Raw genomic sequence first — 57671 nt, forward strand, 5'->3', positions numbered from 1 at the left:
CCCCTGGGCCTGCACATGGATGGAGAGGCCCGCAGCAACACAGGGCAGGACAAAGTGACCACTCTCGTCCGCCGTTGCACGCACTCCGTCGCTCGCACGAATTTCTGCACCCGCGATGGTCGCCCCGGACGGATCCATCACGGTTCCCTCGACACGAATACCATCCACACATGCCTGCTGGCCGGATGCGAGTGGCGAAATAAGGAATGGAATGGCCACCCAAAATCTGCGCATGGATTCGCTCTCCACGGTCAGCATTCATGAGCAACCCGGCCAAATCAAAGCCTTTGCAAGGAACAACCCGCTATCGGCGGTGAACGAACGAATTCCCTGGTCGAATTCGGCGAGACAAATCAATATCCAACGTCAGCAGATAGCGACGACGATCTGTCGTGATCGAGTAGCCAAACCAGGGGTGGTGCGCCGAACCGGCATAAACCCGGACCACTCTCGTGTAACACACCACGCCTTCCCTGCACGTTCAGGCTTGGCTCATCATGAGGGCACGTTCCACGCGGACAGCAGAGGAGTCTATGGAGATCCTTCCGAACTACACCGTAACCTGCTGTAGGCAGGAATCAGTTGCTATTCCTGCTCAATCAGATCTCGTTTGCGTCGCTGCTTTGCAATGTACATGGCCTTGTCAGCAGAACTGAGCAGGGTCTCCAACGATTCCTGTCCGTCAGTCCGTGAAGTAATCCGGCCTAAGCTAAAGCTCAAGGGATATTCGCGATGCTCATCGGCGCTGATCCTTGCAGCTTCGTCCTCAAGCCGTTGCGCGGCAGCCTCGTCAGCCTCACAAGCAATCACGAATTCGTCCCCGCCTACGGGAATGCCGACTTCCGGATCGGATCCGTCCACGCAAACCAGAGCCAGCAGCTTCTTTGCGGTTCGGTAAATTCCCGCACCTTGACGACATGAAGGCATCCGCGCGGCTGGCGTCTGCCCGGAGAACTCCCTATGATCCTGATGGTCCTTCAGGTCTCATCCGGAGCTTCGCGTGATCGTTCGCCGTACCGCTTCCCTGGCCTTGCTTTGCGCCGGCCTCATCTGTAGCTCGAGCTTCGCCGCAACACCCCAGCCCGTGCCCTCTGGCCATGCGAAGGACGTCTATCCCTTCCTCGGCGTCGACTGGGGCGGCAACACCTTCGTCGGCGCCGCGCTTCCCTTTGGCATGGTCAAGGCCGGGCCGGACATGCAGACCTTCGATGGCCACCCGTCAGGCTTCGGCTATGTCAGCGGAGGCGCGATCGTCGGCTTCTCCCACCTGCACCTCTCCGGCGCGTCAGGCAAGTACGGCAACATCCTCGTGATGCCAGCAACCGGCGATCTCACGCTCGAGAGGATGGCAAGTCCGAGAGTGGCTGAGGTCGATCATCCCGGCTACTACGCCGCTACTCTCACGCGCTACAACGTCCGCGCCGAGATCACCACCACCCGCCGGGTCGCCATGCACCGCTATACATTCGGCTCCGACGCCCCAGCCCACCTCACCGTCGACCTCGCCCACTGCCTCAGCAAGGGCACGGGCTGGGAGTCGCAGCGCTTCCTTGGCGGCGAAGTCCACGTGGTCTCGCCACGCGAGATCACCGGCTTCGGCCGCTACACCGGCGGGTGGAATCGCGGTGGAGAGTATCGCGTCTACTTCGACATCGTCCTCGACATCGCAGCCAGCTCCGTACGCACCTGGACCGGCAACAATAAAACCGACGCCGCACTCAGTGACGCAGCCTCTGCGCAGGCGGGCGACGATGGCAAGCTCGGTGCAAGCTTCGAATTCTCCGCACACGCCAGGCAAATCGTCCGCGCCAAGGTGGGCATCTCCTTCATCAGCACGGATCAAGCCAAGGCCAACATCGCCGTCGAAGCCCCAGCGTGGGACTTCGACGCTACCCGCGCCAAGGCCACCGCGGCATGGGATAACGCGCTCTCCGTCATCCAGCTTCGCGGAGAAACAACCGAACAGCGGACCAAGGTCTACACCGCGCTCTATCACACCATGCTCATGCCGGCCGACCGTACCGGCGAGAACCCCTATTGGGACACCTCCTACGCCGAGCATCCCTACTACGACGACTACTACGCCATCTGGGACACCTATCGTAGCTCTGCGCCGCTGCTGACGCTCATCGCCCCCGACCGCGAGCGCGACCTCATCCGCTCGCTCATCGACATCTACAAGCACACCGGCTACATGCCCGACGCGCGCAGCGGCAACGACAACGGCCGCACCCAGGGTGGTTCGAACGCCAACGTCATGGTCGCCGACGCCTACGTCAAGGGCCTCACCGGCATCGACTACGAGACTGCCTTCCAGGCCATGCTGAAAGACGCCTCCGTGCCACCGAAGGATCAGCAGAAGGAAGGCCGCGGCGGCATCCTTGACTACAACAGCAAAGGCTTCGTCACGCTCGCCGACGAGCGCAGCGGCTCCCGCACCGTGGAGTACGCGTACGACGACTTCGCCATCGCTGAGTTGGCCTGCGGCCTGCATCATGACGCCGAAGCGAAGCTCTTCGCTACCCGCTCGCACAACTGGCAGAACCTCTGGGACAAGGATCTCGAGCGCGAAGGCTTCAAAGGCTTCCTTCGTCCCCGCAATCCCGATGGCTCCTGGGCCGCACCATACTTCGTCGTGCGCGGCACCTGGCCCGACTTCTTTTACGAAGGCGACCTCTGGACCTATTCCTTCTACGCGCCACAGGATCAGCGCAAGGTCGTCGAGCTCGCCGGTGGCGACAAGACCTTCAACCAGCGTCTCGACACCATCTTCCTCAGGCAGCACTTCGATGTCAGCAACGAGCCCGGCTTCCTCATGCCCGTGCTCTATAACTGGTCGAACCGCCCGGACAAGACAGCCGATGTAATCACGCAGCTGCTCGAGAAGTGGTTCACCGCAGGCCGCGCCGGCATCCCCGGCAACGACGATTCTGGCGCGATGTCCAGCTGGTTCCTCTTCAACTCCATCGGCTTCTACCCCAACTCCGGCCAGCCCGTATATCTCATCGGTACGCCGAGTTACCCCGACGTTACTCTCGCGGTCGGTAAGAGCAAGACGCTGCACATCGTCGCACGCAACCTCGACCCCGAGCACATCAATCGTTACGTGCAGTCCGTGACGCTGAACAACAAGCCCATCGTCAACAACTGGCTCCGCCATGAAGAGATCGCCGACGGCGGAACATTGATCTTCACCATGGGCCCCGCACCCAGCGAGTGGGGCCGCGCCACCCCACCGCCAAGCCTCTCAGATGCGCAACCACCTCTATGTCCCGCAGCATTGGGCCGATAGAAGACTCTGAAAGGTGAACCCTGAAAGCCCGGGATACAACTTCCGTGTGATGCAATAACGCCGATTTGGGAAATCGCCCTCTAATGCGACACAACTGAACCGCCGATAGATCGCCGCATGGACGCGCGCTCCCACACTCTCATTGGAAGCCTCTATCGTTGCGGCACGCTCATGCTGGTTTCGATCCTGATCCTGACGGGTCTGTTCCTGGCGAGCACCGCTTCCTCGCATTCACTCATCGCCGTGCACGCCGAAAAACGCTATCTCGCCGCACGCATGGTCGGCGAAGTATTGGGCATGCGCGCTGACCAGCGCGGCCTCGAACTCAACAGCCGCAATCATCTTCCCGCCAAAGTCCTCCAGGTACGTGACAGCTTCCGCGAGCACTACCAGAACGCAGTCGCCGCGCAGGCCTCGTACGAAGCTTTAGGGGGCGCCGAGGATGAGCTAGGCGTCCTCGCTGAAGCCAAAACCTCCCTCGCCGCCGCCGACGCCTACGTCGAGCGGCTCATCCCGCTCTGCGAGGCCGGCGACGCCGAGGGTGCCTCTGCCATCTCCGCCGCGAATAAGGTCTCTCCCTTCGATCAGGCCATCGCTCCTGCCAACCGGCTCGCAGCCATGGCGAATGCCAATCTGGAGACCGCCGCCGCCACCTCCGACCGCAACGCGCACTGGATGATGGCCGCGGCAAGCGTCACCATCCTCGTCGGCTTCGTGGCCATGATCTGGGTCTGGCTTACACTTCGCCGCGGTACCCGCCGCTTGCTCAACATCTCCTCCAACATGGAAAGCGGGGCGTCCCAGGTCGCAAGCGCTTCCATGCAGATTGCGCAAACCTCGCAGACGCTCTCCGGCGAGGCCATACAACAGGCTGAGCGCGTGCAGACTACCTCCGGCAGTTCCTCGCAGGCAGACTCGGTCGCACGCAGCACTTCCGAGGACACCTCCACGGCCATGCGTCTGCTCGACGAGACCTTGAACGAAGTCACCCGCAGCGTCGACCGCGTCCAGGACCTCACTACCTCGATGGCGCGCATCGAAAGCTCCACCGGCACCATCACCTCCATCCTCGCCGCCATCGAGACCATCGCCTTCCAGACCAACCTCCTCGCCCTCAATGCGGCCGTGGAAGCCTCGCGCGCGGGATCTGCAGGAGCTGGCTTCGCCGTCGTCGCCGACGAGGTCGGTCGGCTCGCTCAGCTCTGCACCAGGGCGTCGTCGGACATGGCCATCCAGATCGAAGGCGCAGCCAAGACCACCGTCGAGGGCCGTGAGCGTGTCAATGCAGTATCGAAGTCCATCACAGCCGTGCAGCACTGCTCCGAACAGCTTCGCGCGCTGATGGCACGCGTCAGCTCCGGAGCCACTGTGCAGACCTCCAACCTGCATTCCATCCATAAGGAGCTCTCGGAGATGGAACAGATCACGCTCCGCACCGCTGCCGCCGCCGAACAGGGCGCTGCCGCCAGCCAGCAGCTCAGCAGCCAGGCCACCGAGATGTACGACCTCGCCCGCACCCTGCGTGGTTTCGTCGGAGCCCGGTAGTCCGTTAGGACAACAACAAAGGGGCCGTCGCTAACTACGCCGGCCTCTTTGTTCTTACCGCCCCATGCGGAAGAGAAGCTTGAACTCACAAGGATGAGCGCAACACGCCGCACAAAATCCGAGGAGTTACGAGTTACCGGAGAGAGAGTTGTTGCAGGGCCGGTGCCGCGAAGCTTCCGGCTCGTAGGGATGGTACATACGACACCGGCCCAGCTGATTGGACAGAGAACTCCACGATGCCCGCACAACTCGGAAGGCCCTTACCAGGACCCGCGGAAGAAGTGCCACAAGACTCGCAGTGAATGTCTCAATTGCCGACGCTTCTATCGGCGCTGCATCAAAGGATTTCAATCACACGCAAGTGTTTGTGGCAGGACACTTCATGTGCCTCGACGCGCTGCCTACGCGGGCTCACGCTCATGCCGCGAGACCTTCACCAGCGTCTCCGCATGCGATCGGCTGTAGCCCGTCAGGTGCACGAACCCTGCCATCCCGATGAGTCCCAGCGCCAGCACACACACGCCATCCCATCCCCAGCGCGACCAGGCCTGCGCAGCCAGCGCCGAGCCCAGCGCTCCGCCCGCGAAGTACATCGTCATGTAGATCGTGTTCAACCGGCTGCGATACTCCGAACCCAACCCGAAGATCCGTGTCTGGTTCGCGATCTGCATCATCTGCGCACCCGTATCCAGCGTGATGACGCCGATGAACAGCGCGACCATGTGCACCGTCAGCGACACGTTCGGCTTCTCCACCAGCCACAGCCACAGATAACTCGCCGTCAGCACAATGCCCGCGACCGTCACCACTACCCGCGTGCCTCGTTTATCCGCCAGCTTGCCCGCAATCGGAGCCACCAGCGCGCCCGCTGCACCTACCAGTCCAAATGTTCCCGCAACCGCCGGCCCAAGGTGATGATGCGTCTCCAACATGAAGGCCAGCGTCGTCCAGAAGCAGCTGAAGGAGCCAAACGTGAACGCGCCAAGCAGACTCGCCTCGCGCAGCAGGGGCTTTTCGCGCACCAGCGTCCACAGCGAGCGCATCGCCTGCCCATACGTGAGCGGCTCACGCGGAGAGACCCGCGGCATCGCCTTCAACACGATCGGCACGAACGCCATGTTGAGCACTGCGGCTACCAGGAAGACGACTCGCCAGTTCGACAGCCTCGCCAGCCAGCCCGCAAACGTCCGGGCCAGCAGAACACCCAGCAGCAGGCCGGTCATCACCGAACCGATCGCATGGCCACGCCGCTCCGGCGGCACCAGATCCGGAGCCATCGGCAGCGCCACATGCGTAACGGAAGCAAGGACGCCAATCAGCGCACTCGCTGCGATCATCCACACCAGGTTCTGCGCAAACGCCGCCAGCACCAGCGCCAGCGAAACACCGGCATACATCCGAGCCATCAGGGCGCGGCGCTCGGCCACGTCTCCCAGCGGAACGAAAAATAGTAGCCCGGCGGCGTAACCCACCTGCGTGGCAACCGCAACAAAGCCCATCTCCCGCGGAGCGGAATGGAAGCTAGCCCCCATCACCAGCAGCAGAGGCTGGTTGTAGTAGATGGACGCCACGCCCACAGCACATGCAACCCCTAGAAACACAAGGGCCCAGCGTTCGGTCATCTTATGAGGAGAGGTGTTGACCATGGTGCAAGAAGGCGGCGAGAGACCGCTCTTGAGTGTACACACCCCTGCGTTTTCCTGTCAGACCGATCGGGCTCCATCTCGCATCGCGGACTATCATAAAGAGAGGAAGTATGCCGCTCGACTGCACCATCCCGACCTCTTCGACACCGCAGAGCTGCGTGCCTGGCCCTGCGTCCGATCACCTGCTCGCCCCGGACGCCGCACTCGACGCTCCCGTCGCCGTCGCCATGTCCGGCGGTGTCGACTCCTCCACCGTCGCCGCCATGATGCAGGCCGCCGGCAGCCAGATCATTGGCCTCACCCTCCAGCTCTGGAACCAGCGCCGCCTCGCCGGCCGCCACGGCCTGCCTGAGACCTCGCAGGGCCGCTGCTGCTCCATCGACGACGTCTACGATGCCCGCCACGTCGCCGAGCAGCTCGGCATCCCCTACTACCTCGTCAACGCTCAGCAGCGCTTCGAGGACGAAGTCGTCCGCCCCTTCGTCGACGAGTACCTCGCCGGGCGCACGCCCATTCCCTGCACGCTCTGCAACAACCATCTCAAGTTCGATCAGCTGCTGCTCACCGCCCGCCAGATCGGCGCCGAGCGGATCGCCACCGGCCACTACGCCCGCAACCGCTTCGACGCCGAGCGTGGCCGCTGGATCCTCTCGCGCCCCGCCGACAAGTCCAAGGACCAGACCTACTTCCTCTTCGGCCTCACCCAAGCGCAACTCTCCCGCACGCTCTTCCCGCTCGGCGAGATGCAGAAGCCGGCCGTCCGCGCCCTCGCCGCCGGCCACGGCCTCGAACTCGCCCAGAAGCCCGACTCCCAGGAGATCTGCTTCATCCCCGGCGGCAGCTATTCCCAGTTCCTTGAGGCCTACCTCGAGGAGCAGGGCCGCACCATGCCCGACAGCTCCGGCGACCTCGTCAGCGAGACCGGCGACGTCATGGGCGCCCACGCAGGCATCCACAGCTTCACCGTCGGCCAGCGCAAGGGCATCGGCATCGCCAGCGCCGACCCGCTCTATGTCCTGAAGATCCACCCCGACTCGCACCAGGTCGAGATCGGCGCGGGCGACGCGCTCATGTCATGCACCCTGCGCGCCAACCGCCTCAACTGGATCGCCATCGCCGAGCCCGCGCAGCCCATCCGCGTAACCATCAAGATCCGCCATCGCCACGAGCCCGCCTGGGCCACACTGCACGTCGTTGGCGACGACCTCATCGAAGCCACCTTCGATGAGCCCCAGCGAGCCATCACGCCCGGCCAGTCAGCCGTCTTCTACGACGGCGACGACGTGGTAGGCGGCGGCTGGATCGTCTAAGGTTGCATCGACAGATTCCCCACCGCTGGAGATTGTCATTTCGACCGGAGCGGGACAGGTTCATCGTCCCGCGTAGTGGAGAAACCTGCTTCTTTGCCAGGGATCGGCAGGAAATCTGGGATTGGGTATCGCCGCCCCAAAACGAAATCGGGCTTTGAGCTCCGGCCGCGATGACAACTCGCGACTCCAAGCTCAAAGCCCGATACTCGATCATGTTTCTTTACGAGACCTTAGCTAATCCCGCGATCCAAACGGAAACCGCGACACCAGCGTCTCGATCCCCGCCTTCACGCCCGCCACAATCCCCATCACCTGCCGTAGCGGCACGCGAATGCCCTCCTGCACCGTCTGCGAGATCTCATTCGTCGCTTCCATCGCATCCGTCACGAGCGCATCGGCGCGAGCCACCTGCACACGCGTCCGCAGGTTGATCTCCTCGACGGTGCGGTTCACCTGCGTCATCGTCGCGCCAATCTCGTCGACCTTCTCGCGCACCGTGTAGCTCAGCTGCTCCACGTTCTCGCTGATCACCCGCACCTTCGGCGTCAGGTCCTCCAGCAACAGGTTGGTCTTCTCCAGAATCGGCGTCGTCTTCTGCTCGAATGAGTTCCCCAGCTTGTCGATCTTCTGCAGGAACCGGTATGCATAGAAACCCACCGCGGCAACTCCCAGCGCCTGCACCCACAACGCGAGCGCGATGAGCCCTACAAAGATGCTGGCCCAGTGCACGTCACGGTGAGACTCCGCCTGCAGCAACACCATCGCTACACTGTTCGCAACTGACATCTGGACTCGCTCCTTCTACGCTGATCGTTCTCTTCCTCCAGGCGCGCACGCGCACTCCGGAGGGGGACGTCCTATTGTCTCGCATCTCTTTCGCGAGGAAATGGTTGCGAGGCAAGACGAAGGGCCGGACGTACCGCCCGGCCCTCCACGGAATGCCCTGCAGGTGCCGAGCGAACTCTAAGCAACCTCGCTGGTCTTCGCGACGTAGGCTTCCTTGCCGGCCTCGACCGCTTCCTTCACCGCATCGGCCTGGTTCTGGGCGACCGCCTTGCCCTTCTCCACATACTCGCTGAGCTGCGAGCGGCCCTTGTCGTAGTACTCCAGGCCCTTGTCCGCGTACTCGCTGGCCTTCTGCTTGCCCGTGGCGATGTACTCGTCAGCCTTCTGCTTGCCGGTCGCGACGTACTGCGTCACCTGCTCGCGGCCCTGGGCGTATGCCTGGTTGGCACGATCCTTTGCCTCAAGAGCGCTGGCGACCAGGTCGTCCCGCGTCTCCTTGCCGGACTTCGGCGCATACAGCACGCCCACCAGGGCTCCAATGCCCAGACCCGCCAGGAACCAGCCAAAGCTGCCCACACCGTTCTCGTTGTCTGCCATTCGCATCCTCCACTTCTTTCAAAACCTGTTTGTCCGCGTCGACCCATTGCTGCCGACGCCCTGTATTGCCTATGGGATGCACATCCCGCCGGCCCGGTCTCGCCCGAAGGCAGGAAACCAGCATACGTCACGGCGGAGAGTCTGCGCGGTGATCTCTAACCCGCTCCGCGCTCCTGCCGCTCCCACCCGCAACTCTCTGGATGCCCAAAGACCTCCCATAGGTTGTCGCGCAGTGTCAGACACTTCGTCTTCTCCGAAATCCAACTCAAACTCGGAGCGGCTTTCAGCCCGTTCCAGCATCCTATGGCTCATAGGAGCATGGGATGTTTCGACTTCGGGCCCCGCGAACCCCCAAAGCCTCCCACGGAGAACGATGACCATGACGACTCGCACGACTCTCACTCACTCGCCCCTGCTGCCCCTTTGCCTGCCATCCGCCCGCGCCCTGCGCACCGCTCTGCTCCCTGCCACGCTCGCCCTGCTGCTGTCCGGCTGCACCAAGAAGACCGTCGATGACGCCACGCTGACCACACAGGTCCAGGCCGCTCTCAGCGGAGACGCCGTCATCGGCAAGCAGCCTGTCCAGGTCGCCGTGCAGGGCGGAATCGTAACCCTCAGCGGCAACGTCTCCGACGACACCGCCCGCTCCGTCGCCGAACAGGACGCCGCCAAAATCCCCGGAGTCAAGGAAGTCGTCGACAGCCTCACCGTCGCCGGCGTCGCCGTCGCGCCTACCGTCACCGAACCGGCTCCCATCAACACTGGCGCGGCCGCAGTCCCGGCGCAGTCCCGCCCGACGACCCCGCAGGAGCGCGCCGCCATCGCGCAGAATGCTCCGTTGCCTCCGCCGCCTGCCGCCGCGCCCCCTCAGCCGGTAATCAGGACCGTGCACATCGCCGCTGGACGCGTGATCCCCGTCCGCATCACCGAAACCCTCAGCAGCGCCTCCACTCCCACCGGAGCCACCTTCCACGGCGTGGTCACGCATGAGGTCGACGCCGACGGCCTGCTCGCCATCCCCGCCGGCTCGACCGTCATCGGCACCGTAACTGACTCCAAAGACGCCACGCACTACAAAGGGAGCTCGCGCCTCGCCATCACCCTCGACTCCGTTCGCATTCGCGGCCAGCGCATCGCCCTCGCCACCGACGCCTACGCCCTCGAAGGCAAGGGCCGCGGCAAGAATACCGCCGAGAAGATCGGCGGAGGCGCTGCCATCGGAGCCGTGCTCGGAGGCATCTTCGGCGGAGGCAAGGGAGCCGCCATCGGAGCTGCAGCCGGAGGCGGCGGCGGGGCCGTCGTCCAGGGCGTCACCCGCGGCCAGCAGGTCAGCATCCCGTCTGAGACCGTGGTGCACTTCCATACCTCCGCGCCGATCGCCGTCCAGACCTCGGAGATGCCTTATCCCGACCAGAATCGCGATGCAGCTCCACACGAACCAACCCTCCAGCCTCGCTAAAACTTTGTAAGAGCTTCAGGCCAGCAGACGCCGCACCCCGGGCCGCGAGGTCCAGCGTGCGGCGTCTTTCCCTTTATGGCGAAAGCACGATAGCTGCGCGATCTTCGCCCGCTTCGCGCGGCGCCAGTCGTTCTGCCGCGTCTGTACTCTGTAGAGTGTCCGTCTCCGGTCCCGGGAGTTTCCCGGGGTGCCATTCTCGCTCCCCTTACCATCGTCCGACCGCGCGCGACGCATTCGCCCCAGGACGCATCCAAGCGACAGGAAACCTGCACGACAGGAACCCTGACAGCATCCGGCGGGCGTCACCGAGAGTTCGGAAAGCTCGGTCCTACCGCATCGGATACCGCGCCCACGTTTAGTCCCAATTGATGAATGGAAGTTCTGATTAGGAAGGAACCTGCGGCCTTGCACGTGCACGCCCCCCAGTTCGACTCGGAAGCCGCCACCAAAGGCTTCCTCAGCTTCACGCTGCACGCCCACTTACCCTGGGTGGTGAATCATGGCACCTGGCCCCATGGCATGGAATGGCTGCACGAAGCCGCGGCTGAGACCTACCTCCCGCTGCTGCGCATGCTGGAGAACCTCGATCGCGACGGCATCGCGCTCAAGTGCAATCTCAACCTCTCGCCTATCCTGCTCGAACAGCTCGCGCATCCCGCCTTCCAGGCCGAGTTCCCGCACTACCTCGAGCGCAAGATCAGCGCCGCCCGCGAGGACGAAGCATTCTTCCTCTCCAACCGCGAAGACGCCTACGCCGCCACCGCCCGCTACTGGCAGCGCTTCTTCACCTCCGCGCTGGAGCAGTTCCGCGCCCTCGATGGCCGCATCCATGACGGCTTCCGCCACTTCCATCAGAAGGGCTCGCTCGAGATCCTCACCTGCGCGGCCACCCACGGCTACCTTCCCCTGCTTGGCACCGAGGAGAGCCTCCGCGCGCAAGTCCGCCTCGCCGTGGAGACCCATCAGCGTCACCTGGGCCTCACGCCGCGCGGCATGTGGATCCCCGAGTGTGGCTACCGTCCCGCCGGCGAGTGGGCCTTCCCCGTGCAGCGCTCCGACGGCTCGTCCTTCGCCGCGCCCTTCGAACGCATAGGCATCGAGCAGGCACTCAGCGAAAGTGGTCTCGAGTACTTCCTCGTCGATTCGCACCTCGTCGACCAGGCAGGCGACCGCATCGCGGCCTATCTTTCTCCCCAACCGTCGAACGCAGGAGCCTCCAACGGTCGGATAGGTGCCGCGAGCTCGCTGCAGCGCTTCATCGGAGCCCCGCAGCGCCGCCTCTATCAGCCTTACTTCGTTGAACCCGGAACCGGCCAGGGCGCATCCACCACGGTCTTCCCACGCGATCCCCGCACCGGGTTCCAGGTCTGGTCCAGCGACAACGGCTACCCCGCCGAGGCGCTCTACCTCGACTTCCACAAAAAGCGCTGGCCCGGCGGCCATCGCTACTGGCGCGTCACCGGACCCGGAGTCGACATCGTCGACAAGCAGCCCTACGATCCCGAGGCCACGAAGGAGCGCATTCACAGCCACGCCTCCCACTTCGTCGACCTCGTGTGGAAGACGCTCGAGCCCAGCTTCAACGACCGCGTTCCGCCCGTCCTCTCCGCACCCTTCGACGCCGAGCTCTTCGGTCACTGGTGGTTCGAGGGGCCGCAGTGGCTCGAAGAGGTCGCACGCATCCTGCACACCCAGCCCACCGGCCTCAAGCCCATCACCGGCTCTGAGTACCTCGATCGCCACAAACCCATGGCCTCCATCAGCATGGGCGAAGGCAGCTGGGGTGCCGGCGGCGACCACCAGGTCTGGCTCAACAACGAAACCGAGTGGACCTATCGCGAGCTCTACGCCGCCGAGCTGACCGTCCGTGAACTTTGCGCGCGCAGCCAAGACTTCGACACCGCCCCGCAGCAGGCGCTGCACGATCGCGTGCTGCAGCAGCTCTGCCGCGAACTCTTGCTCCTCGAGTCCTCCGACTGGCAGTTCCTCATCACCACCGGAGCCGCCCGCGACTACGCCGAGCATCGCTTCCGCACGCACCTCGGCCAGTTCGAGGATCTGCGCACCATGCTCCTCACCCTGAGCCAGGACGACAGCCTCAACGAGGATCAGTTTGCGCGCCTCGTAGCCATCGAAGAGCGCGATAGCATCTTCCCCGGCCTTGATCCCGCCCTGTGGCGCCAGGGCTCGAAATCCAGCCTCGGCTCCGCCCTGACTTCCATCAACCCCAACGACGGCCCCAAGCTCCTCGATCCGCAGCCATCGCCGCACCCCACCCCTGTCCTCGATGGCGCCGCCACCGAGCTTCCCAAGTTCCTTCCCGAAGAGGCTTAAGAAACCTCAGCGAGCCAGCACCGCCCGCCACATGACAACCGGTGCAAGACAGGTCGAAATCAAAGCAGCCCTGTGACGATCCGAGTCCTCGAGAAGACCGCTACCGCACCATCCACGACCACGCGACCACCCTATGATCGTGTGTTCGGCCGAGACCGCCCACAGCTCGCCCTGCGCCTCCCGCTCCTCGAGCATTGGCACCTGCTCTCGCTCGACGCCCCCACCCTCGCCACACTCTGGACCTGGTTCCTCGCGCGCTGCGCAGGCCCGCACGCCACTCCGTCCACGCTTGCCGCCATGTTCCTCGCCGTCTGGATCCTCTATGCAGGAGACCGCCTGCTGGACGCGCGCGCCCTCCTCACAGGCCCGGACACTGCCCTCGAAGCAAGACACTACTTCCATGCACGGCATCGGCGCAGCTTCCTCACCGCCATCGCCATCGCCCTGCCGGCGCTCGTCTTCGCTCTGGCTGCGATGCCCCGCCCCCTCCTGCTCGCATACATCGCGCTAGCTGCACTGCTCGCACTCTGGCTCGGCATCGTCCACACCAGCCCCAACCCCGCGCGCCTTCCCAAAGAAATCGCCGTCGGCCTCTTCTTCGCCATCGCTGTCGCGCTCCCCGCAACATTCGCCTCCAACATCCAGTGGTTCACTGCAATGCTCCCCTGCGACGCAATGGCCAGCCTTAACTGCCTCTTCTTGCTCGCCTGGGAAACCCGTCCTCACCCGCATCGCGCCACGCATCCGAGCTCAGCCTTCGCCGTCCGGCATCTCCGCCCGCTCACCCTCGCCGCAATGCTCGCATGCCTCGCTCTAGCCGCAGTCAATGTATCCCCTCATCAAGCTCCAGCGAACGTTCTGCCCCCGCTCGCCTGCGCCCTGAGCCTCACACTCCTGTTGCTCCTGCATCGCACTCGCGACCGCTTCACTCCCACAACCCTGCGCGCCCTCGCCGACGCTGCCCTGCTCACGCCCATCGCCGCTGCCCCGCTGCTGCGCATCCTGTCGAGATAGCCAGCGCGACAACCCAGCGCGATACCCTTGCACCAACGCATGCCTCCGCCACCCAGCTTCGATCGCGTCGCCCGCATCTATCGCTGGTCCGAGTACCTCACCCTCGGCACACTGCTCGAGCACATCCGCTTCCACTTCCTCCCCAGACTCCATGACCGCCGCCAGGCCCTCGTGCTCGGCGATGGCGACGGCCGCTTTCTGGCTCGCCTGCTACAGCAAAACACCACGCTGCACGCAACCGCCGTCGACACCAGCGCGACGATGCTCCGCCTCTTGCGCTCCCGCTGCGAGCGTTCGGCTCCAGACGCCGCCGTGCGCCTGAACACCATCCACGCCTCGGCCCTCCACATCGCAGCTTCGCCGCAAACCGATCTCATCGTCACCCACTTCTTCCTCGATTGCCTCACGCAGCACGAGACCGACGTTCTGGCGCAGCAACTCGCCGCACAAGTCGCTCCCAACTGCCTCTGGCTCGTCTCCGACTTCGAAGTCCCGCGCCACCCGCTGCTGCGGACTCTCGGAGCCGCCTACATCCGCACGCTCTACTTCGTCTTCCGCGTGCTCACCGGCCTGCGCGTGACTCGCCTGCCCGATCCACAGAGATCACTATCCGCCGCCGGCTTCTCCCGCATCGAACGCCATGAGCGCTGCGGTGGCCTGCTCTATACCGAACTCTGGATACTGGAGACATCACGCAGAACTACGACTCAGCGGTAAAATCAAACATCAGGAGCCGCACGGAATCGGCCTCGAGCCTGCTCATCGCGGCATTAGGAGAGCATGAGCGACGACTTCGAGACCGCACGTCCCGCGCCGCATCTGCCCACGGATGCCCTGCCCGATCCTGAGCCCGCAGCACCCTCGCTGCCCGCCCCCGATCCCGGCATCTTCCATCCGGACCAACCCGCCGCCGCTGAGCACACCAGCTCCGCTGCCGCAGAGAACAAGACACGATGAATCTGTACATGCTTCGCCACGCGAGCGCCGGGGTGCGCCGCCTGAATCCATTGCTCGACACCAGCCGCCCACTCGACAAGGACGGCAAGCGCCACTCCCTGCAGCTCGCCTACGTGCTCAACTCACTCAAGGTCAGCTTCGATATGGTCGTATCCAGCCCGCTCAAGCGCAGCCTGCAGACCGCACAACTCGTCGCCACCGAGACCGGCTACGAGGCCAAGGTGCTCAAGTCCACAGCGCTCGCGCCCACCGCCACCTTCGACCAGTTCCAGCGCCTGCTGCGCGAGTGCGCTGTCTACGAGAACATCCTCGTCGTCGGCCACAATCCCAACATCACGTCGTTCCTTGGCCAGCTCCTCGTGGGGCCCATGAGCGACCGCACCACCGCCCCTGTACGGTTGCGCAAGGGCACCATCGGTCGCCTGTCACTGCAGCGCGGCCAGGCCACGCTGCAGTGGCTCTTAGATCCACGCATCGTCGCCGGACTCTATGCAACTTCGACGAAGAGCGCGCGGCGGAAGACCTCCAGGAAGTAATCCGCTTCCTTGCGCAGCGACCACTGCTCCAGTTCCGCTCCACCGCGCGCTCCATGGATCTCCAGGATCACGCGCTTCGGAAACACCCGCGCCGTCATCCGCAGCGCTGCCGTAGCCTGATCCTGGTTCAACGCCTGGATCAGCCGCAGCAGCATCACCGCGCGCACCACATGCACGTGCTCTTCCAGAGGAATCGCGCGCATCGGCCGGTCCATCGAGTCCGGCCGGCTCTTGCCCATGTAGCGCGCAATCGCCGCCACAATCGAACGCTGCTCCGGCGAGAACCCAAAGATATCCGAGTTCGCGATGATGTACTGCGTGTGCCGATGATGCCCCTGGTGGTTCATGTACTTGCCCACGTTCTGCATCAGCGCCGCCGCTTCCAGCCACGTCTTGTAGTCGTTCGGCAGCTCATGCACCCGCAGCAGCTGATCGAACAGCTGCGACACCTGCAGCCGCACCGTCTCCAGCTTGCGCGCATCCACGCCATAGCGCTTGCACACCTGCAGCACACCTTCGCGGCGCTCGTTCTCGATCGTCCTGTGCACACTCGCGCGCGTGTCGACATCCGCCAGCATCTGCGCCAGCACGCCATCGCGCAGGCTTCGCGCCGAGTACCGAAATCCCTTCAGCCCCAGCCGCTCCAGCAGCATCGCATACACCTGCGCGCCGCCGACGATGATCTCCGAGCGCTTCGGCCCGATGCCCGGAAAGTTCGCGCGCTGCTCGTTCGTCATCTTCATCAGCCGGTCGGCGATCAGCCGCACCGTCGCCGTCGGAACAACCTCGTTCTTGCTGACGCTCTTCACGCGCGAGGCTACTCCGGCCCGCTTCTTTCCCTTGGCCGCAGCCGCGGCCGCAATCGACTGACTCGCCTCCGCCAGCGCTGCCGCCGTGCCTGAGGTCGCAATCACCAGCGCCACCCGCGGCTGCCCCAGCCTGCGCTCGCCTCGCTCCAGCTCCCGCCCAATGTACTTCCGCAGGCCCGCAATCTCCTCCTTGCTCGGAGGGTCGGTGTGCACAAACTCCTGCTGCAATCGCACCGCGCCCAGCGGCATACTCACCATCGAGCGTATGCGGCCCGCCTCCGACAGCGTCACCTCGCAGCTGCCGCCGCCCAGGTCGATCATCAGGCAGCGTCCCTTCGCCCCCGGCTCATGCGTCACCACACCAAGATGAATCAGGCGGCCCTCTTCAAGGCCGGAGATCACCTCGACATTCCAGCCCGTCGTGCTCTTCACCCACGCCCGAAACGCCTCCGAGTTGCGAGCATCGCGCATCGCGCTCGTCGCCACCACGCGCACCCGGTCCACCACATGCGTCTGTGTCGCCTTCTGAAAACGCTTCAGCGCCTTGATCGTGAGATCCATCGCCTCCGGCGAGATCATCCCGGTCTCGAAGACGCTCGCCCCCAACCGCACCACCTCGCGGTCCTCATAAAGCATCCTCAACCGGTGTTGCTGTACCGCGGCAATCGCAAGCCTGCAGGAGTTCGAGCCGATATCGATGGCCGCAAAGGTGGGCATAGCGAGGGCAGTCCTCCAACCGGCAACGCATCTCCGGCTCATAAGCAAGATACATGGAAGCAGTCGCGATCCTTGTGGACTGATCGCTACCGGCTTTGATGTGTCCGATATCCAACTCAGACATCGAACTCCGATATCCTAGGGAAGGCCGCAGATCTCCCGCCGCGAGGGCCCGCGAATCACCTTAACCCGAGCCATGGCTCGCTCGCGACACACACGATGGAGCATGGCAACAAACGGCCTCCAAGGCATCCCGATCCCGAACCCGCAGCTCCCTGAGCAAACGGGCCGCGCATCCCTGCGCAGCCTCGCGTTCCTGCTCCTGCTCTGGGCCGCCATCTACGCCGCGGCCGTGCGCACCCCGCCCCTGCTCGACGACGCCGACGCCACCCACAGCGAGGCGGCGCAAGCCATGCTCCGCACCCACGACTTCGTCATCCTGCACGTCGACGGCGTGCCCTACCTCGAGAAGGCCCCGCTGCCCTACTGGATCACCGCGCTCAGCCTCCACACCTTCGGCGACAGCGCGCTGGCCGTGCATCTCCCGCTCGCCCTCACCGTCCTCGGGCTCGCCCTGCTCGGCTGGCAGTGGGCCCGCCGTGCGTGGATCGAGCAGGCCGAACGCGCCAGCCTCCTCGCTGGACTGGCCGTCCTCACCAGCTTCGGCGTCTTCCTCTTCACCCGCGTCTTCATCCCCGACGCCCTGCTCGCTCTGCTGCTCGCCCTCACCCTCTATCTCTTGCTCCGTGCGATGGAATCCAGCTGCCGCACCCCGCGCCTGCACGCCTACGCCGCCTGGGCCGCCCTGGCCGCCGCCGTGCTCACCAAGGGCCTCGTCGCCCTGGTCTTCGTCGGCGGAGCCGCCATCCTCTACCTTCTGCTCACGCGCGACTTCACCCGCCTCTATCGCCTGCGCCTCGGCTCCGGCCTGCTGCTCTTCCTCGCTCTCGCAGCGCCCTGGCATGTACTCGCAGCCATGCGCTATCCCGAGCGCCCCGCCCACCACGGCTTCCTCTGGTTCTACTTCGTCAACGAGCACTTCCTGCGCTTCCTCGGCCGCCGCGAGCCCCGCGACTACAACAAGCTTCCCGCCCTCGCCTACTGGCTGCTGCACCTCGTCTGGCTCTTCCCCTGGAGCCTCTTCGCTCCCGCCTCACTGCTCCTCTGGTGGCGCGAGCGCACCACCGCAACCGACGCGCGCGAGCACCAGCTCTCCCGCATCGAATTGGCCCGCTCGACCCGGCAATCTAACAGGCCCGAACCCACCTTCACCCAGCGGACGGAAACGCTACTCACGATCTTCGCGGCCCTGATCCTCGTCTTCTTCGCCTTCTCGACCAATCAGGAGTACTACACGCTCCCCGCGTATCTCCCGCTCCTCATGCTGCTCACCGCCCCGCTCGCGCGCCTGAGCCCACAGCGCATCCGCGGCTTCGCAGGGTACGCACTCATGGCGGCCTATGCCGTCTTCGCATTCCTCGGTATCGCCGCCGCCATCGTCCTCGGCTGTGCCCTCTGGACCTCCCGACACGCGGCAGCCACCAGCGACATCGGAGCCCTCATGGCCCGTCGCGATGTCGGCGGTTACACCCTCTCCATGTCGCACTTCTTCGACCTCACCGCCGGAGCCTTCGCTGCGCTTCGCTTACCAGCTCTGCTCGCCGCGCTCGCCTTCGCCATCGGCCCCGCGATCGCCCTCTTCCTCCACACCCGCGCTAAGCGTTACGCCTCGCTCATCGCCGTAGCCCTCACCAGCACAGCCATCCTCATCGCAGCACACATCGCCTTCGTCCGCTTCTCACCGCTGCTCTCCTCCTACAACACCGCGCAGCGCATCCTCGAGCTCGAACGCTCCCATCAGCTCGAGCCCAACACGCCAATCCTCCTCTTCGGCGACCAAGCGCAGGGCTCTTCCATCCCCTTCTATCTCGCCCGCCCGGTGCAGCTCGTAGACGGCCGTTCCACCTCCATGCTCTTCGGCAGCACTCTGCCCGACGCCGCGCCCGTCTTCCTCACCCACGACCAGCTGCGATCCACCTGGGGCAAGGGCGAGCGGAAGATCCTCTTCGTACCCGACGCCGAGCGCGGCCACGTCGACGCTCTGCACCTCAGCCCACGCTTCCTCCTCATGACCGAGTCCAACAAGGCTCTCTACACGGACCGTCCGCTCCTCTCTTCCGCCGCATTGACAACCCAAGGCAAGCAAGCCGATCCTCAGACGTTCTCCCAGCACGTCAACCGGAGCATTCCATGATCCCGCCCGAAGCACGGGCTCACATAAGCTTCCCGTCTGCTCCCTTCACTTTCGTTTCCCAGCGCCGCTGGCGCTGGTCCTCGCTCGCTCTGCTCTCCGCCGTCTGGGCCGTGCTCCAGCTCGGCGGCCTCTTCACGCCCGGCCTGCTCGACGACGTCGATTCCGTCTACACCCAGATCGCGCGAGAGATGCTCGGCCGCCACGACTTCGTCACCCCCTACATCGACGGCATCCGTTTCTTCGACAAGCCGCCGCTCATGTACTGGATGGCCGCCGGCTCCATGCGCCTCTTCGGCCAGCATGACTGGGCCGCCCGCCTTCCGCTGGCCCTTGGCGTGCTCGTACTGCTCCTCGCGGTCTACACCCTGGGCATTCGCTTCTTCGCCGGCCTCTCGCCGCAGCACGCTCCCGACCGCGGCGGTCTCTACGCCGCCCTCGCCCTCGTAACCTCCATCGGCCCGTATCTCTACACGCGCTTCTACATCCCCGACATCCTGCTCGCGCTGTGGATGACGCTCGCCATCCACCTCTTCCTCATCGCGCTCGATCGCCTTCGCGAAGGCCGCTCCGCCATTCTCCCCATGCTCGGCTTCGGCGCGGTCATGGGCATCGACGTCCTCACCAAGGGCTTCATCGGCATCGTCTTCCCCGTCGGCTTTGTGCTGCTGTACCTCGCGATCACGCGCCGCCTCAAGCTGCTCACGCGCCTCAGCGTGGTCCCCGCAACACTCGCGTTCCTCGTCGTCGCAGCCCCTTGGCATGTACTCGCCGCGCTGCGCAACCCGCCCGTGCCCATGCCCCCAGGCGTTGGCCTGCCCGCACGCGCCGGCTGGGCCTGGTTCTATCTCTACAACGAGCACATCGCGCGCTTCCTCGGCAAGCGCATCCCCCACGACTACGGCCAGGTACCCATCCCGCTCTTCTGGCTCCTGCTCTTCCTCTGGCTCATCCCCTGGGCCGCGTTCCTTCCCGCAGCCCTGCGCAACGCCTGGCACACGCTCCGCGTCTCCCGCGACCTCAACAGCCGCTTCGACTCCGACCTCCACGCCGGCCACGAGAGCGCCCTGCAGGAAAGCCTCACCGCAGTCCGCCACGAAGCCGCCCTCACCTGCATGCTCTGGGCCGGCATTGTCCTCGGCTTCTTCACCGTCTCCTCGCGGCAGGAGTACTACCACCTTCCCGCCCTCCCCGCGCTTGCGCTCCTCGCCGGAGGCCTGCTCGCCGCAGCGGATCGCAAGCTCACCCACACATCGGGTGCCCCACGTCTCGACTCTGAGACGTGGGATCGTAGCGCCCCATACGCCCAGGCCCTCCGTGGCTCCCTCTACATGCTGGTACCACTCGGTACCATCCTCTTCCTCATCTGCGGAGCGCTTGCGATCACCTCGCCCGCGCCCAGGCCCGGACTCACGCTCAACGAAGCCCTCAGCTCCAACCCCGCCCTCTACAACCTCTCCCTCGGCCACGTCTTCGACCTCACGCAAGGAGCCATGGGCTTCTTCCGCGGCCCACTCCTTGCGGTCTCACTGGCAATGCTCGCGCTAGGCCCCATCGCCTACCTCATCCGCCGCAAAGGCTTCTCCTTCGCCGCAAATCTCGTCGTCGCCGGAGCCATGACCATCGTCCTGATGGCCGCACACGAAGGCCTCGCGCGCTTCTACCCCATCCTCGGCTCCAAGGACCTCGCGCAAGCCATCGCGCACGACGATCCCACCCAGAAGAGTCCCGTCCTCATCGACGGCGAACTCACCTCAGGCTCCTCGCTGCTCTTCTACCTCAACAATCCCGTGTTGCTGGTCAACGGCCGCATCAACGGCCCCTGGTTCGGCAGCTTCTGGCCCGACGCCCGCCCCATCTTCCTCACCGACGCCGACCTCACCCAGTGGTGGCGGAACCGAACCAGCCTCTACCTGCTGACCTATCATCCGGATCAGCGCATCCCCCAGCTATGCCAGGCCGGCCCGGTCTACAAAGTCGCCGACAGCGGAGGCAAAACCATCCTCCGCAACAGCGCACCCGCCACCTCAACACGCCAACGACCGCAGAACCTCTGCAATTCCTAACGATGCACTCTAGCCGAAAACCTCGTGAGTCGCCGAGAATCTCAGCGCCCGTCAGTGCTCCTTTGATGACGCAGCACGAACGGCAGGTCACGGCTTCAGCCGTGACAAAAACCCGCAAGAATCATCTGGCTTTAGATGGGATGAGACGGCTGGCCGCTGAGGGAGCGGATGCTGAGGACAGGAGCGAGCCTCCCTTGCACCACGCCCACTCCCTAACGTAATGAAATGCACTTCACTACCCCGAAGGTTTAGCGCGAAGCACCAACTCGCTAACCTGCTGACCCGCTAACGCGAAGCGCTAACCCGCAGGGCTACCTCGAAGAGCTAACGCGCAACGCTAAGAAGGCTCTTCCACCCGCCCGCCATCCTTCAGCTTGTACACCTTGCCGCGATAGTAAAAGTTCTCCCCACCATAGCTGCCCGCCCACAGGATGCCGCCCAGCAGGTCACGCAGCGGGTAGATCAACGTGTTCTTCAGCCACTGATCGTCGCCCAGCACGCCGAGCACAGCACCCGCCTGCAACCACCGGTTCGCGACCATCGCCAGCAGCCACAGCCCACCCAGCGCCGCATGTCCCGAGAGCACACCCCACGCCAGCCCAATCAGCCCATAGGGCATCGCAAACGTCAGCCCCGTGCCCAGGTGTCCCCACGGCCTCGACCGCCGCGTGCTCTGCATCCAGCGCAGTTGGTTCCGGAAGCTCAGCCAGAACGGCGAGTCCTGCACCATCAGCCGGATCGTGTGCGACGCCATGCGCACGCCGTATCCCTTCGTCGCCAGCCGGTTGCCCAGCACAAAATCGTCCGCATAGAACTGCCCCAGCTCATCGAAGCCGCCCACAATCTGGAAGCCTTCCTTGCGCAGCACCTGCGTCGCGCCCAGCGCAAACTTCGTTCCCTCCAGCATCGTCGCCACCAACACGCCCGAGGTCATCTCGACGCTCTTGCCCACCGCATCCAGCTGTGAAGCAAACCCTGCGCCCTCATGTGCCGTCCCCAGGTACAGGCACGAAGCCAGCATCATCTTCGGGTCCTTGAGCATGTTCACCACGCGCACCAGGTAGTTCGGATCCACCCGCACGTCGGCATCGCTGGTCACATAGGTCGCATACTTCGCCTCGGAGTCCAGCTTCGCCAGCGAGTACACCTTCGCGTTATGGAACTTCGGCATCGGCTCGCCGCACGTGACGTACCGCGCGTTCACCTGCGGGTAGCGTGTCCCCACCCGCTGCGCCAGTTGCAGCCCCTCGTCGCTCGCCTGCCGCGCGCAGAACAGCAGCTCGAACTCCGGGTACTGCTGCTCGAAGAACGTCTCGAGGTTCCGCTCCAGGCCCTCCTCCGTGCCATGCAGCGGCTTCAGCACGCTGATCGGAGGAAGGTACGTCGCAGGCTCATGCTCCTCGCGCTGCTTCCTGATCCCGAAGCGGATCGCCGCCACCAGCACCATGCCGCAGTAAATGGTCGAGGTCACGCTGCCAACCAGCGCCACCCAATACAAAATGTGAAGAAAAATATGCATCCGAAGGGAGACGCTCCCATCGCCAAGTCACAGCGCAGCGTCCTACCCAGTGTAAAGTAGCCCTGCCGCAACCGCTGCACCCCGGAGAAGCACCCCACATGCGCCGCTTCGTCGTCCTCGCATTTCTGTTTGCCGCCCTGGCATCAGCTCGCGCCGCCAGCTTCAACTGTGCCCTCGCAAAATCGCCGCGAGAGCAAGCGGTCTGTGCCGACAAAAGCCTCTCCGCGCTCGATTCCAAGACCGGCGAGTCCTATTCGACGCTTCTCCACCAGCTCTCTCCAGCAGCGGCGGAGCAGGTCCGCCAGGACCAGCGTTCCTGGCTCCACTGGCTCGACCGCGCTTGTCCGGCGCACACGCCACAGGAAGGCTGGAAGATCAGTGATTGCCTGGCACAGCAGTACACCCGTCGCCTCGCGGACCTCTCCGCAACTCCGGGAAACACCCCTGGCACGGTCTTCTATCCGCGCGCTTACTTCGGATTCAAACCCGATGAGGATAAGGATCCGATACCCAACGATCCGGGGTTCGGCACTTGCGAATTTTCCTGGCCGCAGATCGATTCCTCCACGCCCAACGCCGCCGCGTGGAACGCCGCGGCGCACAGAGCCGCCGTAAATCTGGCCCAGGACGAGGACAACAAGCCTCCAGTCGACTTCTCCAGCTACGACTGTGGTGGAGGAACAATCGATATCGACTACGACCTGCTCGCCGCGAACCCGCACCTCGTCGATGTTTCCTTCTCCGTCGCCACCTACGGATACGGTGCCGCCCATCCTCAGGAGAGCCGGCAGAGTTTTCTCTGGTGGCTTGACCGGAGCAGAGCCGTCACCGTCGACGACGTTTTCAGCCGCCCGGCTGCATCGGACGGTCGCATCGTTGACCTGCTCATCTCGAAGCTGGGCAACTTGAACGAGAGGAAAGAGATGGGCCTGGATGAGAAAGGTGTGGCCGGGGCTACCCGCGAAGAGCTGGCAAAGACCTCGGCCTGGACGCTTTCAAGCTCCGGCCTGATGATCACCTTCAATCCCTACGAGATCGGCCCGTGGGCCCTCGGGGCGCCAACAGTCTGCGCATCCTGGAATGAGTTGCAGCCAGCACTCAATCCTGCATTGCGTGCCCAGGATCTCCCAACGCTGCTTCCAACGCGCAACGATTTCGTCCCATCCTGCAGGAAATAGCGCGAACCCCAGCTGATCTTCGCGAACTCTAGCTGATCTTCTTGCGTGACGAAGCAGCCTTCGCAACCACCGCAAACGGCCGCTTCACTGGCACCAGCCCCGGAGGGTTCTGCGCCTGCTGCATCCGCGCCAGCATCTCCGTCCGCACGTAGTCCACAAACCCCTGCATCTGCCGGTTCATCTCTTCCATGCGCTCGCGCATCTGCAGCACCACCGCGATTCCTGCAATGTTTACGCCCAGATCCCGCGCCAGATTGAGGATGAACTCCAGCCGCTCCAGGTCCTCATCCGTGTACAAACGCGTGTTTCCATCGGACCGCGACGGCCGCAGCAGACCCTCGCGCTCATACAGGCGCAGCGTCTGCGGATGGATCTGGTACATCTCGGCAACCGCCGAGATCATGTACGCGCCTTTGGATTTACGTCGAGTCGCCACGCGAAAAGGATACCGCGCCAGCCCTGCCGAGCGCATCCTAAGAAATGTATGAAGAACGCATTCTCGTTGCTGAAGTCCCTCGCCGTGGCTGGCGCCGCCATCACCGGAGCCGGCATCGCAGGAGCCGCGGTCGGCGGAACAGTCGTCGCCGCCGTCGCATTCCAGGCCCTCCGGTCGCGCCCCCTGGCCGATGGCTCCGTCATCTTGGTCACCGGAAGCTCACGCGGTCTGGGACTCGCCATCGCCTCACGCTTCGCCCGCAACCGGTCCGGCGGAAACAAGGTCCGCCTCGCCCTCGTCTCGCGCAATCGCGCCGAACTCGAGCAGGCCCAGGCTCAGATCCTCGCCCAGCATCCCCACCTGCAGCCGTCAGACTTCTACCTCATCGCCGCCGACCTCGCCGAGCGCTCCGAGTGCGAGCGCATGATCGCCGAAACCATCGCCCACTTCGGCCGCATCGACGTCCTAGTCAACAACGCCGGCATCATCGAGATCGGCCCCATCGAGTCCCAGTCCCTCGAAGCCTTCGAGCGCGCCCTGAAGATCAACTTCCTCGCCGCGCTCTACGCCACCTGGGCCGCGCTCCCGCACATGCGCACGCAACGCGCGATTGACGGTGCCAGAACCCGCGCCCGCATCGTCAACATCGCCTCCATCGGCGGCAAGCTCGCCGTGCCCCACATGCTGCCCTACTCCACCGCCAAGTTCGCCCTCGTAGGCTTCAGCGAAGGCCTCCACGCCGAGCTCCGCGAGAAGGGCATCCGCGTCACCACCGTCTGCCCCGGCCTCATGCGTACCGGCGGCGAATCCCATGCGCAGTTCGTCGGCGACGTCGAAGCCGAAAAGAAGTGGTTCAACCTCGCCGCCACCACACCCCTCATCGCCGTATCCGCGAAGCACGCCGCCAACCGCATCTACCGCGCCACCATGTCCGGCCGCGCCGAGATCACCATCTCCCCGCAGGCCTGGCTCATGGCCCGCACCGCCGGCCTCTGCCCTGAAACCACGCAGTTCGCCAACGCGATCGCCAACCGCTTCGTGCTACCCAAGGCCCCGACCTCTGAACAAGTCTGAGCCTTGGAGGGGCACCTTTGATTTGGAGGGGCAGTTTTGAAGGGCGAGATTTGAGCTTTGAAGGGGCGGGACTTCAGTCCCGCCGTCAGTGGGCTCATTGCAATGCGGCTTCAGCCGCTGATGGCATGTCGGCAACGCTCTTCGCAACAGCAGGAGAAGCCCCTACGCCGCAGGCCCCGCAAACAGGATCAGATTCCCGTCAGGATCTCTCACGACGAAAGTCTTTGCCTGCCACGGCTCCTCCCGCAGAACCTGGGCGAAAGACACATCCGCAGCCTGAAAGTCGCCGAAGAGCTGCTCGATCTCGACCACGCTACCCAGCGTGATCGAAGCCGACAGAAGCTCCTCCCGCCCGCGAATGTCCTCGGCAAAGAAGGCCTCATCCATCGACCGCAGCGCCAGCAACGCACCGTCGCGCCTCACCTGCCCATAGAACGGAGGTTCGCCATACACAAAGTCAATCGTGAACCCAAGCTTTTCGGCGAAGAACTCAGTGGATGCGATGAGGTCGCGAACGTACAGGTGCGCGGCCACGGAGGTAAGAATCGGCTGAGAGTGTGAGGGCGTCTGGGACATGGCAAGTTTATCTTACATGGGGCACGGACTGTAGATCACGGCTTCAACCGCTGAGGGCATTTCGGCAACCTCAGAGTCTGCCTAACTCGCCTTCGACAGCTCTTCCTTCTGTGACTGTGCTTCTCTGCCGGCCTTGATCAGCAACCGCAGCGCCTCATTCACCGCCTGCGAGTCCGGAAACACAGCCTTCACATCAGCATCCAGCGAGACGAGGTTGAGCTTCCTGAACTGTCCAGCGATATCCGCATCAATGCGCTTCATCTTGGAGAAATCCACTTCAGCCGAAAGTTCATCAGGAACGTCCATCTCTTCCTTTAGAACCCTCAAAGCGAAATTGACGGATTCTTCCGTCGGAAACGCCTGCTTCAAGTCGGGATCGAGCGTAATGGTGTCGTCCTGATCGTGATATCGGGCAGCATACTTGCCGCGCACGCCTCCAGAAAAGTCATATTCCGGCAGCATGTCATCCAAGTCGTTAGTCTTCATCTCCGTGCTCATAGACTCTCCTTTCCTGGCGCGTCGGTTTACGAGCGCTGATGATGCGGATTTGCAATCCTCGTTCGGCGTGAACCACTAACAACAGTCTGCTCTCGGCCGACATACCGAGCAACAGAAATCGATTCTCCTCCGCGGAATGCAGCGGGTCCGGGACGATGACGCTCAGGAGATCGCCGAAGGCCGACGCCGCTTCTAGAAATGAGACGCCATGCTTGATACGATTGGCAGCCGCCTTCTCGCTCTCCCATTCAAAGCGCAGCCGCCCCGCGTTGAAGCGTACAAGGCTCATACGCTCTTCAGCATCTCGTCCCGAGGATCCTCCGGATTCAGCTTCTGCAGCTCCCTCAAAATCTCCTTCGACCGCTCGTCCTGCACCTTCGGCACCACGATCTTCACCTCGACGATCTGATCGCCCCGAACACCTTCATGCGTCGCATTCGGAACGCCCTTCTCGCGCATGCGCAGCTTCTGCCCTGTCTGCGTTCCTGGCGGAATCTTCAGCTGCGCCCGCCCACCCTGCGTGCCTGTGCCGTCAATCGTCGGCACATCGATCTTCGCCCCCAGCGCGGCTTCCATCACTGTCACCGGCACGGAGATGTGGATGTCATCGCCCACGCGCCGGAACAGCTTATGCTGATCCACCTTGATGATCAGGTACAGGTCGCCATTCGGCGCGCCTTCCGTGCCCGCATTGCCCTTGCCCGCTAGCCGAATGCGCTGTCCATCGCGCGTCCCCGCCTTGATGCGGAAGGTCAGCGGTTCGCGGCGCGTCAGTACGCCCGCGCCATCGCACGTCGTGCACGTGTGCTGCACCTTGCCCGAACCTCCGCAGCGCGGGCATTGGATGTTGAACTTCATGCGCCCGCCCATCTGCGTCACCTGGCCCGTCCCCTGGCACTCGGGACACTCCATGCTTCCGCCCGTCACCGCCTTGCCCTTGCACGTCGGACATTGCTCCTGGCGCTGAATCTCCAGCCGCGTCTCTCCACCGCGGATCGCCGTCCAGAAGTCGATCTCCACCTGGTACTCGAGATCGGTGCCTGGCTGCGGCCCGCGCGCCTGCCTGCCGCCACTGCCAGAGAACATGCTCCCGAAGACATCCCGGAAGCTCCCGCCAAAGCCCTCACTCGAGTTCTGCTTGGTGCTGCCACTGAAGCCCGAAAAGTCGAAGCCGCCAAAATCGAACGGCACGCCGCCCTGCCCCTGCGCTCCCGCCGCGCCATACGCGCTCGCCGCCGCGGCCCCGCCCTGGCGCGCATAGGCCTCCGCCGTCGCCGGGTCGATGTTGTCCGAGTAGAAACCCAGCTGATCGAAGATCTTCCGCTTCTTCTCATCGCTCAGCACGTCATTGGCTTCGGAGATCTCTTTGAACTTCTCTTCCGCCTTCTTGTCGCCCGGGTTCACATCCGGGTGATACTTGCGCGCGAGCTTGCGGAACGCTTTGCGGATCTCATCCTGCGTCGCGCCCTTCTTCACGCCCAGCGTGCCGTAATAGTCCTTCTGTTGTGTTGCAGCCATCGCTATGCCACCCTGCGCTGAACTTCTTTTTCAATATTCGCGAGAAGATCCCTCTTTGCCAGCGCAAGCTCGTAGGACTTCTGCATATTCATCCAAAACTCGGCCGAGGTCCCGAAATATCGCGCCAACCGCAGCGCGGTATCGGCCGTGATGCCACGCCGCTCATTCACGATCTCTGAGATTCGCGTCACGGGCACCCGCAGTGCCATGGCCAGAGCGTTCGCCGAAAGATCAAGCGGCATCATGTAATCCTCGCGAAGAAACTCGCCTGGATGAATTGCCACCAATTGATCGTTTGCATTCCGTACTGCCATCGCACACCTCAGTGATAATCGACGATCTCGACGTCGTGAGCTTCCTGTCCTTGCCAGCGAAAGCAAACGCGATACTGGTCGTTAATGCGCAGACTATACTGGCCAGCGCGATCACCCTTCAGCTTCTCCAAGCGGTTTCCCGGAGGATCGCGAAGGTCATTCAAACTCATGGCAAACTCCAGAGCACCCAGCCGGCGTGCCGCAACCCTCGCGATGTTCCCGAAGCGGCTGCTCTTTCCCGTGAGAAACACCTGACGCGTCTCCGCGTTCGCAAAGCTCCCGATCACCGCAACATCGTATCACGCGACGCGTTATACGCTCCGCGTTCAACCCCTTTCCGCTGCCTGGCACACTGGACACCAGTACAAGGTTCGCGCCGCGACCTCGCGGCGCTGAATCATCGTCCCGCACACAAAGCACGGCTTCCCATGCCTCCGGTAGACGTAGTGCACCTCTTCCTTCAGCGGCAGCCCGGTCTTCTTCACCGGCCGGTCCTTCGGCCGCGTCGTCACAATCCTTCGGTCGACCATGCCCGCCTTCAGCAGCGGAATCGCATCCTTCCAGATCCGCTTCAGCCGCGCGACCGGCACCTCATTCCCCGGCATCATCGGATCCAGCCGCTCGCGATACAGCAACTCCGCCCGATAAATGTTGCCAATGCCCGCAATCACATCCTGCTCCATCAACAGCACGCAGATCGGAGTCTTCGCCTTCGCCATGCGCTCAAACGCCGGCGCAGGATCGTCCGGTTCCTCGCCTGCCGGCTTGCCCGTTGAGCCAAGCGGATCCGGCCCCAGCCGCTCCAGCAACGCATCCCACTGCGCATCGGTCCACACACTGCAGTCCGACGCTCCACGCAGCTCCAGCCAGTCAATCTCCTCGGGAGCGATCGTGCTTGATCCATCATCGGACGAGTACCAGCCATGCCGAGTCGTCACCGCAGAATTGGGTGCCCCATTTCTCGCGGCCTTATCGCGAGAAGTGGGATAGGGCCACATCCGCAGCCGCAGTGCACCCTTGACCTCGGCTAGTGGCCCTTGACCTTCCGTCCAGTCGCCGAACCGCCCCAGATGCACATGCAGGATGCGATCCTTCCCGAATACATACCCAAGATGCTTGCCATGCGCCAGCACCTTCTCCAGCACCCGCCCCTCCAGCCGCTCCGTATCGACGGTGCGACCGCTGGGACTCTCCACATGCATCTTCAACCCGGCAAAGGCGGAGCGATGTCGCTCCGCCCACCGGTGAATCTCATTTCCTTCAGGCACGCTTTAATTCCACACCGATGCAGCCTTGATCGCCTCAACGTTGAACAGCTTGTCCGGCTCGGCCTCGCCCAGCTTGCGCGCAAACTCCTCCGCCTCATCCTGCGTAGCGAACATCGAGGTGCTGTACAGTCTGCCGGCGCTCAGCACACGGCAACGCCACATCACATCGCTGAGGTGCTCGCTGCCAAAGCCCAACCTGTACCCGACGTGGCCAGGCCACGCCTGATCCGTCCGATCGTCTCTGCCCTGCTCGTTGAAGTTCGCCATGGTATCCACCCCTCCCGGTTCCTGTTGCCCGTTCTTCCGCGTGTAGATTCCTCGTGGGACGTACCTATCGTCCCTTGCGGACTACTTGTTCTAACCCAGATGCACCCAAATCGTTCCGGATGCAACTTGGCCCTTGACCCTGACCCCTTGCTCCTATGCAGCAAGGAGGAACCCCGCACCGTCTGCGGAATTCCTCCTCCACTGCGTACCTCTTACTACGCACCGGCCCGGCATTCGGTTCTCTGCACCTGTGCAAAGAACCGAACCAAGCCGATACGCCTTACTTGTGGTCCGCGTCCACGTACTCGGCGTCGATCACGCCTTCGTCCTTGGGCTGCTCGGCCTGCTCGGTCGTGCCGCTCGCTGCTGCCGCACCGTCCGTCGGCGCACCCGCTGCGTTCGCCTTGTACACGATCTCCGCAAGCTTGTGGCTGGCAGCGGTCAGCTTCTCGCGAGCCGCTTCCATCTCCGCCTTGTTCGGATCGCCCGCCAGGAGGCTCTTCGCATCCGCCAGCGTCGACTCGACCTCGCTCTTGTCGGCTGCGGCAACCTTCTCGCCGCCATCCTTCACCAGCTTCTCGACGTTGTACACCATGGAATCGAGCTGGTTGCGAGCCTCGATCTTCTCCTTGGCTTCCTTGTCCTCGGCAGCATGCGCTTCGGCCTCCTTGGCCATGCGCTCCACCTCGTCCTTGCTCAGGCCCGAAGAGCTCGTGATCGTGATCTTCGCGTCCTTGCCCGTCGCATTGTCCTTCGCGAACACGTTCAGGATGCCGTTGGCGTCGATGTCGAACGTCACCTCAATCTGCGGCACGCCCCGCGGAGCCGGCATGATGCCGCCCAGCTTGAACTTGCCCAGCGTACGGTTCTGGTTCGCCATCGGGCGCTCGCCCTGCATCACGTGAACCTCAACTTCGGTCTGGTTATCGGCCGCCGTCGAGAACGTTTCGCTCTTCTTCGTCGGGATCGTCGTGTTGCGCGGGATCATGCTCGTCGCCACGCCGCCCATCGTCTCGATGGAGAGCGTCAACGGAGTCACATCCAGCAGCAGCAGGTCCTTCACATCGCCCGCGAGCACACCGGCCTGCACCGCCGCACCAATCGCGACGACCTCATCCGGGTTCACGCCCTTGTGCGGCTCCCTGCCGAACAGCTTCTTCACCAGCTCCTGGATCGCCGGCATACGAGTCTGTCCACCGACGAGAACAACCTCATCGATCTTGCTCGCGTCGATGCCCGCATCCTTCAGCGCCTGCTTGCACGGCCCAACCGACTTCTCCAGCAGATCGCCAACCAGCGACTCCAGCTTGGCGCGGCTCAGCGTGCGAACCAGGTGCTTCGGCCCGCTTGCATCCGCCGTGATAAACGGCAGGTTGATCTCCGACTCCTGCGCCGTCGACAGCTCGATCTTGGCCTTCTCCGCCGCGTCCTTCAGACGCTGCAGCGCCATCTCGTTGCCCTTCGACGTCAGGTCCAGACCGGTCTCGCTCTTGAACTCCGAGATCAGCCAGTCCACAATCCGCTGGTCGAGGTTGTCGCCGCCCAGGTGCGTATCACCATTGGTCGACTTCACCTCGATGACGCCATCGCCCACTTCCAGGATCGACACGTCGAACGTACCGCCGCCGAAGTCATACACGGCAATGGTCTCGTCCTTCTTCTTGTCCAGGCCATACGCCAGCGCAGCCGCGGTCGGCTCGTTGACGATGCGCTTCACATCCAGACCGGCAATCTTGCCCGCATCCTTCGTCGCCTGGCGCTGCGCGTCGTTGAAGTACGCCGGCACCGTGATCACAGCCTCGGTCACCGACTGGCCCAAATAATCCTCAGCAGCCTTCTTCAGCTTCTGCAGGATCATCGCCGAGATCTCCGGCGGGGTGTACTCCTTGCCCTGTGCCACGACAACAATGTGATCGCCCTGCTGCACGACCTTGTACGGCACCATCTTCATCTCGTCGTTCACTTCGTTGGACCGGCGGCCCATGAAGCGCTTGATCGAGTAAATCGTGTTCTCCGGGTTCGTGATGGCCTGGCGCTTCGCCACCTGACCCACCAACCGCTCGCCATTCTTTGTAAACGCGACGATGGACGGCGTCGTGCGGCCGCCCTCTTCATTGGCGATCACCTTCGGCTCGCCACCCTCCATAACGGCGACGCAGCTGTTGGTGGTCCCAAGATCAATTCCAATAATCTTTCCCATAATTCCGGCTCTCCTGCCCCTGATCGGGTCCTGCTACTAGCTCGGATGCATGATCCGAGGAACTGGTGACATCCCTAATCTCGCATGTGAGTCAGTTACTGTCAACTTTATTGATGCAGGAAACCACCGTCGAGTTTCAGAATCTTCAGCCACAGTTCGCCAACCTCTTTACAAACGAAGCGGAGGCCAAACTCGAAGCTCACAACTCCAAGCCCCAAACTCGATCCGCCCTTTTTGTCTTTTGCCGGTCGGGTGCTGACCACCCCCACATCGCTACACGATGAATCAAACCGCTGCGGGATCCTCGGTCGCCAACCGCCGCGCCATCAACCACCCCAGCAACAGGACCGACCCCACCGCCCCCACCACGCACTCCGCTCCCGCCACTCCCCGGCCGCCAAAGTGCTCCCCGCCCCAGCCGTCCACCAGAATCATGTACTGCACCGGAACGTTCCCCAGCGAGTTGATGATGCTGTACCGCGTCGACCCGCTCTTGCCGGAGTCCCCCATGAACTCCAGGATCACCGCCGTAAAGTTCGCGTAGCAGGCCCCCACCGTGAACAGGTACAGCGTCACGCCGGTGAAGTAGAACGCCGGATCCATCTTCCCTAGCCACAGCACCGCCAGCGCGGCGCAGTTCACCAGGTTCAGCCCCATATAGAGCACCGGCGCTCGAGGCTTCAGCCCCAGCTTGCGCAGAACGAACGGCACTCCCGCGAACGTCAGAGACCCGAGCGCCACCAGCAGGCTGCCAGCAAGTCCGTTCATCCACGCCACGCTGTCGCCCGAGACCCGATACTGCGCCGCCACTCCCGGAATCAGCCCAATCGCCGAGCCACTGCCACCCGGAAACAGCATGCACAACACGTACGGCACGGCCCGCCAACACAGAAAGCTCCCCTTGAACTCCACCCCAACCTGCCGCAGCGACTCCCCGAAGCTGCCCACCGCCAACGCCCGCTGTTCGGGCGCAGCCAGCGCCGAAAGCGCCGGCAGTGAGATCACCGCATTGGCAATCCAGCCCAGGCCACCCGGCGACACCCGCGAGCTCATATAGATCAGCAGCCACGCCGACAGCGCCCCAAACCCCATCGACCCGGCCTGGTAGAAGCTCCCCGCTCGACTACGGTTCGCGTCCGACCGCAGCCCCGCCATCATCCCGCCGCACGCCGACACCACCAACTGCGAGAGTGCCGCGCTCACAAACATCAGCACCACCGAGCTGCGCGACGTCAGGTTCGACTGGTGAAAGCCGAGGTTCATCACCGCGCCGGCCAGCATCCCGCCCAGCAGCAGCCACGTACGCCGCCGCACGAAGAAGTCCGTCACTGGACTCCAGGCAAAGTACAGCCAGGTCGGAATCCCCAGGATCGCCAGGAGGTGCGATTGGCCCCCGGAGCCCACATGTTGCAGGCTCAGCAGGTACGCCAGCACCCCGCCCTGGATCACTCCATTCGCAGTCGCAGCCGAAGGCGCAATCGCAAACCCGAAGATCCACGGCCGCTCGCCCCGCACCGGAGCCACATCCGCGACGTCAGCCCCAACCTGCTGCGGCTGTGCGGCTTCCACGCCAACAGCCTCGATCTCGTTCATGCGTTGTCTCCGATTACCGGGCGAGGTTTACTTCTATCACGCGGCGGCCGCCCGCAAAGTTGCATCTCAGTTCCAAGCAACCGTACATCGTGCAGCCCGAACACGGGCGCGGGCCCGTAGCGACCCTCACGAGCGACCACAACCATTCCCCTTGGAATCCTGACGCTCTTGTTCCGATGGCAACCGTAAGCCTGGCCCCTGTGCGGACCTCGATCTCCTCCCAAACCAGACTCCGTGACCCCGCGCTGGACGGCCTCCGCGGGATCGCGGTGCTGTCCCTGCTCGTCGCAACCTTCTGCGACCCCCTCGCACCCGGAGCGGCCTCCGCACCCGCTCTCACCCGGCTCGGCGCTCCCGCGTGGGCCGGTGGGCTACTCTTCCTCGCGCTTTCCGGCTTTCTGCTTACCGGCGTCATCTGGGAGACCCTCCACGCTCCCGACAGCCCGCATCCCGCCCACTGGCTGCGCAACTTCTATGCGCGCCGCGCTCTCCGCATCTTTCCCCTCTACTACCTACTCCTGCTGATCGCGACGCCCATGGCCGTCGCCCGCGGCACCCCGCTGCACGAGACCGGAGCCATCAAGCTCTACGCCTGGTTCGTTGAAAACCTTCCCTTCCTCACCGAGCGCGCCGCCCAGCAGCCCTCGCCGCTCCACATCCAGCACCTATGGATGGCCGCGCTGATGCTCCAGTTCGCCTGCGTCTGGCCCCTGCTCCTGCTCGCCACCGCCGGCCGACGCCGCGCCCGCTCGCTGGCGCTGGGTCTGGTCCTCAGTTCCATCGCCTTCTGCTGGATCGTCTGGTCCCTGCCATCGATGCTCGGCCTGGTTCACGAGCATGTCTTCGACGAGTTCCCTCTCACCTACGCCTCCGCCTTCGGCCTCGGTGCGGCGCTCTATCTCGTCCGCGGAACCGATCAGTGGAGCCAACTCCGCTCCCGCCTCCCAATCGTTCTCGCCCTGGGCCTCATGGGTTTCGGTATCGTGGCCGTCGTGGAACGCACCTTCCAGCCCACCACGCGAGGCATGTTCCTCGCCGGAATCCCCGCAGCCGGACTAGCCGCCGCGGCCCTGGTCGGGCTTGCGCTGGAGCGAGGCAGACTCCGCCGCACCCTGGCACTCTTTCCCCTCGTCTGGCTCGGACGCCTCAGCTACGGCATCTTCCTTCTGCACCCGCTGCTCCTCGGCCCCGCCAGCAAACTCGCCGAACGCGCCACCCACTCCACCGGCGCGCTCTATGGCTGCTTCCGCCTCGTCCTCGGCATCATCTTGAGCGTCGCCCTCTCATTTCTCTCCTACGAGCTGTTGGAGCGCCCATTCCTCTCCCTACGCCGGCACTTCCCCATCGAGCCCCCGCGGACGTAGCCTGATCCAAAATTCGCCCGTAAGATTCAAGTGCGAAGATCGCGCCGAATCGAGTCGTCCACAACCCCATTGCATCCAACATGAAACCCTGAGGGCTCTGCGCCCTGCGACACCTTCCCACCTCCCCGGAGATGCCCGCAACGCCCTATGGCCGCCGCCGCCCAAACCGCGACCGCTCCACCCGACCAGTCCCAGCTGGCTGCGCAGGGCGTCAACCCGTGGCTCATTGCAGCCTCGGTCATGCTCGCGACCTTCATGGAGGTGCTCGACACTGCCATCGCGTCGGTCGCGCTGCCCTACATCGCCGGTTCGCTCTCTGCCTCCACCGACGAAGCCACCTGGGTCCTTACCAGCTATCTGGTCGCCAACGCGATCATCCTTCCAGCCTCCAACTGGTTCTCCATTCGCTTCGGACGCAAGCGCTTCCTCATGTCCTGCGTCCTCATCTTCACCATCTCCAGCTTCGCCTGCGGCGCTGCCCCCACACTGGGGTTCATGTTGCTGGCACGCGTCGTGCAGGGAGCCGGCGGCGGCGCACTCCAGCCGCTCTCCCAGGCCATCCTGCTCGAAAGCTTCCCGCCCGCCAAGCGCGGAGCCGCCATGGCCGTCTTCGCCTTCGGCGTGGTCGTCGCCCCTGTGCTCGGGCCCACTCTCGGCGGTTACCTCACCGACACCTACTCCTGGCGCTATGCCTTCTACATCAACATCCCCATCGGCATCCTCGCGCTGTACATGATCAACCGCTTCATCCACGACCCCGCCTACATCAAGCAGGCCAAGGCGCCCAGGTTCGACACCATCAGCTTCGCCACCCTCGTCGTCTGGACCGGAGCCCTCCAGGTCATCCTCGACAAGGGCCAGGAAGATGACTGGTTCGGCGCCACGTGGATCCGTTACGCCTTCGTAGCCCTCATTGCCAGCTTCACCTGGTTCGTCTACCGCTCCTGGACCCGCAAGGACGCGCTCGTTGACCTCAAGGTCCTCAAAGACCGCAACTTCCTGCTCGGCTCCATACTTATCTTCCTCTTCGGCATCGGCATCTACTCCACCGTCACCGTTCTCCCGCTCTTCTACCAGGAGCTCATCGGCTACACCGCCTTCACCGCCGGACTCGTTGTCGCTCCGCGCGGCCTCGGCGCCATCTGCGGTATGCCGGTCATCGGCTACCTCTCCAATAAGGTCGACCCACGCTACCTGCTGACCTTCGGCTTCGTCGTCTTCGGCAGCACCACGCTCTACTTCGGCTCCATCACCACCGACGTCTCGCCGACGACTCTCTTCCTGCCGATCCTCATCACTGGCTTCGGCCTCAGCTTCGTCTTCGTGCCCATCTCCACCGCCGCCTACGGCACCCTGAAGAACGACCAGATCGGCAACGCCAGCGGCGTCTTCAACCTGATGCGCAACATCGGCGGCTCCATCGGCATCTCCATCGCCACCACGCTGCTCACCCGCCGCTCCGACGTCCACCAGAACGAAATCCTCGACTCCTCAACAGGCACCGGCCTGACCACGCAGCTGCACTCGCTCACCGGCTTCCTCTCCGGCAGCTATGGAGCCGCGAACGCGACCGCTCCCGCACAGGCCACGCTCTACCGTTCGCTCTCGCAACAAGCCTCGCTGTGGAGCTTCATCGACGTCTTCCGCTGGCTCTCGCTGCTCTGCTTCTTCTGCGTGATCATCGTGTGGTTCTTCAAGAAGGTAAAGCCCGGCAAAGGCCCCGCCGGAGCCCACTAACCGCAGCAGTCCTCATAGCTCACAGCCCGTACAGCGGGCGACCTCACACCCCATCGCTCTACAGAAATCCCTCGCCGGTCAAGGCAATTGCCCTGAGCCCAAAGGCACTACCGCACGCCGAACTCCGCTTTCAAAGGCAGCTCCGCCGGAGCCCACTAGCCGCAGCAGTCCTCATAGCTCACAGCCCGCACAGCGGGCGACCTCAAACCTCATCGCTCTACAGAAATCCCTCGCCGGTCAGTCAATTGCCCTGAGCCCAAAGGCACTACCGCACGCTGAACTCCGCCTTCAAAGGCAGCTCCGCCGAACTAGGCCCCGCCGGAGCCCACTAGCCACAGCAGTCCTCATAGCTCACAGCCCGCACAGCGGGCGACCTCACACCTCATCGCTCTACAGAAATCCCACGCCAGTCAACGCAATTGCCCTGAGCCCAAAGGCACTACCGCACGCTGAACTCCGCCTTCAAAGGCAGCTCCGCCGAACTAGGCCCCGCTTCCACGCGATACACCCCGCTCGGCCGATCCCACTTCTTCGCGCTCTCGTTCCACACGCTGATCGCCTTCGGCTCCAGCTTGATCTTCAGCACCCGCTTCTCGCCGGCATTAAGTTCCACCTTCTGCCAGCCCACCAACCGCTTCCAAGGCTCACCCGCCGCACTCGGAATCGACGCATACACCTCCGCAACCTCCGCACCCTTGCGCGAGCCCGCATTGGTCAGCGTCAGCGTCGCCTGCATCCCATCCGCGCTCACATGCAGGTCTTCATAGCGGAACGTCGTATACGAGAGCCCGAAGCCGAACGGAAACAACACCGGCTTATGCTGCGACTCGTACCACTTGTACCCCACCGCCGCGCCCTCGATGTTGTAGTCCACCTTGAAGCTCAGCTTCCCATTCACCACCGGCTCCGGCGGCTGCGCAATCGTCGCGCGCGGAAGCTCGCTCTCGCTCATCGGGAACGTCATCGGCAGCTTGCCCGAAGGGTTCACGTCCCCGAACAGCACGTTCGCCACCGCATCCGCGCCCGAGCTCCCGGCAAACCACGCCTCCAGCACCGCCGGCGTCTTCGCCAGCCACGGCATCGTCACCGCGCTGCCCGTCTCCAGCACCACAATCGTGTGCGGATTCGCCGCCGCCACCGCTGCAATCAGCTTGTCCTGCCCATCCGGCAGCGACAGGTTCGGCTGGTCGTAGTCCTCCGACGACCACTGGTGCGCGAACACGATCGCCACCTCCGCCCGCTTCGCCTGCGCTACCGCTTCCGCAAGGCTCTCACCCGAAGCAAAGCTGAACTGCGCCCCCGGAGCCTTCGCCTTCAGCGCATTCAGTGGCGACGTCGGAAACCACACATGCGCCTTCCAGTGCCGTCCCGCAGGCTCGCCCGGAGGGTCCACCTGCGCTGACCCGCCACCCGAGATCATGCCCGTATCCGCATGCTCTCCAATCACCGCGATCGACCGCACAGCGCTTGCGCGAAGCGGCAACACCCCGCCCGCATTCTTCAGCAACACCGCGCTTTGCTCTTCCGTACGCCGAGCCACCTCGAAGCCATGCAGCGGGTCCACCACCGACCTCACCACCGGATCATCCACGATCCCCGCAGCAAACTCCGCCTCCAGCACATGCAGCACATGCTCATCCAGCTGCTGCATCGGCACGGCGCCGCTCTGCACCGCCGTCTTCAGCGCCGGGCCATAAAACAAATCCAAGGGCTGCTCCTGGTCCAGTCCCGCCGCCGACGCAGCAACCGTCGAGTGCGTCGCCGCCCAATCCGAAACAACAAATCCCTTAAAGCCCCACTCCCTGCGCAGCACCTCGGTCAGCAGCCATGGGCTCTCGCACGCATACAAGCCATTCACGCCGTTATAGCTGCACATCACCGCATTCGGATGCCCGTCACGAATCCCAATCTCGAACGCCAGCAGGTCGCTCTCATGCGCCGCCCGCTCGCCGATCTGTACATCCACTTCCTGCCGCCCGCTCTCCTGCCCATTCAGCGCATAGTGCTTGATGTCCGAGATCACATGCTGCTCCCCCTCGCAGCGGATGCGAGCACCCACCAGGGTACCGGCCAGTACCGGATCTTCTCCCATGTACTCGAACGTGCGCCCGTTGCGCGGATCGCGCGTGATGTTCACGCCGCCGCCCAGCGTCATGTTGAAACCCTGCGCCCGCAGCTCCTGTCCAATCAGCGCACCATACGCACACGCCGCTTCCGGGTCCCAGCTCGCCGCCGACCCCAGGTTCGAGGGCAGCGCCGTAGAGTATCGCCCATTCTCCGCGCTCGACCGCACACCATACGCCGCATCGCTCTGCTGGATCAGCGGAATCCCCAACCGCGGCACTCCCAGCACGAATCCAGCGCCACCGTTGCCCAGGTAATGGATCGCCTTGATCTCAGGAGACATATCCTCCCAGCCACGCATGCCTTCGCCGTGAACCAGCGCGATCTTCTCATCGAGCGTCAGCTCCCGCAGCACCAGCTCGGCACGCTTCTCCGCCGTCAGCGATTTGTTCATCCATGGGCGGTTAGCCGGAGCTGCAGGCTGCTGCGCGCTCAAGGACGCAAGACAAACGATTGAAGCGAATAACGGCAAACCGCGACGGAACACGAAACGTGACATGCCCGCCATGATACACACGCCATGGCCAGCCGCGCAGGACCAACGCCATCACTCGCACCTCTCCCCTGAACACCTCGCGCCTCAACAGCATTTCACCGTTGAGGCGCGAGGGAGTTCGGGAGACAAATCGGAGGCGATCCTAGCTGGGCTTCTCCGTCGTGCTCGGCTTCTCCTCATCCGTTGCCGGAGCCGCTGCCGGCGTCCGTCCGCCCGCAGGAGCCGGCGTACTCTCCACGATCGGAGGCACCACCGTCTCCGCCGTCAGTGTCGGCGTGCGCTTGTGCCAGTCCGTCGCCTGCTGATATGCATACGCCAGCGCCAGCACCCGGCCTTCCTGGAAGTGCGGAGCCGCGATCATCAGCCCAATCGGCATCCCCGCCTTCGTAAACCCGCACGGCAGCGAGATCGCAGGAACGCCGAAGAGATCGAACGCCCGCGTGTTCGTACAACCGCCGCCCGTCTCAAACCAGTTGTAGACCTTGCCCGTCGGCGGCGTGCTCCGCGCCTCCTGCGCCAGCGAGTCATTGATCTTCCCCGCCTGCATCGGAGTCGTCGGCACCACCACTACGTCGAAGTCCGTAAAGTGCGAATCGATCATCCGCCGCGTCGTCGCCAACTGCTCATGCGCCTTCACGCTCTCCATCGCCGATGCAAAGTGCGTGCCCGGAGCCGGGTTCTCCATCGCCGCAAACCGCGTCCGGTCCGGCCCCATGTAGTTGATCCCGTACTTCTGGATCAGCTCATGGTGATACTCCTCCTGCTCCCCGGTCGTGTCGCCCATCAGGCCCTCCCACAGCGGAGCCTCCGAAGTCACTCCCGCAGTCAGCCCCTTCAGCACCTCCAGCGCCGCCTTCACCGCCGCATCGATTTCAGGATCGACGTGATCGTAGTAGCTCTGCGGCGTGCTCAGCCGCAGGCTCTTCACCGGCTGATGCATCTCCTTCACGTAATCCACCGGGCTGCTAGGCACGCTGTAAATATCCAGCGGATCGTAGCCCGCCATCTGCCCCAGCATCAGCGCCACATCTTCGACCGTGCGAGCCATCGGTCCGCAATGGTCCGCAGACGCGCGGCACGGAATGATCCCGCGAATCGACACCAGCCCGATCGTCGGCATCAGCCCCACTGTCCCACACCACGCGCTCGGACAACGAATGCTCCCACCCGTGTCCGTACCCAGCGCCCCCGGAACCAGCTGCGCCGCCAGCGCCGCCGCCGAGCCCGACGACGATCCTCCCGTGATGTGATCCAGCGCCCAGGGATTCCGCGCCGGCCCAAAGTACGAGACATCCCCCGTGCACCCAATGGCGAACTCATGCAGGTTCGCCTTCGCGATGATGATCGCGCCGCTCTTCTTCAGCTTCGCCACGATCGCCGCATCCTCCGTAGGAACGCGATCCTTGAACATCGGGCTCGCCGCCGTCGTGCGCGTTCCCGCCGTGTCGATGTTGTCCTTCAGCGCCAGCGGGATCCCATGCAGCGGCCCACGGAACTTGCCCGCCTTCTGCTCCGCATCGAGCACCGCAGCCTGCGCCAGTGCCTCCCGGCCCATCACTGTCACGATGGCATTCACCTTGGGATTGATCGCATTCATGCGCTCCAGCAGGGCCTGCACCAGCTGCGTCGGCGTCACCTGCTTCGCATGCACCATGTCCGAGAGCTCAGTCAGCGTCTTCGCCGTCAGCCCCGTCGTTCCACCCGGGACATCCGCCTCCATCGGCCAGCTGTGCAGCAAGCCATTCGCCACCACCGCACCACCACACAGCCGAGTAAATCCACGACGAGTCAGCTTCATTCCTGCGCTCTCCTTCGACCTCAAAAGCCAAATAGCACCCAAGCGATACACGTCGGCGCAAAAGGCAGATAGCCTTCAGCAAGCCTCAAACATGCGGCCAACACCGGGAGAACAACGCTGCGAGTGTGGCTACAGGCTATCGGGTTGCGTTCGTCTCGGCAAGCGAGACAATCCAGCCAGCGCCTATCTTTCGCTCTTCCCGGCCCTGAGCGATACGGGTGCCCCGGGTCCCTCAAGGGACCTGGGCTAGTGCGCGCCACAGATGCTCCGCTTGCGGCTACTGTCCAACAAACACCAAGGGCCGCATGCATCGCTGCACACGGCCCTAGAAATCTGAGAGCTGGACTCTAGCTAGGAGCTAGGAGCTAGAAGCTAAGAGCTAGAAGCTCGCATTTCCCCTACTGATTCACACCACTAGCCAGGAACCCGCCGTCCACCACGATGATCTCGCCCGTCACAAACGTGCTCGCATCCGACGCCAGGTACACCGCCGAACCCACCAGCTCCTCCGTCTTACCAAACCGAGCCATCGGTGTCCGCATCAGCAGCTCCTTGCCGCGGTCGCTCTCATCCAGCAGCTTCTGATTCAGCGCCGTGCGGAACACTCCCGGAGCGATCGCATTCACCGTCACGCCCTTCGAGCTCCACTCCACCGCCAGCGACTTCGTCAGCGCACCCACCGCAGCCTTCGAGCACGCATACGCCGTCACTTCCTTCAGCGACACATACGTGTTCAGCGACGCAATGTTGATGATCCGCCCATAGCCCTGCTCCAGCATCACCTTGCCGAACACCTGGCAGGCCCGCAGCGTTCCCGTCACGTTCGTGTCCATGATCGCGTTCCACTCTTCTTCCGGGAAGTCGAGCGTAGCGGCGCGCTTGATCCTGCCCGCGCAGTTGATCAGGATATCGACCTTGCCGAACTCCTTGATCGTCTCGTCGCACAGCGTCTGCAACGTCGAGCGATCCGCGACATCCGACGTCAGCCGCAGCGTCTTCCCGCCCACAGCCTCAATCGCCTTCGCCGCCTCATCCACCTGCTCCGCGCGCCGCGACGTAGCCACCACCGCAGCGCCAGCCTCCGCCAGCCCAATCGACATCGCCAACCCAATGCCCGACGTGCCGCCCACAACCACGGCAACTTTGCCGGTCAGATCGAAGAGGTTCTTTGCCATCGAAATCACTCGCTCCTTGTATCGTCTTGCTTTGTCTTCGCTCTTAGGGACCTCTGCACCAGCCCCTGTTTTGTCAGGGCTAGCTCCCTAGTTTTGTCGGGCTAGCTTCCTGTTTTGTCAGGGCGGGACTTTAGTCCCGCCATAAGGGAGCGTTTGCAATGCGGCTTTAGCCGCTGAGGGAATGCCCGCGGCTCAATCAGACCGTCTTCACGGCGTAGCACCCAACTTGCTCAAAATCTCATCCGCCACCGCCTCCGGCGCACGGTCATTGATCACGTGCAGCGCATCCGCGGGAGGCTCCAGCGTCGCAATCTGGCTCGCCAGCAGATTCGGGTTCATGTACTCATGCTTGCGCTGCGCCAGCCGGTCCGCAATCAACTCCTTCGCTCCATCCAGCCACACAAAATGCGGCTCGCCCTCAGGCAATCCCGCGGCCAGCGTCACGCGATACTTCGCCTTCAGCGCCGAGCACGCCAGCACGCCACCCTTGCCGCTCTCCTGCCATCCCCGCATGATCCGGTTCAGCTCTTCCAGCCACGGCTGCCGATCATCATCATTCAGCGGATGCCCCGCAGCCATCTTGTCCTTGTTCGCCTTGGGATGGTAGTCGTCAGCATCGGCAAAGACCGTACCCAGCCGCTCAGCCACAAGCGTGCCCACGGTGGTCTTCCCGCTACCCGTGACCCCCATCAGAACAACGATCATTCACAACTCCAAACAAGGTGAAAATGCGGCTCCGGCAGCGCAACGGAGAATAGCAGGAAAAAGTTCGGACCGACAACAAGCCTTTCGCACCAAGGCTCCGGCTCTGGTTTCTCCCGGTCATCTCTCGCAGAGAAGCTGCTGCGCGCCAACGCACAGCAGCCCTCTACTCTCTATTCACTTGCCAAGAAACACCGGCACAATATGCCGGTCATAGAGGTTCGTCGTCACGTTCTTCGCCACGAACTCCTCGTTCGCCTCGAGCGCCTTCAGGTACTTGTCGCCCATCTTCGCCGCCACCTTGAAGCCAACATGCAGCAGCTGGCGGAAGCTTGGATTGTAGGCCGGGTTCTTCTGGTCATGCCGCAGCGCCGACGTGTACTGCTTGCTCGTCCAGCCATCCACCGCATCAGGCGAAGGCAGGTCCGCATGCTTGATGTCGATCACCGTCGCATACGGCTTGCAGAGCTCTTCCTCGTGCGCATAAGCCTCGCGGTAGACCTCCTTAGCAATCGCCAGGCCCTCGCCACCAGCCTCAGCCAGACCAATCAGCTCTTCGAGCCACGTCGTACCCGCAGTCTTCAGGTGAACACCCGCGTCGAACTTCACAATCGCGTTGTGAATCGCCTTGTAGATCGAGAACTTGTCCGAGCCCGAGTGCACGCTAAGCTTCAGGTTCTCCGGCAGCCCATAGCGCTTGATCGCAAAGTCGATCGCCGCCAGGTCTTCCTCGAACTCCTTCGTGAACTGCGGCACATCGCCCACATAGTCCACACCCTTGTTGAACCGCCCCGTAAACTTCGGCGCAATCGTCTGGATCGGAATCTTCTCGTCCGCAATCGCCGCGAGAATAATCAGCAGCTCCACAGGAGTCTGCGGCAGATCGGTCTCGTCCATCGAGACCTCAGCGACAAACTTGCCTTCGCCCTTCGCTTCCAGAATGTGGCGATAGATCTTGCCCGCATCCTGCACCGCCGCCAGGAACTTGTTCGCCACGCCCTTCACAAACGCCACGTCCGTCTTGAATGGCTCCGCGATGCGCGGAATCCGAACCTCGCCCACCAGCTCCGGATGACGCGAGACAAAGCCATCCACATCAGCCGCAGCCGCCGGCTTGCCAATCTCTTCCGCCACGTCGATCGTGTAGAAGTCGCACGGCTTCAGGAACCGGTCCACCGTCTTCAGCGTGATGTGATCCGCGTCCAGGAAGTACTCGCCCTTGAACCCGAGCTCCTTCACCGCCGCATCCGCTGCCTCACGCGTCTGCGTGGGCTCTGTGCCGATGATCGTGTGCTCACGATTGGACTTGTTCCACACGATTGCGATGTCGACGCCATCCTGCGCCGCCTTCATCACCGCCGCCAACTGCGCCTTCGCCTGATGCGCAAAACGATCACCCGTGCCGATGCTGTACTTCGGCAACTTCAATGCTTCCGCCATACCAAATTCTCCTGCTGGATCAAAACTTGAGACGAGGCCCGAAGGGCCAAGGCCACGAGAGCAACGCTCTCCAGAATATGCCCGCGCAGTCAGACCGCGCAAATGCTGCGTCAGACAGGTCGAATATCGTTGCCCTCCGGCCGATCAGCTCCCCAGCGTGAACACCGTCCGCCTCCTGCTGTCATCCACCGGCCATGCCCGCTCCACTTCGGCCAGCGGCGTCGGAGTCGTCGCGATCTTCAACCCCGCCGGCGCCGCCGCCAGCATCAACTCCCGCACCGCCGTCATCAGCCGCTCCATCGGTATGCTCCCAATCCCACTCCCCATCAGCTCAATCGCCGACGACCGCAGCACCGCCCCCGGCAGCGACACCTCCGGCCCACTCAAGGATCCAATGTGTACAAACCGGATCGGCACCGCCTCCGGTGCTGCCTTCGCCGCCGCCATCAGCACCGCCCGCGCACTCTCGCCCCACAGGTAATCCAGCACCACATCCACACCCTGGGCAAACTGCTCCTTGAGCTTCTCCTCGAATTCATCCGCGATCCCACGAAGCGGAATCACCACATCCGCACCCAGCTCCGCCATCTCCCGCAGCGCCGCCTCATCGCGCCCCGTCGCAATCACCTTCTTCGCTCCCATCCACTTCGCAATCTGCACCGCCAGCCGCCCCGCTGTGCCCGTCGCTCCATTCACCAGCACCGTCTCTCCAGCCTTCAGCCGCGCTCGCTCGCGATACGCCGCCCACGCCGACATCCCAGGATTCGCAATCGCCGCAGCCGTCACATCGTCTAACTCATCCGGCAACGCAATGCACTGCTCCGGCCGCACCGTCACCCGCTCCGCCATCGCCCCAAACGGCGCACGCGGCATCACGAAGTACACTCGCTTTCCGCTCGCCAGCCTGCCCACACCATCAATCCCCGGAACGAAGGGAAACATCCCGTTGGAATCAGAAACGCTGTAATGCGAGCCCGCCGCCCGGCTCTTCGTCACATGGCTCATCGCCGCCGCCGTCACCGTGACCAGCTCTTGCCCCTCCGCCACCACCGGCTCCGCAAACTCGCCATACACCGGCGTCTGCCCCACTCCTCGAACCATCGCTGCCTTCATCGCACTTCTCCTCGCAACACCAATATGTGTACAATGCACATATATCGGAGGCCCAGGATGGCGTCAAGAAAAAACGTGCAAAATACACATATTTCCGCCCAGCTGCGCGAACTCCATCGCGCCACCCTCGACATCGTCAGCGCGATGAACAAGCCTCAGCGCGACGAAGTCCTCATCCGCGAAGCCGGCATTCCACTCGACCGCGCCCTCTTCCCGCTGCTCGTAGGGATCGAACGCTTCGGCCCCATCGGCGTCGTCGATCTCGCCGACCGCGCCGGCCGCGACTACACCACCGTCAGCCGCCAGGTCGCCAAGCTCGAAGAGCTAGGCCTCATCAAACGCCAGCCCAGCAAGTCCGACCGCCGCGTCCGCGAAGCCGCCATCACTCCCAAAGGCAAAGCCATGACCCACCTCCTCGACGCCGCCCGCGAACGCCTCGGCCGAGCCATCTTCAAAACCTGGGAACCCCACGACCTCGACGACCTCGTCCGCCTCATGCGCCGCTTCGCCGACGCCCTCCAGCAGTAGCCACGCATAGGAGCAGCAACCAACCGGGTGCTTCATATCTCGAAGAGATATGGGCTCGCAGGATGGCCCCGCTCCAACAAACCTCACAGCTCAAGCCCGCAACGCGGGCGACCTCAACACCTCACAGCTCTACAGAAACCCGCTCCCGCCCATATCCATCCCAGCACCGGAAGCCCGCACCCCGCAGCCCGCAAAGAAAACAGGCTCCAGCCCCGTGAGGGACTGAAGCCCATGCAACATCTCGCTACCGCAAAGCGGCTAACAACGAAGCCGCTAATCCTTAAACCGTCCCCGATACGCCCAAAGCCCCAGCCCCGGGTTCGAGATATAAAAAATCTCCTCCCCATCCACCACGTTCCACCCATCCTTCAGCACGTCGGGGTTGTACTTCTTCGTGTACTCGGCGAGATCCCCATACTCAAAGTGCACGCTCTCGATCTCCTGCTGCGTCAGGTGCCCCGGGCAGTAGCGAATCGTAAACCGCCCCTCGCTCGAACCATGAATCAAATGCGCCGCCGCCGACAGATTCCCCGCCAGATCCGCGTCATTCTTCACCGCCTCCAGCGTGGCCGGCGTTCCGCAATACCCATACTTCCGGATCAGCGTATCGATCTGCTTGTCTTCGCCAAACTCCTTCACGCCCGGTGCCAGCACAATCAGCTCCGCATCATCCGCCAGCGCCATCCGCGTCCGGTAAATGCTCTTATTGCCCAGCCAAGTCGAGTGGAACTCATGCGGATCGAGATACACCACCGCCTTCTTGATCTCGCGGTCCATCATCAGGAAGTTGCACTCCAGGCTCAGCGCCGCCGCCGCCTCAAACGGCTCAGTCCCCTCACCGATGTACAGCCCCCGCAACACCAGCTCGCCCTTATCGTTCTTATTCACCACCGTCTGGATATAAACAATGGGCGGCAGCAGCTTCCCGAAGTGCTCGCTCGCATAGTCCAGCACGCGCCGCACCGGGGTATCCGCCCGCCCCATCATGCGCTCCATGCCATACACCGCGCCCAGGAAGTGCGAGCGATGAATCCCCATCACTCCGCCGGTGCCCACAAAAATGTTCTTGCTCCCATTGGCCATGCCGACCACTTCATGCGGCACCACCTGCCCAATGGAGATGATCAGATCGAACCCCCCGCCGTTTGGAGACCCGTCCCGCAGCAGCTTGTTCACCTGCGCCGGCCACGTGTAGTCCAGCTTGCCTTCGCTGACTTCCTTCATGAACTCGCCAGGCACCTCGCCCAGCGTCACAATGTCATCCCGCCAGTTATGCACCCGAAACAGCGACTTCGGCACCGCGCCGAACATCGTCGTCAGCTGCTCGTCGGTCATCGCCGTATGCGTACCCAGCGCCGGCAACACATCCGTCAACGCGTCCCCGTAGTACTCCCAAGCCATCTCCGTCAGCATGCCCGACTTCGAATGAAACCGCGTAAAGTCCGGCGGAACCGCCAACACCTTCTTCCGTGCACCCAGCTTCGCAAACGCTTCATGCAGCGCCGCACGCGTTTCATCCAGAGAAAGTTCCGTAGTAGGCGATCCAGCAGCAAACAGTAGGCTCATAGCTCCTTCATGGTAAGCCCGAAGCCTGTCAAACCACCTTATAATCCACCGGTATGAAGCAAACCGTGCGAATCTCCGCCACGCGGTGTGTGCTGCTCATGCTCTTGGGCTGCGGATTTGTGCTATCCGGACTTTTGGTAGTGCAATTTCTCCACGCCTGGCACCCGGTCACGATTGCCGTCGTCCTCTATCTCCTCGGAAGCGCTATCGCTGCAGAATCGAGATTGCGCCTGGCCGCCGGCATTCGAGGAGGCCTCTATCCGCTCACTGAAATAATTGATTTGCGTACGATGGCCGACTCGGCAGGGTGGACAGCCATCGGTCTCGTCATATCGCTGGGTTTCTTGATCGCATACCGTCAATTTTCTTACGGATCCGATAGTTGGGCATGGACGTGGATGATCCTCGCCCTCGTTTTCACCAGCGGCCAACTCCCCGCCACCCTCCGCACCCCGTATAACAATCCCCGCGCCGCAATTCAGTATCCCAAAATGTCATGGAAGACCGGATGGCTACCAATCGCGGGGGGCGTTGCATGGATGCTGTCATGGCCATCAGTTGCATTCGATGCCCGATGGCACTCTTTATTCTTGATGCTTGCCATCTTGGCCATTGGTGGAACTTGGTTCAAAGCATCCAGAATCACCTGGCCGCAGCCGGCAGACAATCCACCGATAGCTAACTCACAAATCTTCACCAGCCAGTCGTAGGCCGCGGTTCGATACGGCATCCCCCTGATCCAGAGGCGCACTCTACATGAACGCCGAAGCACCGCTCCAGCGGCCCCCATCTGAGATCCCCGCGCCTAGTGATCGCTGCAGCCGCTTTCGAGTCTGTCGCTACCTCTTTTCCGTAATCGCCCTCACAGCTCTCGCCGTCCTCTCGCGCCCGGCGCGAGCCCAAGCCCACCCCATCGACCTCGGCAAGCGCCTCATCGGTCACCCACTCTACCTCCGCGACGCCTGGCAGGAAGACACGCTCGAGTTCGACGGCCGCGGTCAGCCGGTCCATCCCACCGAAGCTCACCGTGGTCCGGTAACGCTAAGCGGCATCGACGTCTCCGACGTGTCCGTTCACGGCGACCAGCTGCGAATGCACGGCACACGCGTCGCGCTCATCGCGCCGGCCCCAGGAAGCCCTCTGCAGCGCGCCACCTCCATCGGCAGCACCACGCTGCTCGCTTACTCTTTGCGGCGCGGCGACAAGCGCTTCTTCCGCGCCACTGAGCGCGTCCAGATCACGGTCCATGCCAACGCCAAAGGTTCGTTCGACGAAGCGCTCGATGCCATCTTCGCCGACGGCCTCGCCCAGCTCGCACCGTCAGTTCCGGCCTTCTGGCGCTGCTACGCCGCAGCCTATTTCATCGCAGGCCCACCCAGCGCCCATGCCGCCGACGACGTACAGCATTGCGCCTCGACCCAGTCCCCCGCAGTTCATTTCAAAACCCTAGAGCCGGACAGCTTCCACCCACCCGAAGTCGCCCAATCCTTCGCCTCCCGCTTCACGCGAGCTGCCGCCGAGCTTCGCCTTGCAGGCGAGAGCGAAGTCTATGTCACTGTGGAACGCAACGGCTTGCCATCGGAGTTCCAGGTCATCCAACCCATCGGTGCCGGCCTCGATGAGGAGACACTCCTCGCCGCCGCGCACTTCACCTTTCGCGCTGCCAGCCTGGACGGCAAACCCGTCCGCTCCGGCTTTCTGGTGCAGATCCAATACGGCGCACATCCATGACGTGTAAAAGCCCTCCACGTCACTGGGGCCGGCGATAAATTCACGCTCACGTCGGGATTTCGGGTTACGATACCCAAAATCCATCACCCAAAGGCAGCAGAGCATGAAAGCCCAAGAGCTCTTCAAGCGCCCCGCGTCCGAAGTCGCAAACGAAATCAACCGCGGTGGACGTTTCGTGGTCTATCAGTACGTGGTGTCCCTGGTCTTCATCACCTTCCGCCGCAACGCACCCCTGGAGTTCATTCCTGCGGGAGAAAACGCCGCGACGAAGAGCCTTCCATGGACCCTCATCACGTTGCTCCTCGGCTGGTGGGGCATCCCCTTCGGCTTCATCTACACACCCATCGTCCTGAGGAAAAACCTTCGCGGCGGAACAGACGTCACGGAGAGCGTCCTCGCCAAACTTCGTCCGCCGCAACCAACCACTTCCCCGGTCGCCAACCTCCAGTTCGACAAGGCCCTCTAGACGTCCTGCTACACCGCCGTAAACCGCAGCGCCCGAAACGCCTTCCCACTCAGCCGGATCTTCGCCTTGCCGCTATGCATCCCCTCAATCGGTGTCACCGTCATCGCCATTGGGTCAATGTGCTCCGCCTTGAACGTCCCTTCCGGCAGCGGAAACTGATACCACAGCGGCTGGTGATAGTCGAAGAAGTACAGGATCGTCTGCGGCTTCCGCGTCTCCAGCGTCGACACCGTCGCATGCAGGTAATAGTTCGCTTCATACGTATTCGCCGGGCTCTCAAACCCCGTCCGCACCACCACGCCGCCATGGTTGCGATTGCTCTCTTCCACGATCTTCCGCAGGAAAGCAATCTGCGCCGGACTCGTTCCCTTCAGCTTGCCCCCATGCGACCACCACAGTGTCGGAGTCACCTCTGTATCCATCGCCGCATCAGGGTCCAGCAGCGTCTCGCCATGCGTCACATAAGCTCCCATGATCACGCCCAGCCAGAACCGCCGCGACATCTCATCGCCCGTCAGGTTGCCCCAACGCGCATTCAGGTTGCCCTCGTACTGCACCTCGTCGAACAGCACCGGCTTGTTCCAGTCGTTCAGGTACGTCCCCGCATCCTCGAACTTCGCGGACTGCATGCACCCATGCGTCACCCACGGCCGCGAGTAGTCATACGCCACATGCGAGTAATGAATCGACCGCAGATGCGCATACGGATCCTCCGTCTCCACAATGTGAAACAGCCGATCCCAGTCCGCCATCTTCTTCGCCCGCATCAGGTCATACTCATTCGCCATCGACCACCACACGTTGCGAAACGCACTGAACCGCGCCAGCACATACTTCAAATACCGGTCATCTGCCTCCGCCGACATCTTCGAGTAACCCCAGCGGTCATACGGATGAAACAGGATCAGGTCCGCTTCGATGTTCAGCGCCTGCAGGTCCGCCAGCCGCTTCTCAATGTGCGCAAAGAACTCCGGATTGAAGCGCGTCTCGTCGTTCTTCCAGTCCGCATCGGCAGGCAGCTTCCCCGTATGCGGAAATGGATAGAACGGCGGCTCATTGTGGTTGTACTCGTAGTGCTTCGGAAAAACGCACATCCGAATCTTGTTGAACGGCGCGCCCTTCAGTGTCGCCAGCGTCTCTTCCTGCATTGCCTCGGACTGGTGCATCCACGCGTAACACGTCGTGCCAAACGGAAAGTACGGCGTGCCGTCCGCATACGCAAAGTGATGCGTGTTCGCCACCCGTACCGGCCCATGAACTCCCTGCAACGCCGCAATCACGCGAAGCCTCCCCGTCTGCCCATCGAGCGCCTTCACATTGCTTCTCGTCGTAAAGCCCCACTCGCCCAGCGTGTCCGGCATGTAGCGAATCTTGTACGTACCTTCGCCGTCGTAGAAGCCCGTCACCTCCACCTCGCGATGGCCTTGACGGAAGACGGCCTTCAGTTCCACCTCGGTGAAAGGATTGACAAACGGATTACCCTCCGCCGGCCCCTTCAGAGTGTGCTCGAAGATCTCCCACAGCGGCACGTCGCCATGCGCCGCCCCAGCATTACCTTGCCCTTCAGCAGCAGAGGGAAGAACGGCAGCGCCAACGGCTGCGGAGCTGAGCTTGAGAGCATCGCGACGGCTAAGCATTTTCATGCAGGCCAGCATAAACCTATTTCCCGACCCTCAGCAGAGCATCTTTATGCGGCACGCTCAAGTCACCGCCACCAAGCCGCGCTCGCCAAGCCTCCCACCGACTCGTGCTAGCCTCCGCACATGTCCGCAGAGATCTACGTCTTCCTCGCGCGCGCCACGATGCCCACACCCGAACACTGGCAGCAGGCGATCGCCGGCGCTGGCTTCCCGCTAAAGCTCGACACCGACTTCGACCCCATCACCTTCACCGGCTTCCTCCCGTGCGACCTGCGCAGCCACGCCTCCGGCTTCGAGTACTTCTTCCTCCCCAAGGAACAGATCGCCGAAGAGTTCACCTACCTCGCCCCACGCGTCAAGGCCTTCGACAGCGTCGTCATGCTCGTCTGGGGAAGCTCGCTCGAGGAGATGGCCTGTGCCCTCATGGCCGCCGCAACGCTCGCTGCCGCAACCCCCGCGCTACTCTACGCTCCCGAAGACGACAGCGCCGTCGACAGCGCCAACGCCATCGGTTATGCGAAAGAACAACTCCGCGTCACCGAACAGTACCTGAAACCCTGAGGCTCAGCAGCCGCAAAATCAATGGGCCGCCGAATCAATTCGGCGGCCCACCGTTTGCTTTCCCTAACGCGAAGCGCCAACGGCGAAGCCGCTACCGCGAAGCGCTAACGCGCAGCGCTGCCCTACAGCTTGTACGCCTTCTTCACCAGATTCACCGTCAGGTCCTGGATCACCTCGAACGCCTCAGCCTCATCCAGCGAATGCTCCGCCACCAGCCGCCCCAGGAACGCGCAGTCAATCCGCCGCGCCACATCATGCCGCGCCGGGATCGACAGGAACGCCCGCGTATCGTCGTTGAAGCCCACCGTGTTGTAGAACCCAGCCGTCTCCGTCGCCGTCTCGCGGAACCGCATCATGCCCTCAGGTGAGTCATGGAACCACCACGGCGGACCCAGCCGCAGGCAAGGATAATGTCCCGCCAGCGGCGCCAGTTCGCGCGAGAACGTCGACTCATCCAGCGTGAACAGAATGAACGTGAAGTTGGGCTCGTTGCCGTACTTGTTCAGCAGCGGCTTCAGGCTGCGCACATACTCCGTCGGACTCGGGATATCCGCGCCCTTGTCGCGCCCAAACTTCTCGTAGACCTTCAGGTTGTGGTTCCGCACGCTGCCCGGATGCAGCTGCATCGTCAGACCATCGTCCACGCTCATGCCGGCCATCTCCGTCAGCATCTGCGCCTGGAACAGCTCAATGTCCCCGCCCCGCATCTTGCCCGTATACACGCGCTCGTACAGCGCCTTGGCTTCGCCCAGCGGAAGGTCGGCGGTCATCGCCGTCAGGTGGCCATGGTCGGTCGCGGTCGCTCCGTGCTTGATGAAGAAATTCCGCCGCTTGCGCAGCGCGTCCAGATACCCGCTCCACGTCGAGACATCCTGGTCCGCGCTCTCCGCCAGCTTCTTCAGGTTTTCCTGGAACCCGGAGTACTCTGCGTCGATTACGGCATCCGGCCGGAACGTCGGAATCACGCGCCCGCCCCAGCCCGACTCGCGAATCTGCTTGTGATACTCCAGCGTGTCGAACGCCGCATCCGTCGTCGCCAGCGCCTCGATCCGAAACCGCTCAAACAGCGCCCGCGGCAAAAACTCCGGCGTCTGCAGCTTACGGTCGATGATGTCGTAGTACTCGTCCGCGTTGTGCTCGTTCAGCCGCTCGGTCAGGCCAAACTCGTTCTCGAACGTATAGTCCACCCACTGCCGCGTCGGCGTGCCGCGGAACAGGTAATAGTGCTTCGCGAAGATCCGCCAGATCTCCCGCGGGTCGGCCGACTCCTTGCCATCCAGCTGCGGAACCCCCAGCGACTCCAGGCTCACGCCCTGCGAGTACAGCATCCGGAAGATGTAGTGATCCGGTGTGATCAGCAGCTTCGCCGGGTTCGGAAACGGCTTGTTCTCCGCAAACCAGCTCGGATCGGTGTGCCCATGCGGGCTCAGGATCGGAGCGTCCTTCACGGTTTCATACAGCTTGATGGCTACAGCGCGGGCGGCAGTCGCCGCGGGAAAGAGACGGTTCGAGTTCAGCATAGGCAGGCGATCCTTCACGCGCGGCGTTTGCACCGCTACGATTGGAAAGCCTATCAGACTCACCGAACATCGGTCAGGCAGCCCCCAAATCCGCCCAAACAGCTTGCCCTGGAATCTGGGATCTGGCCCTCTGGAAACTGAACCTCAAACCCCTGGCTCCCAGCTCACAGCTCCAAACCCACAACTCGATCAGACCCTTCTTCCCCCACGAATCGGGTGCCCCATATCTCCATATCTCGAAGAGATGTGGGTTCGCAGGATTTCAGCCGGGGTGCCGCTTCATCGTGAAAGGGTGGGGTATCGTTGCGGCAGCAAACGACCGCTCTCAGCAGCCCGCGCCTGGCTACCCGTCCCTTGGAACCAAACCCTCCCACCTGCTCTACTACCACTGCGGCCCTCCCGCCGCGCAGGAGCTTCCACCCCTTGTCCGAATACGCCGCCTCTGCCCCCATCGCCACCCACCAGCCCCAGATCCTCTCCACCGAAGCCTTCCTCCACCGCGTCCACGCGCTCAAGCCTCGCCTCGCCATCTTCGATTGCGACGGCACGCTCTGGTCCGGCGACGCCGGCTCCAACTTTATGTGGTGGACCATGGAGACCGGCCTCCTCAGCCCCGAAAAAACCGCCTGGCTCAAGTCCCGCTACGACGGCTACCGCGCCGGCGTCGTCTCCGAGCTCGCCATCTGCGGCGAAATGGTCCAGGTCTACGCCGGAATCCCCGTCGCCGAGATGCGCCGCGCCGCCGCTGCCTTCTTCGCCGACAAGATCGAGCGCCACATCTTCCCCGAGATGGCCGGCCTCCTCTCTGACCTCCAGCGCACCGGCGTCGAAATCTGGGCCGTCAGCTCCACCTGCGACTGGGTCATCGAGGAAGGCGTCAAGCGCTTCGGCATCCCTCCCGAGCGCGTCCTCGCCGCCCGCGTCGCCCCCGAAGGCACCGGCAACGCCGCCATCGCCACCAGCCGCCTGCTTGACGTACCCACCGACGAGGGCAAGGTCGCCTCCCTCAACCGCGTCGGCATCACCGCACCCGACGTCGTCTTCGGCAACTCCGTCCACGACTACGCCATGCTCGCCATCGCACGAAGCCAGGGACCCAACAGCGGAGCCTTCCCCGTCAATCCCTCCGCTGAGCTCCAACGCCGTAGCGCCGAGCGCGGCTGGCCCGTCTTCTGGCCCGAATCCGTCCGCCCCATAAGCTGACACCGTTGCACCATCGCCATGACAGATCATTCTCATCAAGGGCAATGGCACGAACGGCAGGTCACGGCTTCAGCCGTGACAAATAGCCTCCAAAACGATCCGGCTTTAGCCGCTGAGGGCACTTCGTGAGTTTTCCGGGAGCATCTTCCCGCACACCTCCTCTGCACCGCCGAAGACCTCCCGCCAGGCATCCAATCACCTCTGCGCACCCGTCCACCGATACAACCCGCTTGCCGGATGACAGCCGTCAATGGGAAGCTGGATGGTACCCTCCAGTCCTGGCATCCTATGGATTGCTGGGGGCCGGTCGCCCATCACTGTTGATTCGAGGAGCCTTGAAGGAGTCGATCCGCAAGTTGAACGCGCACCGCCGGCCGCCGCCGAAGACTCTCCGCAGGGTCGTCGCGGCAATCATCGTGCGCGGCCAGGGCCCCGACCGCGAGGTCTTTATCTGCCAGCGCAAGGCCGAGCAGCCCATGGGCCTCAAATGGGAGTTCCCCGGCGGCAAAATCGAGCCCGGCGAGACCCCCGAAGAAGCCCTCGTCCGCGAGCTCAGCGAAGAGCTCGGCATCACCGCCACCATCGGCGAGCTCGTCACCACCGTCCGCCACGCCTACCGCAACGGCCGCGAGATCGAAATCCAGTTCTTCACCCTCCGCCGCTGGGACGGCGAGCTCGAGAACCGCATCTTCGAAGACATGCTCTGGAGCAAACTCCAAAAACTCCCCGAGTTCGACTTCCTCGCCGCCGACCTCACCCTCATCCAGGAACTAGCCGAAGGCAAACTCCTCCCGCAATAGTCGCCGGCGACCAGCCCTCCCCCCCCACGATGTGTCATTTCGACCGAAGCAGGACAGCTCCATCGTCCTGCGCAGTGGAGAAACCTGCTGCTTCTCGCACGATCTGGGGTCCCTATCTCGAAGAGATGTGGGCCCGCACAACGTTGGGTGGCCCATCCTTTCGCGCTGTTTGCGAAAGGGTGGGGTATCGTTTGCGCCAGCAAACGACCCCGTTTTGTATTTCACCAAGGAACATACAACACCGACTGCCGCCGAACCGGCACGAACGGCAGGGCACGGCTTCAGCCGTGCCAATAAGCCCTTCTCGACACGCGGGCTCTAGCCCCTGAGGAACGATTACCTCTCCTCGGCCGCATGACCGTGTCAACACAACTTCCGACAAGCCGACTTCTCGTTAGTAAATCTATACTTTGACTGGGAACAGACGCCTGAAGGCGAACCGCGCTCGCTGACGGACGCGGTTCTGGCGGAACGGCTGACGAATTTCCATCCAAAAATTTCGGCGAGCGAAAAGTGGTTGGAGACGTCATTTCACTAGCAACCAAATGGACAGTGCAAACTGTTGATGCGGATATAGTGCGAACAAGTGAAATGAGGTCCCGATTATGGGCAAGCAGATCATGCAGCAATCTATTTCCGATTTTTTTCAATCATATCTTTCGTTCGCGTGGATGGCAGCACTCGTTTGCGTGGCTATTGCGCAAGTTGCCCTATCACAATCGTCCGCAGCCTCAGTTTCGTTGCAACAACAGCTAACATATTCAGCCAGCCAGACCAACCCCGCACCCACGATATCGTTCGAAGTAGCAACGATTCGACCCAACAGGTCTGGTGCTCCAATGATGCAGAAAATAGATGAACGTGGTCGCTACTTCACCACAGTGAATACATCCCTAGATGACTTGATCCAATTTGCCTACGATGTGCAGGCGAAACAAATTATCGGCGGCCCACCGTGGATAGACAAAGATCGGTTCGACGTCTCAGCGACTTCCAGCCAGGACAGCAAGCCCAGTCTCAAGGAGGTGCGCGCGATGCTGCAGAAGCTGCTAACGGAGCGCTTCAATCTGGCGATTCATTGGGATAAACGCGAGCTTCCGGCTTTCGTACTTACTGCGGAAGGAAAGCCAAAGCTCATCCCAACAAAGCTGAGCGGCACTGTGCCTGTGAACCACCTTTTCGCTGCTCACAGCGGTTGGACGATTACGATGCAGAATGCAACGACATCTGATTTTTCTGGGTATTTGCAAATGATCGTTTTGAACCGACCTGTTGTAGATGCAACCGGAATTTCTGGAAAGTTTGATCTCAGCGTTACGTTCTTGCCGGACGAATCCGAATTCAACGGCCATCCTCCTCTGACAGGGCCCGTCGAAGATAACGATGTTGCGCCGAGCCTGCTCAATGCGATACGAGAGCAACTTGGATTGAAATTGGAAGCGAAGAAGGCAATGGTCAATGCGCTTATCGTAGAACATGTGGAAAAACCTTCGGAAAATTGAAATGTGCGCTAACGATGGCAGGTACCGGGAAACGCCGTTCGCACCATTCAACAAAATCCCCGGCCTGTCCGCCCCTAATGCTTCAACGACGACAACGTCTGCCACATCCCCACCGCCGTCAGCCCCATCACAATGATCGACGTCGCCCACGCAATCACATTGAAGCTCCGCGAGTTCGTGTACTTGCCCATCAGCTCCTTGTTATTCGTCAGCTTGAGCATGAAGTACAACACGAACGGCAACAGCACCCCGTCCAGCACCTGCGACAGGATCGTGATCGGCACCTGGTCGTCCGGCTTCAGCAGGATCACCACCAGCCCACCCGCCACAATCAGCAGCGTATACAGCCAGTAGAAGAACGGCGCCTGCTTGAACGTCCGGTTCACACCGCTCTCAAAGCCCAGCCCCTCGCACACCGCGTACGTCGTCGACAGCGGCAGGATCG

Annotated in this window: 52 protein-coding genes (2 of these 52 running past the window's edge); 24 read left to right on the top strand and 28 right to left on the bottom strand. The window is 63.0% G+C overall.

The window, feature by feature from the left end; translation table 11 throughout:
• Positions 1-234 carry the beginning of a TonB-dependent receptor gene (locus AC5E6W_RS02910; protein WP_491750754.1) on the bottom strand. Its footprint begins 2499 nt before the window's first position, so only the first 234 of its 2733 coding nucleotides appear in the window; it begins with the start codon at positions 232-234; the stop codon falls past the left edge of the window.
• Here AC5E6W_RS02910 and AC5E6W_RS02915 point away from each other — a divergent pair.
• Entirely contained in the window at positions 212-571 is a 360-nt protein-coding gene (locus tag AC5E6W_RS02915) for a hypothetical protein (protein WP_491750755.1), read from the top strand. The genes AC5E6W_RS02910 and AC5E6W_RS02915 overlap by 23 nt on opposite strands.
• 14 nt (positions 572-585) lie before the next feature.
• Here AC5E6W_RS02915 and AC5E6W_RS02920 read toward each other — a convergent pair whose 3' ends face one another.
• Complete coding sequence (locus AC5E6W_RS02920; RefSeq protein ID WP_491750756.1) at positions 586-861, bottom strand: diguanylate cyclase domain-containing protein; 276 nt, start codon at positions 859-861, stop codon at positions 586-588.
• A 139-nt stretch (positions 862-1000) separates the two neighbouring features.
• Here AC5E6W_RS02920 and AC5E6W_RS02925 point away from each other — a divergent pair, with 139 nt between their 5' ends.
• Positions 1001-3292 (top strand): GH92 family glycosyl hydrolase, encoded by a 2292-nt coding sequence (locus AC5E6W_RS02925; protein WP_491750757.1) that lies wholly within the window; start codon positions 1001-1003, stop codon positions 3290-3292.
• Between the two features lie 117 nt (positions 3293-3409).
• On the top strand, positions 3410-4837 hold the full coding sequence (locus AC5E6W_RS02930) for a methyl-accepting chemotaxis protein (RefSeq protein WP_491750758.1): 1428 nt from the start codon (positions 3410-3412) through the stop codon (positions 4835-4837).
• Between the two features lie 401 nt (positions 4838-5238).
• On the opposite strand, the gene AC5E6W_RS02935 is transcribed toward AC5E6W_RS02930, so the two are convergent.
• Entirely contained in the window at positions 5239-6408 is a 1170-nt protein-coding gene (locus AC5E6W_RS02935; protein ID WP_491750759.1) for an MFS transporter, read from the bottom strand.
• 185 nt (positions 6409-6593) lie between these two features.
• Here AC5E6W_RS02935 and mnmA point away from each other — a divergent pair, with 185 nt between their 5' ends.
• On the top strand, positions 6594-7793 hold the full coding sequence (gene mnmA, locus AC5E6W_RS02940) for a tRNA 2-thiouridine(34) synthase MnmA (RefSeq protein ID WP_491750760.1): 1200 nt from the start codon (positions 6594-6596) through the stop codon (positions 7791-7793).
• Positions 7794-8027: 234 nt separating this feature from the next.
• On the opposite strand, the gene AC5E6W_RS02945 is transcribed toward mnmA, so the two are convergent.
• Both AC5E6W_RS02945 and AC5E6W_RS02950 read right to left on the bottom strand, forming a co-directional pair.
• Positions 8028-8579, bottom strand: coding sequence for a hypothetical protein (locus AC5E6W_RS02945; RefSeq protein ID WP_491750761.1), 552 nt, complete (start codon positions 8577-8579; stop codon positions 8028-8030).
• A 177-nt stretch (positions 8580-8756) separates the two neighbouring features.
• Complete coding sequence (locus AC5E6W_RS02950) at positions 8757-9176, bottom strand: YtxH domain-containing protein (protein ID WP_491750762.1); 420 nt, start codon at positions 9174-9176, stop codon at positions 8757-8759.
• 379 nt (positions 9177-9555) lie between these two features.
• On the opposite strand from AC5E6W_RS02950, the gene AC5E6W_RS02955 reads away from it, so the two are divergent.
• From AC5E6W_RS02955 to AC5E6W_RS02980, 6 genes are all read left to right on the top strand, one after another.
• On the top strand, positions 9556-10635 hold the full coding sequence (locus tag AC5E6W_RS02955; RefSeq protein WP_491750763.1) for a BON domain-containing protein: 1080 nt from the start codon (positions 9556-9558) through the stop codon (positions 10633-10635).
• Between the two features lie 411 nt (positions 10636-11046).
• Entirely contained in the window at positions 11047-12969 is a 1923-nt protein-coding gene (locus AC5E6W_RS02960) for a glycoside hydrolase family 57 protein (RefSeq protein WP_491750848.1), read from the top strand.
• Between the two features lie 72 nt (positions 12970-13041).
• The gene (locus AC5E6W_RS02965) at positions 13042-13983 is read left to right on the top strand and encodes a hypothetical protein (protein ID WP_491750764.1); all 942 of its coding nucleotides are present in this window, start codon (positions 13042-13044) and stop codon (positions 13981-13983) included.
• Between the two features lie 39 nt (positions 13984-14022).
• The gene (locus AC5E6W_RS02970) at positions 14023-14700 is read left to right on the top strand and encodes a class I SAM-dependent methyltransferase (protein WP_491750765.1); all 678 of its coding nucleotides are present in this window, start codon (positions 14023-14025) and stop codon (positions 14698-14700) included.
• 63 nt (positions 14701-14763) lie between these two features.
• The gene (locus AC5E6W_RS02975; protein ID WP_491750766.1) at positions 14764-14940 is read left to right on the top strand and encodes a hypothetical protein; all 177 of its coding nucleotides are present in this window, start codon (positions 14764-14766) and stop codon (positions 14938-14940) included.
• On the top strand, positions 14937-15476 hold the full coding sequence (locus tag AC5E6W_RS02980; RefSeq protein WP_491750767.1) for a SixA phosphatase family protein: 540 nt from the start codon (positions 14937-14939) through the stop codon (positions 15474-15476). The genes AC5E6W_RS02975 and AC5E6W_RS02980 overlap by 4 nt, the downstream gene beginning before the upstream one ends.
• Here the strand turns inward: AC5E6W_RS02980 and AC5E6W_RS02985 are convergent.
• Positions 15428-17002, bottom strand: a complete 1575-nt coding sequence (locus AC5E6W_RS02985; protein WP_491750768.1) for a Ppx/GppA phosphatase family protein — start codon at positions 17000-17002, stop codon at positions 15428-15430. The genes AC5E6W_RS02980 and AC5E6W_RS02985 overlap by 49 nt on opposite strands.
• A 226-nt stretch (positions 17003-17228) precedes the next feature.
• Between AC5E6W_RS02985 and AC5E6W_RS02990 the strand changes: the two genes are divergently transcribed.
• A complete protein-coding gene (locus AC5E6W_RS02990; protein WP_491750769.1) occupies positions 17229-19256 on the top strand; it encodes an ArnT family glycosyltransferase in 2028 nt (675 codons plus the stop codon).
• Positions 19253-21319 carry an ArnT family glycosyltransferase gene (locus AC5E6W_RS02995; RefSeq protein ID WP_491750770.1) on the top strand — a complete coding sequence of 689 codons (2067 nt, stop codon included), beginning with the start codon at positions 19253-19255 and terminating at the stop codon, positions 21317-21319. Before AC5E6W_RS02990 ends, AC5E6W_RS02995 begins: the two co-directional genes overlap by 4 nt.
• Before the next feature lie 337 nt (positions 21320-21656).
• Here the strand turns inward: AC5E6W_RS02995 and AC5E6W_RS03000 are convergent, their stop codons facing one another.
• Positions 21657-22838, bottom strand: coding sequence for a glycosyltransferase (locus AC5E6W_RS03000; protein ID WP_491750771.1), 1182 nt, complete (start codon positions 22836-22838; stop codon positions 21657-21659).
• Positions 22839-22936: 98 nt separating this feature from the next.
• Here AC5E6W_RS03000 and AC5E6W_RS03005 point away from each other — a divergent pair, with 98 nt between their 5' ends.
• Entirely contained in the window at positions 22937-24016 is a 1080-nt protein-coding gene (locus AC5E6W_RS03005; protein WP_491750772.1) for a DUF3298 domain-containing protein, read from the top strand.
• A 28-nt stretch (positions 24017-24044) separates the two neighbouring features.
• On the opposite strand, the gene AC5E6W_RS03010 is transcribed toward AC5E6W_RS03005, so the two are convergent.
• Positions 24045-24452, bottom strand: a complete 408-nt coding sequence (locus tag AC5E6W_RS03010; protein WP_491750773.1) for a MerR family transcriptional regulator — start codon at positions 24450-24452, stop codon at positions 24045-24047.
• Positions 24453-24500: 48 nt separating this feature from the next.
• Between AC5E6W_RS03010 and AC5E6W_RS03015 the strand changes: the two genes are divergently transcribed.
• On the top strand, positions 24501-25526 hold the full coding sequence (locus AC5E6W_RS03015; protein WP_491750774.1) for an SDR family NAD(P)-dependent oxidoreductase: 1026 nt from the start codon (positions 24501-24503) through the stop codon (positions 25524-25526).
• Positions 25527-25688: 162 nt separating this feature from the next.
• Here AC5E6W_RS03015 and AC5E6W_RS03020 read toward each other — a convergent pair whose 3' ends face one another.
• From AC5E6W_RS03020 to AC5E6W_RS03065, 10 genes are all read right to left on the bottom strand, one after another.
• Positions 25689-26102, bottom strand: a complete 414-nt coding sequence (locus tag AC5E6W_RS03020) for a VOC family protein (protein ID WP_491750775.1) — start codon at positions 26100-26102, stop codon at positions 25689-25691.
• Between the two features lie 81 nt (positions 26103-26183).
• Positions 26184-26588 carry a hypothetical protein gene (locus tag AC5E6W_RS03025; RefSeq protein WP_491750776.1) on the bottom strand — a complete coding sequence of 135 codons (405 nt, stop codon included), beginning with the start codon at positions 26586-26588 and terminating at the stop codon, positions 26184-26186.
• Complete coding sequence (locus tag AC5E6W_RS03030) at positions 26578-26889, bottom strand: BrnT family toxin (RefSeq protein ID WP_491750777.1); 312 nt, start codon at positions 26887-26889, stop codon at positions 26578-26580. Before AC5E6W_RS03030 ends, AC5E6W_RS03025 begins: the two co-directional genes overlap by 11 nt.
• Entirely contained in the window at positions 26886-28118 is a 1233-nt protein-coding gene (locus AC5E6W_RS03035; RefSeq protein ID WP_491750778.1) for a DnaJ C-terminal domain-containing protein, read from the bottom strand. The genes AC5E6W_RS03030 and AC5E6W_RS03035 overlap by 4 nt, the downstream gene beginning before the upstream one ends.
• 2 nt (positions 28119-28120) lie before the next feature.
• Positions 28121-28432, bottom strand: a complete 312-nt coding sequence (locus tag AC5E6W_RS03040; RefSeq protein ID WP_491750779.1) for a HigA family addiction module antitoxin — start codon at positions 28430-28432, stop codon at positions 28121-28123.
• A gap of 8 nt (positions 28433-28440) precedes the next feature.
• Positions 28441-28719, bottom strand: a complete 279-nt coding sequence (locus AC5E6W_RS03045) for a type II toxin-antitoxin system RelE/ParE family toxin (protein WP_491750780.1) — start codon at positions 28717-28719, stop codon at positions 28441-28443.
• 39 nt (positions 28720-28758) lie between these two features.
• Positions 28759-29700 carry an Fpg/Nei family DNA glycosylase gene (locus AC5E6W_RS03050; RefSeq protein ID WP_491750781.1) on the bottom strand — a complete coding sequence of 314 codons (942 nt, stop codon included), beginning with the start codon at positions 29698-29700 and terminating at the stop codon, positions 28759-28761.
• Positions 29701-29703: 3 nt separating this feature from the next.
• Positions 29704-29967 carry a hypothetical protein gene (locus tag AC5E6W_RS03055; RefSeq protein ID WP_491750782.1) on the bottom strand — a complete coding sequence of 88 codons (264 nt, stop codon included), beginning with the start codon at positions 29965-29967 and terminating at the stop codon, positions 29704-29706.
• A gap of 280 nt (positions 29968-30247) precedes the next feature.
• Positions 30248-32167, bottom strand: coding sequence for a molecular chaperone DnaK (gene dnaK, locus AC5E6W_RS03060; protein WP_491750783.1), 1920 nt, complete (start codon positions 32165-32167; stop codon positions 30248-30250).
• A gap of 285 nt (positions 32168-32452) precedes the next feature.
• Complete coding sequence (locus AC5E6W_RS03065; protein ID WP_491750784.1) at positions 32453-33760, bottom strand: MFS transporter; 1308 nt, start codon at positions 33758-33760, stop codon at positions 32453-32455.
• Between the two features lie 176 nt (positions 33761-33936).
• On the opposite strand from AC5E6W_RS03065, the gene AC5E6W_RS03070 reads away from it, so the two are divergent.
• Together AC5E6W_RS03070 and AC5E6W_RS03075 are read left to right on the top strand one after the other, a co-directional pair.
• On the top strand, positions 33937-35124 hold the full coding sequence (locus AC5E6W_RS03070) for an acyltransferase family protein (protein WP_491750785.1): 1188 nt from the start codon (positions 33937-33939) through the stop codon (positions 35122-35124).
• Between the two features lie 147 nt (positions 35125-35271).
• Positions 35272-36861 carry a DHA2 family efflux MFS transporter permease subunit gene (locus tag AC5E6W_RS03075; RefSeq protein WP_491750786.1) on the top strand — a complete coding sequence of 530 codons (1590 nt, stop codon included), beginning with the start codon at positions 35272-35274 and terminating at the stop codon, positions 36859-36861.
• A 439-nt stretch (positions 36862-37300) separates the two neighbouring features.
• Here AC5E6W_RS03075 and AC5E6W_RS03080 read toward each other — a convergent pair whose 3' ends face one another.
• The 6 genes from AC5E6W_RS03080 to AC5E6W_RS03105 all read right to left on the bottom strand — a co-directional run bounded on the left by AC5E6W_RS03080 (position 37301) and on the right by AC5E6W_RS03105 (position 45709).
• On the bottom strand, positions 37301-39379 hold the full coding sequence (locus AC5E6W_RS03080; protein ID WP_491750787.1) for a beta-glucosidase family protein: 2079 nt from the start codon (positions 39377-39379) through the stop codon (positions 37301-37303).
• 244 nt (positions 39380-39623) lie between these two features.
• The gene (locus AC5E6W_RS03085; RefSeq protein WP_491750788.1) at positions 39624-41279 is read right to left on the bottom strand and encodes an amidase; all 1656 of its coding nucleotides are present in this window, start codon (positions 41277-41279) and stop codon (positions 39624-39626) included.
• A 398-nt stretch (positions 41280-41677) separates the two neighbouring features.
• Positions 41678-42454, bottom strand: coding sequence for a glucose 1-dehydrogenase (locus AC5E6W_RS03090; RefSeq protein WP_491750789.1), 777 nt, complete (start codon positions 42452-42454; stop codon positions 41678-41680).
• A 207-nt stretch (positions 42455-42661) separates the two neighbouring features.
• Complete coding sequence (locus AC5E6W_RS03095; RefSeq protein WP_491750790.1) at positions 42662-43159, bottom strand: gluconokinase; 498 nt, start codon at positions 43157-43159, stop codon at positions 42662-42664.
• Positions 43160-43333: 174 nt separating this feature from the next.
• Positions 43334-44596, bottom strand: a complete 1263-nt coding sequence (locus tag AC5E6W_RS03100) for a tagaturonate epimerase family protein (protein ID WP_491750791.1) — start codon at positions 44594-44596, stop codon at positions 43334-43336.
• A gap of 144 nt (positions 44597-44740) precedes the next feature.
• On the bottom strand, positions 44741-45709 hold the full coding sequence (locus AC5E6W_RS03105) for a quinone oxidoreductase family protein (protein WP_491750792.1): 969 nt from the start codon (positions 45707-45709) through the stop codon (positions 44741-44743).
• A 57-nt stretch (positions 45710-45766) separates the two neighbouring features.
• Between AC5E6W_RS03105 and AC5E6W_RS03110 the strand changes: the two genes are divergently transcribed.
• Positions 45767-46237, top strand: coding sequence for a MarR family winged helix-turn-helix transcriptional regulator (locus tag AC5E6W_RS03110; RefSeq protein WP_491750793.1), 471 nt, complete (start codon positions 45767-45769; stop codon positions 46235-46237).
• A gap of 273 nt (positions 46238-46510) precedes the next feature.
• On the opposite strand, the gene AC5E6W_RS03115 is transcribed toward AC5E6W_RS03110, so the two are convergent.
• Positions 46511-47803, bottom strand: a complete 1293-nt coding sequence (locus AC5E6W_RS03115; protein WP_491750794.1) for a nickel-dependent putative hexonate epimerase — start codon at positions 47801-47803, stop codon at positions 46511-46513.
• Positions 47804-47892: 89 nt separating this feature from the next.
• On the opposite strand from AC5E6W_RS03115, the gene AC5E6W_RS03120 reads away from it, so the two are divergent.
• From AC5E6W_RS03120 to AC5E6W_RS03130, 3 genes are all read left to right on the top strand, one after another.
• Positions 47893-48513, top strand: a complete 621-nt coding sequence (locus tag AC5E6W_RS03120) for a hypothetical protein (RefSeq protein ID WP_491750795.1) — start codon at positions 47893-47895, stop codon at positions 48511-48513.
• Between the two features lie 46 nt (positions 48514-48559).
• On the top strand, positions 48560-49534 hold the full coding sequence (locus AC5E6W_RS03125; RefSeq protein ID WP_491750796.1) for an energy transducer TonB: 975 nt from the start codon (positions 48560-48562) through the stop codon (positions 49532-49534).
• Positions 49535-49637: 103 nt separating this feature from the next.
• Positions 49638-50000, top strand: a complete 363-nt coding sequence (locus AC5E6W_RS03130; RefSeq protein ID WP_491750797.1) for a hypothetical protein — start codon at positions 49638-49640, stop codon at positions 49998-50000.
• A gap of 8 nt (positions 50001-50008) precedes the next feature.
• Here AC5E6W_RS03130 and AC5E6W_RS03135 read toward each other — a convergent pair whose 3' ends face one another.
• Positions 50009-51643, bottom strand: coding sequence for a DUF5060 domain-containing protein (locus AC5E6W_RS03135; protein ID WP_491750798.1), 1635 nt, complete (start codon positions 51641-51643; stop codon positions 50009-50011).
• A gap of 120 nt (positions 51644-51763) precedes the next feature.
• Between AC5E6W_RS03135 and AC5E6W_RS03140 the strand changes: the two genes are divergently transcribed.
• Complete coding sequence (locus tag AC5E6W_RS03140) at positions 51764-52201, top strand: hypothetical protein (RefSeq protein WP_491750799.1); 438 nt, start codon at positions 51764-51766, stop codon at positions 52199-52201.
• Between the two features lie 122 nt (positions 52202-52323).
• On the opposite strand, the gene uxaC is transcribed toward AC5E6W_RS03140, so the two are convergent.
• A complete protein-coding gene (uxaC, locus tag AC5E6W_RS03145) occupies positions 52324-53721 on the bottom strand; it encodes a glucuronate isomerase (RefSeq protein ID WP_491750800.1) in 1398 nt (465 codons plus the stop codon).
• A gap of 423 nt (positions 53722-54144) precedes the next feature.
• On the opposite strand from uxaC, the gene AC5E6W_RS03150 reads away from it, so the two are divergent.
• The 3 genes from AC5E6W_RS03150 (at position 54145) to AC5E6W_RS03160 (ending at position 57226) form a co-directional block, all read left to right on the top strand.
• Complete coding sequence (locus tag AC5E6W_RS03150; RefSeq protein ID WP_491750801.1) at positions 54145-54924, top strand: HAD family hydrolase; 780 nt, start codon at positions 54145-54147, stop codon at positions 54922-54924.
• A 335-nt stretch (positions 54925-55259) separates the two neighbouring features.
• Positions 55260-55724 carry an 8-oxo-dGTP diphosphatase MutT gene (mutT, locus tag AC5E6W_RS03155; RefSeq protein WP_491750802.1) on the top strand — a complete coding sequence of 155 codons (465 nt, stop codon included), beginning with the start codon at positions 55260-55262 and terminating at the stop codon, positions 55722-55724.
• A 605-nt stretch (positions 55725-56329) separates the two neighbouring features.
• Positions 56330-57226, top strand: coding sequence for a TIGR03435 family protein (locus AC5E6W_RS03160; protein WP_491750803.1), 897 nt, complete (start codon positions 56330-56332; stop codon positions 57224-57226).
• A 74-nt stretch (positions 57227-57300) separates the two neighbouring features.
• Here AC5E6W_RS03160 and AC5E6W_RS03165 read toward each other — a convergent pair whose 3' ends face one another.
• Positions 57301-57671: the 3' end of an Nramp family divalent metal transporter gene (locus AC5E6W_RS03165; protein WP_491750804.1), read on the bottom strand. It continues 892 nt past the right edge of the window; only the last 371 of its 1263 coding nucleotides appear in the window; the start codon falls outside the window, past its right edge — the gene reads right to left on this strand; it ends in the stop codon at positions 57301-57303.

It is taken from the genome of Bryocella sp. (assembly GCF_058498515.1).

Coding starts and splice junctions, on each gene's coding strand:
- AC5E6W_RS02950 (WP_491750762.1), bottom strand. CDS start 9,176: ATGGCAGACAACGAGAACGGTGTGGGCAGCTTTGGCTGGTTCCTGGCG.
- AC5E6W_RS03140 (WP_491750799.1), top strand. CDS start 51,764: ATGTCCGCAGAGATCTACGTCTTCCTCGCGCGCGCCACGATGCCCACA.
- AC5E6W_RS03020 (WP_491750775.1), bottom strand. CDS start 26,102: ATGTCCCAGACGCCCTCACACTCTCAGCCGATTCTTACCTCCGTGGCC.
- AC5E6W_RS03130 (WP_491750797.1), top strand. CDS start 49,638: ATGAAAGCCCAAGAGCTCTTCAAGCGCCCCGCGTCCGAAGTCGCAAAC.
- AC5E6W_RS02975 (WP_491750766.1), top strand. CDS start 14,764: ATGAGCGACGACTTCGAGACCGCACGTCCCGCGCCGCATCTGCCCACG.
- AC5E6W_RS03040 (WP_491750779.1), bottom strand. CDS start 28,432: ATGGCAGTACGGAATGCAAACGATCAATTGGTGGCAATTCATCCAGGC.
- AC5E6W_RS02995 (WP_491750770.1), top strand. CDS start 19,253: ATGATCCCGCCCGAAGCACGGGCTCACATAAGCTTCCCGTCTGCTCCC.
- AC5E6W_RS03080 (WP_491750787.1), bottom strand. CDS start 39,379: ATGAACAAATCGCTGACGGCGGAGAAGCGTGCCGAGCTGGTGCTGCGG.
- AC5E6W_RS03105 (WP_491750792.1), bottom strand. CDS start 45,709: ATGAAGGCAGCGATGGTTCGAGGAGTGGGGCAGACGCCGGTGTATGGC.
- AC5E6W_RS03075 (WP_491750786.1), top strand. CDS start 35,272: ATGGCCGCCGCCGCCCAAACCGCGACCGCTCCACCCGACCAGTCCCAG.
- AC5E6W_RS03015 (WP_491750774.1), top strand. CDS start 24,501: ATGAAGAACGCATTCTCGTTGCTGAAGTCCCTCGCCGTGGCTGGCGCC.
- AC5E6W_RS03000 (WP_491750771.1), bottom strand. CDS start 22,838: ATGCATATTTTTCTTCACATTTTGTATTGGGTGGCGCTGGTTGGCAGC.
- AC5E6W_RS03115 (WP_491750794.1), bottom strand. CDS start 47,803: ATGAGCCTACTGTTTGCTGCTGGATCGCCTACTACGGAACTTTCTCTG.
- AC5E6W_RS02980 (WP_491750767.1), top strand. CDS start 14,937: ATGAATCTGTACATGCTTCGCCACGCGAGCGCCGGGGTGCGCCGCCTG.
- AC5E6W_RS03160 (WP_491750803.1), top strand. CDS start 56,330: ATGGGCAAGCAGATCATGCAGCAATCTATTTCCGATTTTTTTCAATCA.
- AC5E6W_RS02985 (WP_491750768.1), bottom strand. CDS start 17,002: ATGCCCACCTTTGCGGCCATCGATATCGGCTCGAACTCCTGCAGGCTT.
- AC5E6W_RS02955 (WP_491750763.1), top strand. CDS start 9,556: ATGACGACTCGCACGACTCTCACTCACTCGCCCCTGCTGCCCCTTTGC.
- AC5E6W_RS03135 (WP_491750798.1), bottom strand. CDS start 51,643: ATGAAAATGCTTAGCCGTCGCGATGCTCTCAAGCTCAGCTCCGCAGCC.
- AC5E6W_RS03030 (WP_491750777.1), bottom strand. CDS start 26,889: ATGAGCCTTGTACGCTTCAACGCGGGGCGGCTGCGCTTTGAATGGGAG.
- AC5E6W_RS03065 (WP_491750784.1), bottom strand. CDS start 33,760: ATGAACGAGATCGAGGCTGTTGGCGTGGAAGCCGCACAGCCGCAGCAG.
- AC5E6W_RS03055 (WP_491750782.1), bottom strand. CDS start 29,967: ATGGCGAACTTCAACGAGCAGGGCAGAGACGATCGGACGGATCAGGCG.
- dnaK (WP_491750783.1), bottom strand. CDS start 32,167: ATGGGAAAGATTATTGGAATTGATCTTGGGACCACCAACAGCTGCGTC.
- AC5E6W_RS03025 (WP_491750776.1), bottom strand. CDS start 26,588: ATGAAGACTAACGACTTGGATGACATGCTGCCGGAATATGACTTTTCT.
- AC5E6W_RS03085 (WP_491750788.1), bottom strand. CDS start 41,279: ATGAAGCTGACTCGTCGTGGATTTACTCGGCTGTGTGGTGGTGCGGTG.
- AC5E6W_RS02970 (WP_491750765.1), top strand. CDS start 14,023: ATGCCTCCGCCACCCAGCTTCGATCGCGTCGCCCGCATCTATCGCTGG.
- AC5E6W_RS03035 (WP_491750778.1), bottom strand. CDS start 28,118: ATGGCTGCAACACAACAGAAGGACTATTACGGCACGCTGGGCGTGAAG.
- AC5E6W_RS02915 (WP_491750755.1), top strand. CDS start 212: ATGGCCACCCAAAATCTGCGCATGGATTCGCTCTCCACGGTCAGCATT.
- AC5E6W_RS03095 (WP_491750790.1), bottom strand. CDS start 43,159: ATGATCGTTGTTCTGATGGGGGTCACGGGTAGCGGGAAGACCACCGTG.
- uxaC (WP_491750800.1), bottom strand. CDS start 53,721: ATGCTGAACTCGAACCGTCTCTTTCCCGCGGCGACTGCCGCCCGCGCT.
- AC5E6W_RS03005 (WP_491750772.1), top strand. CDS start 22,937: ATGCGCCGCTTCGTCGTCCTCGCATTTCTGTTTGCCGCCCTGGCATCA.
- AC5E6W_RS02990 (WP_491750769.1), top strand. CDS start 17,229: ATGGCAACAAACGGCCTCCAAGGCATCCCGATCCCGAACCCGCAGCTC.
- AC5E6W_RS03090 (WP_491750789.1), bottom strand. CDS start 42,454: ATGGCAAAGAACCTCTTCGATCTGACCGGCAAAGTTGCCGTGGTTGTG.
- AC5E6W_RS02945 (WP_491750761.1), bottom strand. CDS start 8,579: ATGTCAGTTGCGAACAGTGTAGCGATGGTGTTGCTGCAGGCGGAGTCT.
- AC5E6W_RS03110 (WP_491750793.1), top strand. CDS start 45,767: ATGGCGTCAAGAAAAAACGTGCAAAATACACATATTTCCGCCCAGCTG.
- AC5E6W_RS03100 (WP_491750791.1), bottom strand. CDS start 44,596: ATGGCGGAAGCATTGAAGTTGCCGAAGTACAGCATCGGCACGGGTGAT.
- mnmA (WP_491750760.1), top strand. CDS start 6,594: ATGCCGCTCGACTGCACCATCCCGACCTCTTCGACACCGCAGAGCTGC.
- AC5E6W_RS03125 (WP_491750796.1), top strand. CDS start 48,560: ATGAACGCCGAAGCACCGCTCCAGCGGCCCCCATCTGAGATCCCCGCG.
- AC5E6W_RS02930 (WP_491750758.1), top strand. CDS start 3,410: ATGGACGCGCGCTCCCACACTCTCATTGGAAGCCTCTATCGTTGCGGC.
- AC5E6W_RS03070 (WP_491750785.1), top strand. CDS start 33,937: ATGGCAACCGTAAGCCTGGCCCCTGTGCGGACCTCGATCTCCTCCCAA.